Consider the following 57,671-nt stretch of genomic DNA (forward strand, 5'->3'; position numbering starts at 1 on the left):
ATGAACAACCGACTTTATGGAAATCTGATCTTTGAGCTATCAAAGGAAGGCCGCAAAGGCTACAGTTTGCCCAAAAATTATTTTGGCGATTACGAGATTCCCGCTTCTATGAAACGTGATGAGGAGGCACAGTTGCCAGAATGCGACGAACTGACGGTGGTGCGCCACTATACGAACCTCTCTAATAATAACTTTGGTGTAGATACGGGGTTCTATCCCTTGGGCTCCTGCACCATGAAATACAACCCCAAGATTAACGAGGAGATGGCCGCCCTGCCACAGTTCCAGAACCTGCATCCTCTGCAGCCTGCAGAAACAGCGAAGGGTGCGTTGGCCATGGAAACGCTGTTGGAGCAGTCGCTCTGCGAACTCACAGGCCTGGCCCATTTCACGTTTAAGCCCTACGCTGGTGCTCATGGTGAGCTGACGGGTCTGATGACTATCGACAATTATCACCAGTCACGCAACGACTTTGCACGCAAGAAGGTCATCGTGCCCGATTCGGCTCATGGCACCAACCCTGCCTCTGCTGCCGTCTGCGGTATGGAGATTATCGAGGTGAAGTCTGGCCCAGACGGCCAAGTCGATCTAGAAGATCTAGAACGTCTAGTCTCTCTTGAAGGTCCCAATATTGCCGCCATGATGATGACCAACCCTAATACATTGGGCCTGTTCGAGACGCGCATCCCTGAGATTGCCAAGCTGATTCATCAGGCTGGCGGCTTAATGTACTACGATGGTGCCAATCTGAACCCGATGCTTGGTGCCTGTCGTCCTGGCGACATGGGGTTCGACGTGATGCACATCAACCTGCACAAGACGTTCTCTACGCCTCATGGCGGTGGAGGTCCTGGTGCTGGTCCTGTGGGTGTTCGTGAGGGTTTGCAGGAGTGCTTCCCCTTCGTATCGCCCTATCATGGCAACTTTGGCGTGATGATGCGTGCCTATGCCTATATCCTTTCTTTGGGTCGTGAGCATATTAAAGAGGTGGGACCGCTGGCTGTTCTCAACGCCAACTATATCAAGGAGTCGTTGAAGGATGTCTACGAGCTGCCTATCGAAGGCCTGTGCTGTCATGAGTTCGTGTTCGACGGCTTGAAGGATAAGAGTACTGGGGTCACCACGATGGATGTTGCCAAGCGCCTGCTCGACTACGGCTATCATGCACCTACCATTTACTTCCCCTTGCTCTTCCACGAGTCCTTGATGATTGAGCCTACTGAGAACGAAAGCAAGGAGACGCTCGATGGCTTTATAGCCGTGATGCGCCAGATAGCTGAGGAGGCCAACACCAATCCTGATATGGTGAAATCAGCACCCCACACCACACCAATAGGACGTGTGGACGATGTGCTGGCTGCAAAACATCCTGTGGTGACGTTCCGTCAAATGAGTAATGAGTAATGAGTAATTATGATTACCACTGACTTAATTATAATGGGCGCAGGCCCAGGAGGTTATCGCGCTGCGGAATACGCTGCCAAACAAGGACTGAAGGTCGTTATCTTCGAAGGTACTGAGGTGGGTGGCACTTGTCTGAATGTGGGGTGCATCCCCACGAAAGCCTATGTGCACAGCTCCACCTTCGCTGAGGCCCGTCAACGAAAGTCCGAGGTAATCTTGCAACTGCGTGCTGGGGTCGAGGGCATCCTCTCCCACCCCAATATCACCTTGGTGAAAGAGAACGCCTCGTTTATTGATGCCCACACCGTTAGGTGTTCTGTTAGCGGCGATAGTATCGCCGCAAAGAACATCATCATCGCCACTGGCTCCGAAACCAAGTGGCTGCCTATCAAGGGATTGGACGATTCTCGCGTGGTGGACTCTACAGGTCTCTTGAATCTCGACGCCCTTCCCAAGCGCCTCGCCATTATCGGCGCTGGTGTCATTGGCATGGAGTTCGCCTGCGTGTTCCATCGCTTTGGCTCTGAGGTGACGGTGATAGAGTATCTGAAAGAGTGCCTACCCGCTTTGGACAGCGATATTGCCAAGCGTCTGCGAAAAACGTTGGAGAAGCAGGGCATCACCTTTAAGATGAAGACGGCTGTGGAGAATATTGCCGATATCGATGCCGACGTTATCCTGATGGCTACAGGCCGCAAGCCTCGTACTGAGGGCCTCAACCTCGAAGCACTTGACATCACGCTTACGCCTCAAGGTGCCATTCCCGTTGACGATAACTTCCTGGTATCCTCCAATCACCCGTCACCCTTCACCACTCACCTTTATGCCATCGGCGATGTCAATGGCAAGCAGATGCTGGCCCATGCAGCCGAGATGCAGGCCATCCGCGCTGTGAACCATATTTTAGGAAAGACGGATGCTATTCGTTTCGACATCATGCCTGCTGCCATCTTCACCACACCCGAGGCCGCCTGCGTGGGACCTACGGAGGACCAGCTGAAGGAACAGGGCATCGCCTACGAGTGTCGCAAGGCCTTCTATCGGGCTAATGGTAAGGCCCTGACCATGAACGAGACAGAGGGAATGCTAAAGCTATTCTCAGAACCCGATGCTGGGCGCATTCTGGGTTGTCATGCCTTTGGTGCCCATAGTGCCGACATGGTGCAGGAGGTCAGCGTGCTGATGTGTCGTGATACCACCATCGCCCAGTTGCGCGATATGGTGCATATCCATCCTACGCTCTCAGAGATACTGAAAAATGCCGCAGATAATTAGTCTGCGGCATTTTTCTTATCGTTAGTATTTCCTTTTTATACCAGATGGCTGATGAGCTCCTCGCGATCGCCAGGCAGCATGTCGATAACAGGAATCTCAATCATCGTATAGCAACCAGGCTGCTGATACATTGAAGCACGAGCCACATTGACCAGCACCTGACCAGTCAGAGCAGGGTTGTTGATGCTCATATTGAACTCCAGACGCTGGTTCTGGGTCTTTCCTGATACGCCTTTGCGAACGAGGTTTACACCATGACCCATATCACGCACATCGTCAACGCTCTCTACCTGGAACACGTGGGTCTCGTCGCTGGCGAAATAGGGGTCGGCTTTGATGGCGGCAGTCACATCCTCCAGCTTGGCACCATCCTCCAGCTCTACATATACCATGCGGCGATGGATGCCCTCACCCAAGGGGATGGTCATCGACAGAGCATTCTTCACGCCAGCCTTTGAACGTACACAGACGCTGTGGCCCATCGACATACCAGGACCGAAGTTGGTGTAGCTCAGGCCCTTAGGAGCCAGGCTCTGCATCAGGGTACGGACGATAGAGTCAGAACCTGGGTCCCAACCAGCAGCAATCACACTCACCGTATTGGTCTTCTTGTTCAGCTCCATCAGCGTACGACGGTAGTCACGAATCAGTCCGTGGATATCGAAGGAGTCGACGGTATTGATACCCAGAGGCAGAATCTGCTTAGCATATTCCTCGCACGAACGGGTCGGAGTGGCCAGGATAGCCACATCGACATCCTTCAGTTCCTTGATGTCTTTCACCACCTCATACTGTGCCAGCTCAGCAGGCTTGTTCTCAGCGCCATTACGACGAACGATACCTGCCACCTCAAAATCGGGTGCTGCCTCCAGCGCCTCCAGTGCATACTTTCCAATGTTGCCGTAGCCCACCACGGCTGCTCTAATCTTTTTCATTTCTTTATTGTGAATTTATTGTCCCATTAACATTTGCGGTTGCAAAAGTACTGCTTTTATGTGAATATTCTTGCCATTTGACGTATAAATAATCTAAAAAGCGCCATTTTGTGACAATTCGCAACTTTTCACCCCCTCAATACAATAAATTGTCATGATTCAGCGTTTTTATAGGTGTATATATACAAAATTGAAAGTTATGATAGAATACATCAAGGGCGAACTTACCGAGTTGACTCCCGCTTTGGCCACCATCGAAGCTGGCGGCGTGGGTTATGGTCTCAATATCTCACTCAACACCTATAGCGCCTGTCAGGGCAAGAAAGAGGTGAAGCTCTACGTCTATGAAGCCATTCGCGAGGATGCCCACGTGCTCTTCGGCTTCTATAATAAAAAGGAACGCGAGATGTTCCTGCTGCTCATCACCGTCAGCGGCGTGGGTGCCAACACGGCCCGCATGATGCTCTCTGGCATGAGTGTCTCTGAGCTCTGCTCTGCCATCTCTACTGGCAACGCCCGTCTTATTCAGGGCATCAAGGGCATTGGCAAGATGACGGCCCAGCGCATCATCGTCGACCTGCGCGACAAGATTGTGGCCCTGGGTATTGCCGACGAGATTCCTGCTGGAGGTACCGTCTCTGCACCCATCAACAATGCTGTGCGCGACGAGGCTGTGGCCGCCCTCACCATGCTGGGTTTTGCCCCTGCCCCCACCCAGAAGGTCGTCGTCCAGATTCTTCAAGACCAGCCCACTCTGCCTGTAGAGCAAGTCGTTAAGTTGGCATTAAAGCAGATAAAGTAAAGACGCATCATTATCTCGCTAGTTAGGAAAAATTATTTCTCTAGTTGGGAAAATAATTTTCTCTAGTTGGGAAAATATTTTTTTCTAGTTAGGGAGCAAGATCTTATTATCTTTCTTTAGCATTGGCAGGGGTGATGTTGAATGTATAAAAAAATAAAGAAGAACCATCAATTAATGTCATAAGAATTTGGTGGTTCTATTTTTTATACCCAGATGCATGGCACAGAAACGATGGATCGCCTCAAGCAGGGTGAAGGCAACAAACGTGCCCGCTGGGGATGGTTCTCGCTGGTTATCTCGCCCAGCATGTTTACCTAAAGATGGTAGAAATCGTTTGGTAGCAATCATTATTTACCTCAAAATGGTAGCCATGATTGTTTAGCTCATAAAAAGATAGGCCCTTTACGCAAAGGGCCTATCTTTATGTAGGTATGATGCCCGTATCTTTCACTGAAAGGAGGCATCTGAATAAATCGTAGATTACAGCAGGTTGTTACGCTCAATATCCTTGAAGTAACGATAGGTGCCAACCTTCAGCTCCTCGCAGGCAGCATCATCGGCAACGATAATACCATGCTGGTGCATCTGCAGAGCAGAGATGGTCCACATGTGGTTGACAGAGCCCTCTACAGCAGCCTGCAGGGCGCGGCACTTAGCGTGACCATTAACCAGAATCATCACTTCCTTTGCAGCCATCACGGTACCTACACCTACGGTGAGTGCGGTTTTAGGCACCTTGTTGATGTCGTTGTCAAAGAAACGGCTGTTGGCAATGATCGTGTCAGTGGTCAGGGTCTTCTGACGTGTGCGACTGCTCAGGCTTGAGCCCGGCTCGTTGAAGGCGATGTGACCATCAGGGCCAATACCTCCCAGGAAGAGGTCGATACCACCAAACTTTTCAATCTCCTTCTCATAGGCAGCACACTCGGCAGCGAGGTCGGGAGCATTGCCGTTGAGAATATGGATATTCTCTTTGGGGCAATCGATGTGATTGAACAGGTTGGTGAACATGAACGAGTGGTAGCTCTCAGGATGCTCTACGGGCAGTGCCACGTATTCGTCCATATTGAAGGTTACAACGTTCTTGAACGACACCTTACCCTCCTGATAAGCCTTCACCAGGGCACGATACATGCCGATGGGTGATGAGCCAGTGGGGAGACCCAGCACGAAAGGCTTCTCAGCTGTTGGCTTGGCAGCGTTAATCTTTGCTACAACATAATTTGCTGCCCACTGTGACATCAAATCATAATTCGGTTCGATAATTACTCTCATAATGTGTTTGTTTTTATTGATAAAAAGATATTATTTGAATATTTTTCTTATGGTTCCGTCCTGTTTTCTGATGACGTAGACACCCTTCTGTGGCTCAGCAGCGAGGCGGCGACCGTTGAGGTCATAGATCTGGTGACAGGTGAAGGGTGAAGAGTGAAGAGTGAAGGGATGAGTTGTGATGCCATCGACCACTACTGGTGCTCCTCCCATGAAGTCGAAGGAGATGAGTCCCTCGTCAGTCATCTTGATATTGGTGATGGGCTTATTAAACAGCGGATTGCCAGTCAAACCAGGATAGAACATGACAGCCGCTGGCACCGAGGTATCTGTCAGACTGTCGTTTAGCACGCCACCTGTTGAATCGTCAATCCAAGGATAGGGTGATGTACTCAGAAGACGTCTGTTCATCTTCTGAGAATGCTCATAAGACCCTAAGCCCGCCTGCGTCAAATAGTCGTCCCAGGCGTCATAGTCCATATTGTCGGCATGCACTAGTTCGAAGCGACGCTTGGTGGCGTCGTTGTTCACCTTATTGTTCTTCCAAACCGAAGCCGAATAGTTTACATGATAAATGACGAGTCCTTTTCCTGGTGCACCAGCATCCCATCCTCTCTGCTGACGGTTTTCGAGCAACAGCCATTCATCGTCAGAGTGCTTGATGATATAGGCATTGCCGCCTTCTTCTACAGGTTTCAATCCCTCAATAGTCAACGAATCCTCTGTCAGTTCTACAGGCGTGAGCCATCCCATCAGCATCTTCTCAAGAGCTGTATAGTTAACGGGACACCAGCCGTAGTTGGTAAAATTACCACCATCCATCAAGTCCCATTCATCGCAAACAGAATAACCTGCAGAACTATTTGTCGGATAGATATCAGGCAGTCCCAGACTGTGGGAGAACTCATGACAAATGGTAGAAAATCCACAAGAGCGTGGTGTCTTTGTGGGCCACAGTTCAGCACAGGCAGAATAGTTCGAAATCTTCAAGCCGTCGGGTGTTGTAATGGTAGAGATAGAACTCGTGTTAGGCCATAAAAAACCATTGGTATTGAAATAGGGGCTGCTGGCATTGCCAGAGAAACTTGCGCACACAAAAATCACCTGATTGATGTAGCCGTTGCCGTTCCAGTCGTAGACGCTATAGTCCAGTGTGGGATTCTCCAGCAGCACTTTGTTGGCAGCCTCATACAACGCATTGTCAGCGTAGTTCTTGGTGGACGATGTAGGATTCTCATAGGGCTGAGCCTTCTGACTCACCTTGACAGGTCCAAACACGTCGAACTGAAGATTCAGCATACCATTTGACTGCGAGCGGAAATAGTCAGCCGCACAGCCAGGGCCGTTGCCTTCGTTATAGCCCGGCTCGTTCAGAATCTTCTCAAAGAAAGCCTTCGGATTCTCGCAACTGAATACAGAGTCGACATAGTTAACCAGAATCACCATCTGACGATAGGTCTTTTCCGGATTCCAATTGGTATTGATGGCAGGCAGTTTCTGTCTGACAGCCCCTACCCTATTACCAACAGCAGGCACATCGTCAGAGATGTCTGGCAAACAGTTACCACGTATTACCTCGAACTCCTGCTGAGCAAAAGCAGCTACTGGCAGAAAAGCTAACAGGAAAAGAAGTCTTTTTACTTTCCGCATGGTGTCCAGGGTTTCAGCGTCTTGAAGAAATCATTGCCCTTATCGTCCACAAGAATAAATGCGGGGAAGTCCTCGACTTCAATCTTCCAGATGGCCTCCATACCCAGCTCAGGATATTCCACACATTCGATGCTCTTGATTGAGCTCTGCGAGAGGACAGCAGCCACACCACCGATGGTTCCGAGGTAGAAACCACCATGCTTCTTACAAGCCTCGGTAACAACATCTGAACGATTACCCTTGGCAATCATCACGAGCGATGCGCCATTAGCCTGGAACTCATCTACGTATGGGTCCATACGGTTAGCTGTGGTCGGGCCCATCGAACCACAAGGATAGCCCTCTGGCGTCTTAGCTGGTCCAGCATACAGCACTGGGTACTTCTTGAAGTACTCAGGCATACCTTCACCGGCATCCAGACGAGCCTTCAGCTTAGCGTGAGCGATATCACGGGCCACGATGATGGTACCCTTCAGGTTCACACGTGTGCTTACAGGATACTTAGAGAGCTCAGCACGTACAGCATCGATACCCTCGTTCAGGTCGATCTCGATACCCTTGCCGCCCTCACCTGGCTTGCGCAGCTCCTCAGGGATAAGCTCTGTTGGGTTGCTGTCCATCTTCTCCAGCCAGATACCATCTGCATTGATCTTAGCCTTGATGTTACGGTCGGCCGAGCAGCTAACACCCATACCGATAGGACAGCTTGCACCATGACGTGGCAGACGGATCACACGGATGTCGTGAGCCAGATACTTACCACCGAACTGTGCACCCAGTCCGATCTTCTGAGCCTCCTTAATCAGCTTCTGCTCCAGGTCGATATCACGGAAAGCACGACCGGTCTCGTCACCAGTTGTTGGCAGACCGTCGTAGAACTTGATCGAAGCCAGCTTCACTGTCAGCAGGTTCTTCTCAGCTGATGTACCACCGATAACGAATGCGATGTGGTATGGAGGACATGCAGCTGTACCCAAACTCTTCATTTTCTCTACCAAGAATGGGATGAGTGTACCCTCGTTCTGGATAGTAGCCTTTGTCATTGGGTAGAAATAGGTCTTGTTAGCAGAGCCACCACCCTTAGCTACCATCACAAACTTATACTCAGCACCCTCTGTTGCCTCGATGTCAATCTGTGCAGGCAGGTTGCAACGGGTGTTCACCTCGTCGTACATGTTCAGAGGAGCATTCTGCGAGTAGCGCAGGTTGTCCTGAGTAAAGGTGTTGAACACACCCAGGCTCAGAGCTTCTTCATCCTCGAAACCTGTCCATATCTGCTGTCCCTTCTCACCGTGGATGATAGCAGTACCAGTGTCCTGACAGAAAGGCAGGATACCCTTGCAAGCCACCTCTGCATTGCGCAGGAACTGCAGGGCTACATACTTATCATTCTCACTGGCCTCTGGGTCGGTGAGGATCTTAGCCACCTGGAGGTTATGCTCTCTGCGCAGCATAAACTCCACATCGTGGAAAGCCTGCTGGGCCAAGAGAGTCAGGGCCTCTTTCGAGACCTTTACGATTTGCTTACCTTCAAACTCGGCGGTAGTAATGCCTTCCTTCGAAAGCAGTCTATACTCCGTCTTATCCTCGCCCACCTGAAACATGGGGGCATACTTGAACTGTACTGGTGTTGCCATAGCTATGTAATATTTGTTTTACTGGGCACAAAAGTACAACAAAAAAACGAGACTCGCAAACATTGAGTCCCGTTTTTTTTATCGCGACATAACTTTCAGCCTTAGTAGCCGAAGATTTCATCGGTGGTGAGGCGCTTCACAGGACCATATTCCTGTAGGGCAGCCATATCGAGGTCGGCCTCATCGCCCAGGATGATATAGCGATAAGGCTTCTTTGCCATCTGCTGCTGTTCAAAAGCCACCACATCCTTCAGGGTGATGTCAGGCAGGGCGTTGTAGATGCGTTCGTTGACGTCATAGTCAATGCCACGCTGCTTGGCCCAGAGCCATGCACTAATGAGTCCGAACTTCGTGGTGCGCTGACTTGCCAATCGCTTGGTAATCGACTCCTTTGCAATCTTGAATGCCTCCTCACTCTGAGGAATGCTGTCGAGGATAGCATGGAACTGTCGCACGCAGTCCATCATCTTATCGTTCTGGGTGATGATATGCGTGAAATAATACTCGCTCTCGTCCTGATAGTCGGGCTGACGATACAGGGCATAGGCATTATAGGCCAGTCCGCGAGCCTCACGCAGCTCCTGGAACACGATGGTATTCATGCCGCCGCCATAGTACTCGTTAAACACAGCTTGGATAGGATCTTCGTCGTGGTTCCACTGACGCAGCTCGTTGTGATACATGCGCATATAGATGTTCTTAGCGTCGTAAGGTGCCAGCCATATCTCGTTCTGAGGTGTCTCCTGCAGGGCATAGTGCTGTGCCTCCTCAGGCTTCTTTAACTCGGAAATCTTCGAGAGATGCGATTCGAGACATTCGGCCAGTTTGTTCTCTGCCGTAGGACCGTAATACAATACGGTGTGCTCAAACTGGCTGAGGTTCTTCAGCAGGTCGAGCAGTTCCTGCGGGTCGGTCTCTGCCAATTGCTGTGCTGTGAGTGCATGACGATAGGGGTTGTAGGGGCCGTAGATGCTATAGTAATAGAGGTACTGGAAGTTGGCCTGCTGGTCGAACTTATTATCCATACGTCCCTTCTCGCGAATGGCGATATACTGCTGATAGGCATCGTTATCCACCTTAGCATGCTGCATCACATGCTCGAGCAGAGCCAGCGCCTGAGGCATGTTCTCGTCAAGACCACTGAGGCTGACGGTGATGCTGCGATCACCCACGCTGATGTTATAGTTGCATGCTAACTTATAGAACTGCTGCTTCAGCTGCTCGGCAGTAAGCGAGTCGGTACCGAGATACTCCAGATACTCTGCGGCATTATCGTAGCGCACATCGTTCTCCTGTCCCAGATCATAGCGGAAAGCCAGTGTGAAGCGTCCGTTCTCCTTGTTCTGCACATAGACATAAGGCAACTGAGGTTTGAACTCTCCAAAGGTCAGATCGTTCTTGAAGTCCACGAAGCGCGGCTGTATGGGCTTCACCTCCGTGTTCTGAATCTCCTTCACAAAGTCACTCACCATATCGCGGTTGGTGGGGATAGCCGTAATCTCAGGCTTGTCTATCTTCTTCTGAGTGGAGTCAACGCCCTGACGCTTATACACAGCCACGTAGTTCTCTCCAAAGTGCTTATTGGCAAAGTCCACAATCTGCTGTTTGGTCATACCCTCCACACGCTCCAGCGATTTCACCTCCTGCTCCCATGATGCGCCGTTGATAAAGGCCTGCACAAACATATTGGCACGAGCGCGGTTGCTCTCTAGTGCGTTGTAATAGCGCAACTTCAGGTTGTTGATGACAGAAGGCAGCAGGTCGTCAGAGAACTCGCCCTTCCTCAGCTTGCTTATCTCCCGCTGCAGCAAGTCGCGCACCTCGTCAAGTGTCTGTCCGTCCTTTGGTGTGCCTGCCAGGATAAAGGTAGAATAGTCCATACCCGTCTGAACGCCGCCCCATGATTCGAGCATCTTCATCTGCTGGTTGATATCGAGGTCAAGCAGACCTGCAGTACCATTGCTCAGCATGCTCTCTATCACCTGCAGGGTGTCTATTTGCAGCGAAGAGGCGCCGTTGAAGCGATAGCCCATCCAGATGGTCTCAGCCTCTAATCCTATCACGGTAGTGTCGACCACTTGCGTCAGGGGCGCCTGCTCTGGGAACTCAGGCTGCGACACATCGTCGCCAGGCTGCCACTGTCCGAAATGCTTGTCGATGATGGCGATGACCTCATCAGGATCGAAGTCGCCAGCCATACAGATAGCCACATTGTTGGGCACGTACCATTTCTTGAAATAGTTCTTGATATTGGTAATCGAAGGGTTCTTCAGATGCTCCTGTGTACCAATAGTGGTCTGCGTACCGTAGGGGTGCGTTGGATAGAGCTTGGCCAGCAGGGCATTAAACAACTTGTCTACATCATCCGACAGATGGATGTTATACTCCTCGTAAACGGCCTCCAGCTCGGTGTGGAATCCGCGGATGGTCATATTCATGAAGCGGTCGGCCTGGATCTTGGCCCAATTGTCTATCTCGTTCGAGGGAATGTCCTCCACATAGCAGGTCACATCGTTCGACGTATAGGCATTCGAGCCCTCCGAGCCGATGATAGCCATCAGCTTGTCGTACTCATTGGGAATATTGTATTGGGCAGCCAGCTGACTCACAGAGTCAATCTCGTGGTACGCCTGTCTGCGGGCCTCGGGGTCTGTCAGCTGACGATAGGCTTCATAGCGTTGCTCTATCTCATCGAGCAAAGGTGCTTCAGCCTCTACGTTGCTAGCTCCGAAGTGCGTGGTGCCCTTAAACATCAGGTGCTCCAGATAGTGTGCCAGACCCGTTGTCTCTGCGGGGTCATTCTTCGAACCTGTGCGCACTGCGATAAAGGTCTGTATGCGCGGTTCTTCGTTGTTCACACTCAGATAGACCTTCAGTCCGTTGTCCAACGTGTAGATGCGTGTCTGTGACATATCGCCATCCACCGTCTCATACTTGTACTTCGAACAGGAGCACATAAGCACTCCTGTCAAAGCAATTCCCAAAAGAAGTTTCAGTTTCATTATTCGTTTAATTCGTTATTTTCGATGTTGAAAAGTATTAATTTTCGTAATCAATTTCGTGGTCGAGCTTCGAGAGGAAGTCCTCATAAACCTCCTGCTCCACATCACCCATCTGGTATTCCTTCTCAGCATCCTTGCGGATTTCGGCAATCCAGGCACGACGTGCCTTGACATAATCCTCGCGGATACGTTCGCAGGCAGCATTGTCGAGCTCTGTCAGGTGATAGTAGTCCAACAGAAGTTGGTAGCTCCAGGCCCAGCGGTAGTCGCTGTAGTGGTCGTTAATCTCCTCGAAGCGTGTGAGCACTTGCTGGATGTTCTCGATACGTCCCTCCTTAATGTCGTCAATGAGTCGCAGCTCTTCGCTCTCAGGCAGCAGCAGTCCGCTGAGGTCCGACCAGTTGCCCTTGCCTACCTCCGACTTGGGATAGCCGAAGAAGCCCTCCTTCTGTGCACGCTTCAGCACGGCACCCATATAGATGCGCAGGGCGATGTCGTAGTATTTCAAGCCCTTCTTCAGCGACGAGGCGTTGATCACATATTCATGGAAGTTATACGTGGTCACATTATCGCCCGAGGCGGCACGCAGGGCCTTCAGAATCTCGATACCCTGTATAATCTCGCCCACGGTGAAGGGGCTGAGCCAGTCGAAGTTGATGATACTCTTCTTCGACAACTTGCTGCGCTTGTCGCGCTTGGGCCATTTCTTAATATCACGATACAGACCCACGGTGGTGATGTTACGACCTGGCGACAGGTACATCGTCTCGCCGTAGGCAATGAGATATGAAAACGGCAGACAACGGGTGTCAGGATGGTGCATTAGCTTGCCGAAGCACACCGAGAAGGCACCGATAGTGGCAGGCATTAGCACATACGATCCCGAGGCGGTCTTGGTGCCACGCTCCAGGGTGCCATAGTGCAGCGGGCCCATCTTATAGGCGTGGTTCGAGAAGTTTGTGTTCGAACCAGCGTTATAGAACGAGAACTGTCCGCCAATGAGCAGCGAGCTCTTATGGTGCGATGCTGAGAACGGACCGCAGAAGGCGGCGCAGGCCTCACCGTTGGCCATGAAGCTGTTGGCAAAAAACAGGCTGGCCTCAGCCGTGAAGCCGTTGGTAATCTGACAGGCCTCGCCCACGAAGCAGTCCTGCATCTTCACCGAGTTATTGATAGAGCATCCGTCGCAGATAATCGAGTTCTCGCAGATGACGCCAGTGCCGATAAACACAGGTGCATCCTCACTGCTCAGTATGGTACATTCGTTCAGTCGGGCACAGCCGCTAATCTCGCAGTCACCTTTGATCACCGTATTGATGATGTCCTTGGTGTTGATAATCTTCACGCTGTTGCCAATGATGCCACGCTCTGGTGTCGATACGCGCACCTCGTCGTCAATCAGCTGGCGCAAACGGTTCACCAGGGCCTTGTCGCGGTTGTGCTTCACCATGAAGGCAGCCAGCTGCGAGTTCAGCTCACGAAACAGCACAATGTTGCCGTCGCCCATCTCGTTCAGCACGCTGATGGTAGAGCCGGCACCATAGCTGGCTCCCTCGCGTGTCTCCAGTGTCGAGATGTTCGAGATGTAGCAGTCGTCGCCAATGGTGTAGTTGTTGATGAAGTTGCCCACCTTCTCAATCAGACAGTCGTTGCCCACGCTGACGTTACGCAGTGTGGCATCGTTAATACCTGAATGCTTGAAGAAGCCCTTGGCCACCTCAATCTTCTTTTCGAATTTACCCAGGCGGATATCGCCATAGAATATCGCGCGATGGAAGTTATACGGACGAAACTCTTCGTCAACCATCACTCTGTCCCAGTCCTCGGCCCAACACACGTTGTTCTCAAGCACCTGGATCTCCTCCTGTGTCAAATGCCTGTAGTCTCTCATAAGGTTCTGTTTGTTTGTGTATAAAAAAAAGCGCTGCAAAGATACTAACAATAATCGAAAATTCCAAGTAAATACAAAAAAAAAAAAATCATAAAAATAATCATGGTTAGGAGATAATAATCAGTTAGGAAAAACGTTATAAAAGAAACAAGCAACGCATAACTGAAAAAAACTACATCACCTATGAAGTTGAAAACTACTCTCCTGGCCTTGCTGACACTGGCTGCAGTAACCGTTTCAAAGGCACAAAGTGAACTCTATCCCAAGCATTTCGACCTGGAGCAGGTGACACTGCTCGACGGTCCCATGAAGACCTCGATGTACCTAAACATTGAGATGCTGATGAAGTACGACACAGACCGCCTGCTCACACCATTCGTACGTCAGGCAAGACTCTCGGCCACAAGCGATACCAGCAGTCCCTACTACCGCTGGGAGCAGAAGCACCCCAACTTCGGGAACTGGGGCGGCGATGCCGGCTTCGACCTCAGCGGACATGTGGGAGGCCACTATGTATCGGCCTTAGCGCTGGCCTATGCCGCCTGTCATGATGCAGATACGAAGACCCGTCTGAAAGAGCGTCTGGACTATATGCTCAACGTCATGAAAGACTGTCAGGATGCCTACGACGACAATACGGAAGGCCTCTATGGCTTCATTGGCGGCCAGCCCATCAACGAGTCGTGGAAGAAGCTCTATCGCGGCGACCTCTCCGCCATCCGCGACAACTGGGGATGGGTGCCGTTCTATTGCCAGCATAAGATTCTGGCAGGCCTGCGCGACGCCTATGTCTATGGCAACAGCGAACAGGCCAAGGAGATGTTCCGCAAGCTGGCCGACTGGAGCATCAACGTGGTGAGCAAGGTTTCGGAAAGCGACTTCCAGGGATTCCTCGACTGCGAACACGGCGGCATGAACGAGACGCTGCTCGATGCCTACCAGCTGTTTGGCGAGAGGAAATACCTGACAGGTGCCAAGAAATACACCCACAAGACGATGCTCAACGGCATGCAGACGCTCAACAAGACCTTCCTCGACGGCAAGCACGCCAACACCCAGGTGCCCAAGTATATCGGCATGGAGCGTATCTTCGAGCAGGATGCCACCGCCAACAGCTACAAGAAGGCTGCCGAGAACTTCTGGCAGGATGTAGCCCAGAACCGCACCGTCTGCATTGGCGGCAACTCTGTCAACGAGCATTTCTTAGCTGCCGCCAACGGCAACCGTTATATCGACCAGCTCGACGGCCCAGAGTCGTGCAACACCAACAATATGCTGAAACTGTCCGAGATGCTCGCCGACCGTACTGGCAATGCCAAGTATGTGGACTTCTACGAATATGCCATGTGGAACCATATCCTCTCCACACAAGACCCCACCACTGGCGGCTACGTCTATTTCACCACGCTGCGCCCCCAGGGCTACCGCATCTACTCTAAGGTCAATCAGGGCATGTGGTGCTGTGTGGGCACAGGTATGGAGAACCACTCTAAGTACGGACATTTCATCTATACCCACGACAGCACGGCCACACTCTACGTCAACCTCTTCACACCCTCGAAGCTGGAGAGCGATGCCTTCATCGTCACCCAGGAGACCCTCTTCCCGGGCATCAACCCTGCAGTCTCTGCCAAGCCTTCGGCCTATGCTGCCACCTCTGACATCACCGTTGGCAAGGCTGGCACCTATAATATCGCCATACGTCATCCAGCATGGGCTGGCGAGCAATACTATATCACCGTCAACGACACAAAGGTCGAGCAGGAAGTGACCAAGGGACAGGCCAGCTATGTCACCATCCAACGCACATGGGAAGTTGGCGACCGCATCAAGGTCTATCTGCCTATGGAACTGAACTATACGGCATGTCCCAACTATACCGACTATATTGCCTTCACCTTCGGCCCCATCCTGCTGGGCGCGCAGACCACAGCCACCAGCACCGCCGAGGCCGAAGAAACGGGACTCATCTACGAGAAGCTGCAGAACGAATATGCCGGTGCAGGACGCATGGACCACGCTCCCGGCTCGATGGCGACATCCAGGAACCTGCTCTCAGCACCACTGCTCATTGGTGACAGAGATGAGGTCTTGAGTCGCATCACGCCCGCCTTCACCGACCACCAGCTGCGCTTCACCATCGATGCCAGTCGCGAGGGTGTCGATACCTACAAATGGCACACACTCACGCTGGTTCCGTTCTATCAGATTCATCATGCCCGCTATATGTGCTATTGGTACCAGCAGACGCCAGAGAACTTTGCCAACAGCTCTATGGCACAGACCGAAGCAGCCAACGAGGCCATGAAAGCCAGAACCCTCGACTTCGTGGCACCTGGCGAACAGCAGAGCGAGGCTGGTCATGATGTCAAGTCCAACAAATCGTCAACAGGTTCCTATAATGGTGAGAGCTATCGCGATGCCAGCTCTGGAGGCTACGTGCAGTACACCCTGTATAATAAGGAGGGCATCACCGACAGCCTGTCTGTCATGTGCCGTTTCACCACAGCCGACCAAGGCCGCAAGGCCTCACTGCTGGTCGATGGCAAGAAGATTGCCGACATCGTCATTCCCAGCAGCGTGAAAAACGACGACAACGGGTTCTTTAACATTGAGTATGGCATCCCCGCCGAGCTGGCCACCGACAATGGTGTCGCTAAGGAGCAGTTCGTGGTGCGCCTCTCGGCAAATGCAGGCACCACCAATCCCGGCCTCTACTACCTCAGGCTGATGAGGAGCTACAACCCCAATGCCAACACCTATCAGTTCAAGGCCACCGACTGGACCACTGGCGATGCCTCCCGCATCGCTGCCAGCGCCATCACCTACGACACCGTCAACAATATCCTCAAGGCCAAGTCAAAGGGTGCCAACAACATCTGCCTGACGCTGAAGTATCAGGATCACGACTACGACATCGACAAGAGTCAGATATACATGGTGGTACGAGGCAAGGACCTGCAGACCTCCTCTACCAGTTCGTACCTGTGGTGGCTCAATGGTTCCAATCACGGCACGCAGGTAAGACCCTACTTGCAGAAGACCGTCGGTCAGGGCGACAGTCAGCAGCAGGTGATTGCGTGGAACATGAAGAGCAGCGGACTCTATGAGAACTTCACAGGCGATAGGCCCAGCGTGTGCATAGGTCAAACCATCTTCGGACTCACGGCATCGTCGTCCGATGGCTCCTGCGAAATCTACGACATCAACTTCGTGAGCGATGTCAACGAATATATCACAGCCACAGGCATCAGCACCGCGATCTCAGACCCCAGTGCCCAGCCCGCCGTGCTCTACAACCTTCAGGGACAGCGCATCACCGCCCCCGCAAAGGGTGTCTATATCTACAAAGGCAATAAGATTCTGAAATAGCGTCTATCCCTCGTCGCTCACCACCTCATACAGGAAGTCGTTATAGGGATATTTCTGCACATGGAGCTCGCGCACCTTATTATATAATGTGGTGCGCAGCTCGTCTATATTCTCCTTATTCTTAGCACTGATGAACAGGGGTGCGACAGCATACCCTCCTCTTTCCTCTTTCCTCTCCCCACTTAATTTCGCCATCCACGTCTTCTTCAGGTCGTCCAACGAGATGTTTTCCTTTGTGGGCTCCGTCAGGTCGTCCTCGTCCTGCGGCGTCCAGCGGTAGGCATCAATCTTGTTGAACACAACCATCGAGGGTGTCTCTGAGCAGCCCAGTTCCGCCAGTGTCTGCTCCACCACACGTATCTGGTCCTCAAAGTCCGGGTGCGAGATATCCACCACATGCACCAGCAGGTCAGCCTCGCGCACCTCGTCGAGGGTGCTCTTGAAGCTCTCCACCAGGTCTGAGGGCAACTTACGGATGAATCCTACGGTGTCGGCCAGCAGGAAGGGCAGGTTCTCTATCGTCACCTTGCGCACCGTGGTGTCGAGCGTGGCGAAGAGCTTGTTCTCCGCAAACACGTCACTCTTCGACAGCAGGTTCATCATCGTCGATTTGCCCACGTTGGTATAGCCCACCAGCGCCACACGTATCAGTCGGCCGCGGTTCTTCCTCTGCGTCGTCTTCTGCTTGTCAATCTCTTCCAGACGCTGTTTCAGCAGCGTGATGCGATGCAGGATGATTCGGCGGTCCATCTCCAGCTGTGTCTCACCAGGACCACGCAGACCTACCGAGCCCTTGCCGCCACCGCCGCCAGAGCCGCCGCCCTGTCGTTCCAGGTGCGTCCACAGGCGCTGCAGTCTGGGCAGCATATAGCGGTGCTGTGCCAGCTCCACCTGCGCCTTAGCCTCAGCCGTCTGTGCCCTCATGGCGAAGATATCCAAAATCAGACTCGTACGGTCCAGTATCTTCACCTGCAGCTCCTTCTCTATATTACGTATCTGCTTGGCACTCAGCTCATCGTCGAATATCACCATACCCACGGGCTGTGGCATCTCCGCATCGCTGGCATAATCCTCGCGGTGCTCCATCGCCTCGTCGTAGGCATCCTCACACATCTTGATATAATGACGTATCTCCTCCAGCTTGCCGCTTCCCACGTAAGTCACACTGCTGGGGCCGTTCACCTTCTGTGTGAACCGCTTCACGGTACGAGCACCAGCCGTAGTGGCCAGAAACTCCAGTTCGTCCAGATATTCATTAGTCTTCGCCTCGTCCTGTTGGTTCGTAATCAGTCCCACCAGCACGGCAGTCTCGGCTTTCGCCTCCGATATCACAAATTCCTTCATTCAGTTCTTCTTTCGTTTTTCGGGCACAAAAGTACAACTTTTTTCTGACTTATACAAGAAGACGCGACCTATTTTGGTATTTCCAGTATAAACCTGCAGCCATCATGATAGCTTTTGTCATAGACGAGGTCGCCACCCAGGCTTAGTGCATGACGTTTGCTCAGCGGCAGGCCGAGGCCGAGGCCTTCGGAGAGCAGGTCAATCTTGGTAAACGGCTTGTAGATGAGCTCATCGGCATTCATCTCCATGCCCCGGATAGTCTTTGCAATTTTCTCCGACGCAATGTTCATCATGCCAACATAGCGCACATGATTCTCTGTCTTCACGGCTTGATAGAAAGCCCAGATGGCAACAGACGAGGTAAAGACAAACACTGCCAATACAGTTAAAAGCAGGTATAATCTAAAATGCTTGGCCATAGTTAATAAAGATTTCTGCTGCAAAGATACGAATAAGTGAGCAAAACATCAAAAGAATTTTGAGTTTTCTCGACTAAAAGTATCTTCGACCGCAGGTCAGAGATACAAAATTTGCTCTATGTTTGCCCTATACTTGCTCATGGACTTCTCATGGACTTCTCATGGACCTCTCATGGACTTCTCATGGACCTCTCATAGACCTCTCATAGACCTCTCATAGACCTCTCTATGCGAACTCTATCTCCAAGGGTATGAGAATCCTATGAGCATACACTGCTTAATCCACTATTAAATTACTGTCTTTTTACCTTTATTATATTGTCACACAGTTTTAGCCCAAAGATTTGTTCGTTTCGATAAGAATCTACCTCTGACCTTCGGTCGAAGGTAGGCTACACCTCAGAAAAACTCAAATATATTTGGTTTTTCGCTCGGTTTGCACTACCTTTGCACCATAATTAAAACCAAACATGAAGAGATTACTACCCATACTGACACTGGTGATGATGATGACCACAGGGACCATGCTGGCCGAGGAACGGCTGGACAGGGGCGTGGTGGCCGTGAGGCAGGCTGACGGCAAGGTGTTTGTATCGTGGCGCATGCTGAAAAGCGACACCAAGGATATGGCCTTCGACGTGTATCGTAACGGCACCAAGCTGAACAAAAAGCCGCTGACAGAAGGGGGCACGTGGTTTGTGGACGAAGAGCCGATGGGTGAGGCGGTGTATCAGGTTATCTCTAGAGGAAAGAGGAAAGAGGCGCTCGGCCGAAGGACGCTTGCTACCGTAGGGACGCAAGAAAGTGGAAAGAGGATAGACACTTTTACGCTGAAGGGGGATGCACCTGTGGGGTATTTGCCGATACGAGTGCAGAAGCCAGACGAGATGCATACAGCCAATGACGCAAGCGTGGGCGATGTGGACGGCGACGGACAGTACGAAATCATACTGAAATGGGACCCCATTAACTCACACGACAACAGTCACGATGGCATGACTGACCCCACACTGCTGGACTGCTACAGACTGAATGGCGACCTGCTGTGGCGCATAGACTTAGGACGAAACATACGCAGCGGGGCACACTACACACCATTCATTGTCTATGACCTGGACGGCGACGGACGGGCAGAGCTGATGGTGAAGACGGCTGACGGCATTCGCGACGCCGCAGGTACTGTGATCGGCGATTCTGTCGCCGATTATCGCAACGAGGCAGGTCGCATACTGGAAGGGCCGGAATATATTAGCGTGTTCAACGGACTGACAGGCAAAGTGATGGACACCAAGCCTTACATACCTGAACGCGGCGATGTGAAAGACTGGGGCGACAACCGCGGCAACCGCTCGGAGCGCTACCTGGCTGCCGTAGGGTACTTTGGAGGAAAGCAGGGGACGGTCTCGGCCGTGTTCTGTCGCGGATACTACACACGCAGCGTGCTGGCAGCATGGGACTGGGACGGCAAGGAGCTGAAGAACCGCTGGACCTTTGACACCAACAACCCCGAATGGGCCAGCTATGCCGGACAGGGCAACCACAACCTGAGGGTATGCGACGTGGATGGCGACGGCATGGACGAGATAACATACGGCTCAATGGCGGTGGACCACGACGGACGAGGGCTCTATAACACGGGCATGGGTCACGGCGACGCCATCCACCTGATTGTTGACCCTGACGACGGACAGCTCTATATATGGGACTGTCATGAGAACAAACGCGACGGCTCGGATCTGCGTCATGCCGATACGGGCGAGGTAGTGTTTCAGATAAAGAGCGACACGGACGTAGGTCGTGCGATGGCTGCCGACATTGACCCGAGGAACCCGGGCGTAGAGATGTGGAGCAGCGACAGCCGAGGCGTAAGAAACATGAAGGGCGAGGTGCTGGAGAACATCAGTCGACGGGGCATGAGCACGAACTTCGGCATATGGTGGGACGGCGACCTGCTGCGCGAACTGCTAGACCGCAGTGCCGTGTCGAAATACGACTGGGAGAACAACCAGACAACAATCATACAGCAGTTGGATGGACAGTTTAACAACGGCACCAAGCAGAACCCCTGCCTCAGCGCCGACATCTTAGGCGACTGGCGCGAGGAGGTGCTCATCCGCAATCGTGAGAGCACGGAACTCAGGCTCTACGTATCTACCATCCCCACCGAACATCGCATCGCCTGTCTGATGCAGGACAATGCCTACCGCCTCAGCGTGGCCACAGAGAACGTGGGGTATAACCAACCGCCGGAAACGGGTTTTTATTTAGGGGAAAGAGGAAAGTGGAAAGAGGAAAGAGAATAGATTAAATATTAAACATTAAATTTCAGAAAAGATTAAACATTAGAATATTAAAGGTGAAACGATTTATACCTATATCAACATGGCTGGTGGGACTGCTCGTGGTGGCAGGCGCACTGCTGTTCTATGAGAATGACTTCCTGTGGAAACTGCAGGAACAGAACCTATTTCTCAACACATCGATGTTCTTCAAGGAACAGATGCTGGTGCCTGGCGGACTGCTATCGTGGGCGGGCACCTATCTTACTCAGTTCTTCTACCACCCCTGGCTGGGCACGATGCTGCTCTGCGCCTGTTGGCTGCTGATGATGTGGATCATCAAACGGGCCTTCAGCCTGACGGACCTCTGGGCGCCTATAGCACTGGTGCCAGTAGGACTGCTGCTGCTCACCATCGTCGACATGGGCTACTGGGTGTACTTCCTGAAACTGCCAGGACATGTGTTTGTAGGCACACTGGGAACAACGGCGGTGGCAGCACTGCTGTGGGCCTTCCGCGCCCTACCCCAGCGCTACGGTCTGCGACTGGTGATGATCGCCGTCACCGCCCTATTAGGCTTCCCGCTGTTGGGTATCTACGGACTGGGCGCCACCCTGCTGATGGGCATCTACATCTGGCGAATGGAGCAGACTCTCTGGCAGAAAATTGCGGGCAGCGTGATGGCTCTGGGCGGCGCATACATCGTGCCGCTGATATGCTACAGACAGATATTCTACCAGACCAACATCGCCAACATCTACTTTGCCGAGTTGCCGCTGTACTTCGTCACTGAGAGCTACGACAACTACTACCTGCCCTACTACGGACTGGCACTCTTCTTCGTGCTGATGGCCCTGCTGAGAGTCAACAACCTGAAAGCATGGAAGGGTATTGTGCCTCAGGTGCTGCTGGTGGGGGCAACGGTATGGTGCGTGGCCACCTACTGGTTTAAGGACGAGAACTTCCACCACGAGGTGACCATGCAGCGCTGCATAGACCAGAATGACTGGAAGGGAGTGATAGACGAGGCTGCCACGCAGCAGGACGAGCCCACACGAGCCATCGTGGTGATGAGGAACCTGGCGCTGAGCCGTCTGGGACGTCAGGCTGACGAGATGTACCTCTACAAGAACGGCTCTAAACGCTACGAGGCACCCTTCGACATGCGTATGCTGCTGTGTGCTGGTCCCCTCTCCTACTATCAGTATGGCATGGTCAACTACTGCGAACGACTCAGCACAGAGATGGGCGTGGAGTTTGGCTGGCGCGTGGAGAACCTGAAATACCTGGCAAAATGTGCCATTCTGAATAAGGAGAAGGCGCTGGAACGCAAATATCTGGGACTGCTGAAGCACACCACCTTCTACGACGACTGGGCCGAGGAAGCAAGAGACCTGGAGGAGCTGAAGACGATAGCACGCATGATGCACTACCCCAACCAGCTGACAGGCGACCAGGGTAATGTGGAGCGGTTCCTCATGTACCGTCTGGCAGAGTGCACCTACAAAGGCGATGCGTACTTCCAGGAGCAGACCCTGTTAGCATCGCTGTGGACGAAGGACATCAACCAGTTCTGGTATCACTTCGGCGACTATATCAACATGCACCCCGATGGCCACATGCCTCGCTATTTCCAGGAGGCGGCCTATCTTTATGGCAAGTTGGAGGGACGTGCTATCATCAACCAGCTACCGTTCGACGACAGTGTGAAGCAGTCGTTCGACAGTTTCATGGAGGCTGCCAGCCGCTATGACGATATGGATGTGGAGTATGCCCGCGAGGGACTCAAGGCATTCAGTCACACCTATTACTATGATTATTATCTGATGAGAAATCTGCCGGAATATTAGTGGAAAGAGAATAGTTATGAAAAGAAGATATTTTTTACCTATATACCTTTTTGGTATTTTACTTTTAAGCTCCTGCGGCCCCAGCGTGCCGGAGACATATACGGAGAGTGAGGAGCTGCCGAAGATTTATCCTGACGTCATCGATGTGACCATACCACAGAACATTGCGCCGCTGACATTCATGCTCGACGAGGAAGCCGACGGCATGATTGCACGCTATCAGGCAGGCGACGTAGAGGTGGTGTGCGAAGACAAGATGCAGCCATCGATGAGCCAATGGCACGAACTGACGGCAAAAGTTGGCGACATCAATGTTGACGTATATGTGAAGAAGGGCGACAGCTGGACACACCACAAGCCCTTCGCCATTCACGTGTCAGCAGACAGCATCGACAGCTATCTGAGCTATCGACTCATACCCTCGTCGTTCGTCAGCTACGAGGCCCTCACCATCAGTCAGCGATGCCTGGAGAACTACGATGAGAGCGTGATCTACGACAATATGCTGTGCGGCTTCGAGAAAGAAGGACAGTGCATCAACTGCCATAACTACCAGCAGTGGAACCCGGAGAGGATGCAGTTTCACGCACGTCAGCACTGTGGCGGCACCATCATTGCCTACGATGGCGACATCAGGAAGATTAACATGCGCAACGACTCCATACTCTCGGCAGGCGTCTATCCTGCATGGCACCCCTGGCTCAAGCTCATTGTCTATTCTACTGACAAGACCCACCAGAGCTTCCACACCACCGACATGAACAAGATTGAGGTGTTTGACCTGGAGAGCGACATCATTGCCTACGACTTAGACCACAACGAGGTGACGAACCTAGAGAACGACACCACGGAGTTTGAGGTGTTCCCTGCCTGGGCGCCTGATGGTAAGACGCTCTATTATTGCAGCGCACATTTCGAGTATCAGAGTCCTAATGGAGCCAATGCATCTGAGCTGGTGAATCGCTGCGAGGAGCTGAAATACAACATCTACAAGAAGAGCTTCGACCCAGAGACTATGCAATTCGGACCACGCGAGCTGGTGTTTGCCGCCGACACGCTGGACATGAGTGCTGTACTGCCTCGCATCAGTCCTGACGGGCGATGGTTGGTATTTACGATGTCGAAATTCGGATACTTCCACATCTGGCACCACGATGCTGACCTGTGGGTGATGGATCTTGAGAAGTTGAAAGTGGAAAATGGAAAGTTGAATGAGGATAGCTGCGTGGTTGCGAGACCGCTTGATGAAGTAAATAGTAAGGATACGGAGAGCTATCACACATGGTCGAGCAACGGACGATGGCTGGTGGTGAGCAGCAGACGCGACGACGGTACCTTTACACGACCCTTCTTTGCCCATGTGGACAAGGACGGCAAGTGGTCAAAGCCCTTCGAGCTGCCACAGGCTGACCCCGAATATCACCGTCAGTTCCTGCGCTCGTTCAACATTCCAGAGTTTATGAAGGGGCCAGTAGAAATCGCCCCTCAGACATTCGCAGATATGCTGAAGGGCGAAGGAGATCCTGTGAAATATGTGCCTCAATTGAGGAAATAGCGATAAGGGCTACCACATCAGGAAGCCGCCGTTGGACTGCAGGGTGATGGTGACCTTACCTTTCTTAAGATTCAAAGGCGTAATGGCTGTGTCGATGACACGGCCTTTTTTGTCGGCCTGGTCAGTAAACTGATTGGTGAGACCATAGGCCGAGAGGTCGAGTGACAGGGTGAGGGTGCCCTTCTGAGCATTCAGACCAGCAACATACCATTTGTCACCGTGACGACGAGCCAGCACCACATAGCGACCAGGATAGCCGTCGATGAAACGGGTCTCGTCCCACGTGGTGGGGATATCCCTCAGCAGATTGAGCTCATGCTGCGGCAACTCCTGCAGGTTGTTGGGCTGCATAGCCACGCACTGAATGGCGGTCTGCATGATATAGGCCGAAGCTATCTCGAAGGCATCGGTGGTCTTGCGGGTATGGCGGCTCTTATTGTCCTTCGACAGGTATTTGTTCATGATAACACCGCCCCAGTCCATGGTGCCCACAGCATTACGGCAGTAGGGATGCAGGGTTAGGTCGAAGGGCTGACGGATGGCGGCGCCCTCGTTGAAATAGACATTCTCGCTGGCCAACACAGCCTCGCTGGCTACATAGTTGGGATACATACGCTCCCAGCCACGAGGCAGGGTGCAGCCGTGGAAAATGCACTGGATGCCGTAGCGGTTGGCATCGAAGAGGATATCCTCGTAAAGCTTCATCGTCTCCTGCTTGTCGCCACCGAAGAAATCCACCTTGATGCCCTTAACGCCAATGCTCTTTAACCAAGCCATCTCACGGTCGCGTGCGATACTGTTGTCCAGGCAGTTGCGAGGAGTCTGAGGGGCATCGTTCTCATGACCATTGGAGTTGTACCACAGCATCAGGGAGACACCCTTTGACTGGGCGTACTTCGACAGCTCCACGATGCGGTCGCGACCTATATTCTGGTCCCACCAGTTGTCAACCAAACAGAACTCATAACCCATAGCCGATGCCAAGTCGATGAACTTCACCTGGTCGTCGTAGTTGATGGAGTTGTCCTGCCAGATAAGCCACGACCAAGTATACCTACCTGCGCCATACTGCTGCGAGGGCTCGTAGAGGGGTTCCACCACATCATAGGCGATGGTGGTCTCGACGATAGGCTTCAAACTGTTACCCACGGTGATGGTGCGCCAAGGTGTCTTGCCAGGCAGGGCGATGCCAGCTGTGGCTGTGCCGTTGCCGTTGTTTTCGCCAGTCATGGGATAGGCAATGGTGTAGGGGTAGTCGCTGAGGTGCGAGCCACAATAGTGGCTGTCAACGCCCGTCTCAGAGATGAGCACCCAGCCTTCCTGTCCTGTAGACTGCGACTGAGTCGCAGTAGACGGAACATGGAACAGGCAAGGGAAGGTATAGCCCTGACGGTACTGAGAGCGGGCCGTCATAGCGCCATCGCTGCTGTAGCCCTCCTCGTAGCTGGGCTTGGTGCGCTCCCACCCTACCATCGGACTGCTCTGTGGCGTGATAAACGTGGTGGTACCATTGGGCAGCACAAAGGCTGTGCTCTCTTTCTCGATAACAGCACATTTGGGGTTGTCGTTCTTCTGACGAGGGATATGATAGCGGAAAGCCACATCGTTGTTGCTGACTGAGAACTCCACGGACATCTTCTGACCCTTGGCATTCTCGAAGTCAACGGTGAGCACCTCAGCCACATAGTGCATCTTCGACTGCTTCACCTGACGCATCTCGTAGCTGCGGTCCACCTTACTCGTCTTGGTATCAATAATTTTCAAGCTCTGGGTAAAGTCGCCAAAATCCGCACTAAAGCCCAAGGCAGAAGGCAGCAGCATCTGCTGTCCGTCGAGGGTGATGGTATAGGTAGCCTGAGGTCCCTCGTCACTAACCTTCAGCGTCAGTTTAGTATTAGGCGATGTGATGCTGACTTCGCGAGCGCCAGCCTCTACTGGCATAAACAGGGCCAGCATAAAAGAGAATAAAACTGTTTTTTTCATCATGATTTGGTTCTTGCGTTATTTTTTCTTGATAATATCTGCTACGGCACGGGCTATCTGACTATCGCCAGCCTCTGTGGGATGGATACCATCCGACTGCATGGCCTTGCCATCAGCATTATTGAAAAGCGTGTGGAGGTCGATGACTTCCATATTCTCTTCCTGTGCCACCTTATTAATAGTAGGAATGATATGATTCACGATGACTGAGTCGCAAATCTCCCATGAGGATTTATAGGCAGGAATAGGCGTACAGAGGATGATACGGGGAGATTGCGGACGCTGCAGCTTCTTGGTGGGCCTGCCTTTCTTGTCGAGAACAGGCTGCTTGGGGCTGAGCTGGTCTATCATATCACGCAGGTCGGTCTCGAACTCGTTACCATACTGCCAGTTCTGGGGCTTAGAGTCGTTGGTGCCCAGTTTGATGATAACCACATCGGCTTTATAAGCCAAAGCATCACGCCAGGCCTGCTCCTTCCAGATAGGCTGGTCGCCCTTCTTCAGCAGGGTTTTTCCGCTGCGGCCATAGTTCTTCACCACATAGTCGCTGCCCAACAGCTTCTGCAACTGTCCTGGCCAGGCCTTTACGTCGCTCATGTCGATGCCATGACCATCGGTGATGCTGTTACCCACACAGGCCACACGGATGGCATCGCGCTTAGGTGCCTTGTGCATATCGAGCCATTTCGTCAGATCGCTGAGCATCTGGTCGTGATAAGGCCATGTGCTGCGGAAGCCAAAACCGTGACCACCAGTGGGATAGACATACAGCGCACAGTCGTTGCCCTGGCGGCGCATAGCTGAATAATAGGCAATGCCATTGGTTACAGGCGGCACCACACCATCGTCGTTAGCGGTGAGGATGATGGCAGGAGGCGTGAGGTGGCGCATCACGGCATTCTGATTGGAGAACTGCCTAACCAGCTGTTCATTCTTCTGTCCCTCCTTGCCCAGGAAGTTCTGGCAGGAACCTTTATGGCTCTCGCGCTCATTCATCGAGATGACGGGATAGAAGAGTATTGAGAAGTTAGGACGACAGTCGTACTCGCTATGCGTAGACACGGTAGAGGCCAGATGGCCACCAGCAGAGAAGCCCATGATACCCACATCCTCTGGGTTGATATGCCACAAGGCGGCAGAGTCGCGCACCATCCTAATAGCATTCTGTGCATCACCCATAGGAATGCTGCGGTCACCTGCTGGCATCCTGTATGTCAGCACAAAGAAAGCGATGCCCTGCTGGTTAAAGTACGTGGCCCAGTCGTGCCCCTCATGGTCTACTGCCAGATGGGTGTAGCCACCTCCAGGACAATCTACGATGGCGCGTCCAGAGGCGTTCTCTGGCAGATAGACCACCATATTGGCCTTGCCATCAGGGGTGATGTTTACGGTGAATTTCCTTGCTGTCTGGGCCTGAACAGTCAACGACATCAGAACCAGACCAAGTGTCAGTAGTTTCTTCATATCTTCATGTGATTTTAAGTTAGTTATTTCGAATATTTTTCTATTTCGAGTGCAACAGTCGTCCGTCAGGCGCTATGCCTGCTGCCGACATGCGGATGCGGGTCTCCTTACCATTATTATAGAAGGTAGCCGTGAAGCTGCCGTCATCATCAGTGACGGCATTGGGATTCCAATAGAGCGTGCGACGATAGTCGGCTGGCGCCTCATCAGCACGACGGTGGCTATAGTCTGGTGAATAGAAGTCCTCAGCCATATTGAAGCCCTGGAACAGGATATGACGATCGCGGAAGGTGGGCTGGATGGCATCGTTGGCAAAAGGCACCAGCTCTACGATAACATCACCGCTATACGACTCGGCCACCATCGTGGAGTCTTCGTAGCGATGCTCATAGTCGGTAAAGATGCGGATATCACTCATGCGCTTCAGCTTCAGGTCATCAAGGATATCCTGCGGTGCACGCTTCTGGATGTACTGCTGCATCTGGGAATACAGAATGATGAGCTCGTAGGCAGGGATATTGGGATAGGGCTCTGGCACAGGACAGAAGTTTCTGTAGAAGGTAGAGCCATTGAGACGTCCTTCTACATTATAAGACACCTTACGGTTCATGTTGCCAAAGAGGAAACGGCTCACCTGGATGGGGAACAGACGCATATTGAGCATACCATGCGACAGGCCATAATCTGTCATATCGTTATAGAGGTCATAGGCATCCGTCATGAAGGCTGGCTTGCTCCAGTCAACGGCACGACGTCCGCGACGGCTACCTTTCACATTCACATTTCTCAGCTGATGAACATCATTCTCCATCGTCAGGTCTGAGAGGGTGTCGAACAGCTCTTCGAACGCCACATCAGGCTGGTGTTTCTGATAATAGGTATACTCCTTAGTGTACATGGGATAGAACAGGTCGCGCTTAACGTAAAAGTCGGGGTAGGCTGTCTCGTCGAGCACCTTGGTGTCCTTGAGCGACGACATACTCTTCTTGATGGAATCGTTTTCCTTGTAAGCCTTCATCTTCAGATAGGCATAGCCATAGAAGGGCGGAACGCCAAACAGGAAGCGGCCGTCCTGAGTCTTCTGCGTAGAGCCAACAAAATCCTTACCTACTGCCACCTCGGCCTCTACCAGCACCTCTTTACTCACTGGCTTATGGTTCGTACCCAGATTATCGTCAGTATTCTCAATCCAGTCGAAGACAAACTCAGTGGCAGTGATGTCTTCAGCATCCGACAGGAAGTTGAACTCAGGATTGCCTGCCAGGTACTCGCACAGCAGCTCCGACCCATAGAGGGTCTCATGGTTCAGCGTATCCTTGTAACGCTTGAAAGCCACGTTGAAAGGCAACAGCTTCGCCTCAATCAGTTCTAGCTCATTGAAAGAGGGTGTTTGATAGACAGCACCTTCCACAGTGAGTCCTGTCTCTGGCTTATAGCGCAGCTTACGCTGGTTATCTGCCAGCTCCTCCCACTTATACTTACGCCAGCCCTGAACCATCATCAGCAAATCGAGATGACGCTGATGCTGCTCGTCGTCGCTCTCGAAATAGTGGGCAGGATAGGCAATAAAGCCCTTCAACTCGCTGGAGAGCAGGAGGTCTGTCAGGATATTACCATTATCATAAGAGGGATTGTCAGAATAGCCATCATAGATGGAAAGACTGAAATTCACAGGTTCGTCAACGCCTTGCAACTGCACAGGCAACTCAATCAGTTCATAGGGCGAATAGGTCTTGTCCTTCACGATGGGAGCCGTAATCAGCGCATCATCATGTTCGTGATTATTGACAAAGAACAGGCGGTCGGCCAGGATATGACCATCGCTATCGAAGAGCGTCACATCAGCAACACCACTAGGCAGGTCTTCCAAAGGAAGAGTGATTATAGTTTGACCAGAGAGGTCCACTTTTTCAAAATGCTTCAACGCACCGCGACAGAGGATACTCACAGCATACTCCTGATCTTGGGAAATACCAGAGGTATTAATAACAAGACGGTTTTTATCAAGACGCAAAGCGACACCTTGCTCTTCTTCCTTGGGCAGCGACTCACTCCATTTCTTGTCGCGCCACTGGAAGGTGGCCTTCAGACGCTGACCCTTAGGAGTCACCACAAACGAGCCACGACCCATATATTCTGTCTGGATATCGATGCTCTGCTGACCATCGCTCACCACACCTTTCACATCGACAGCCTCGCCAAACTGGTCGCAAACCTCGAATGCCACACGGTTTTCCACACCACTGACCAGATGACCACCCTCAGGATAGAACTTCACCACAAGGTCGTCTTTCTTCTTCCTGGGAAGACGGGTCTTGGGACGCTGGTACATGGTACGCACATCATAGTCGCCAGCCTGCTCTGGCTTGCTATAGACGGGCAACACACGCGAATAGAGGCCATCCCACACACGGAAATAGTCTGCAGCCATATCTTTATTGTAGAACCACCAAGCATCCTGGGTGCTGTACTGATGATGACGAACATTAAAGTTCAGCATCCAACGGGTGTAGGCCCTCATCTCGTAATAGCCGGAATAAAGCGAGTCTGTCAATACAAATTGTCCGCAGGTATAGCCCTTGGGATTGACTACGATCTGCTGACGCTCTACCAGCAGACCGTCAGGCGACAGCAACTCAACATAGAGAATACGGCTCAGGTCTGTGGGCTTCAGATTGTCGGCCCTAACAACATAAGCCTTATACCACAGGGTGTCGCCCACAAAATAACACTGGTTATCGGTATGGAGATATACCTTTTCCTGCACCTGCGACAGCGACGACTGCAACAGGGCTTGACGAATGTCCTCAATATTTCCGGCCTCGACCCAAAGGGGCAAAAGCAGAAACATCGCAAGGATTCTGCTTAATTTTGTCATGACATTGATAGTTTCTGTCTTTGTTAGACGGAAAAGGGCTGGTTTCGTTTAACCAGCCCTTATATAATACTACAGTTTTAGCTTGAACGACTGCTCTATGCTGTTCATTTCCTCCACGAAAGCCTTGTCAACCTTCAGACGTTTCTCTATGGCAGCACAGCTATGAATCACGGTGGAGTGATCACGACCACCTATCAGCAAACCTATTCTAGATGCAGGCATTTTCGTGTATTTCTGAGCCAGATACATCGATACTTGACGAACTTGTACAAAGTCGCGTTTACGGCTCTTGCTCACAACCTCTTGCTGCGTCACACCATAATGACGGCACACATGCTCCAGAATATCGTCAATGGTAAGCGGATGGTTGTCCACTTTCACTGCACGCTTAATCACGCGCTCTGCCAGATGCATGTCAACATTAGAGTTGTAAACAATACTATAGGCCATCAGCGAATTGAGCACTCCCTCCAAGTCGCGCACTGAACCATTAGCGGTCTGTGCAATATACTGAATCACTTCTGCAGGAATCTTCAGACCGTCACGACGGCACTTCGAGTTCAGGATATCAACACACAGTTGCACATTGGGCTTCTCCAACTCGGCAATCAGACCACATGAGAAACGTGTGAGCAGACGGTCCTTCACACCTGCCAAATCGACTGGAGGACGATCGCTGGCCAGAATAATCTGTTTTCCCAGACGGAACAGATGGTCAAAGATATGGAAGAACGTGTCGAGTGTCTTTGGAGAGTTAACCCATTCCTGAACATCGTCAACAATCAGTACATCAATAGTCTGATAGAAATTGATGAAGTCGTTAGTGGTGTTCTGGCGGACCGAGTCTGTGAACTGTACCTGGAACAGACGTGCTGATACATAAAGTACGCGCTTACGGGGATAGGTACGCTTGCACTGCACACCTATAGCATTAATAAGGTGTGTCTTGCCACAGCCTGAAGGACCATAGACAAAGAAGGGGTTGAAGGTCGACTTGCCTGGATGCTCGGCAATAGACAGTCCTACAGTACGAGGCAGCTTGTTAGAGTCGCCCTCAATGAAACTGTCGAAAGTCTTCTTGGGGTCTAGACGGGGGTTCAGGTCCTGAGGCATAGCCGTATCCAACACCGTAGGCGACTGGTTGCCACGGGTAGTGGCAGCAGGAGCCTCTATAGCTGAGGGGCCTTCACTCTCCCACTCCTGTTCTTTCTTGTTCTCCTGATCAGTCATCAAACGATAGGTCAGGCGAACATTTGTTTTAAAGCTCTTTGACAACGCCCAAGCCATCAGGGCCACGAAGTTCTGCTCCAAGTACTCGTAGATGTACGGACTTGGAACCTGCACCAACACTGTCTTCTTCGCTTCGTCGTACGACTCGAAGACAATGGGCTCGAACCACGTTTTGAAGGTCTGCTCCGTGACATTCTGCTTGATAAGATGCAGGCAGTTGTCCCAAAGCGCCTGATGTTTGTTTGGCATCTTAGGCGTTAATATTTTTGGTTATTAATTTCTTGTTTATTTTACAAGATTATGTCTTGCTTTGTTTGCGAGTGCAAAGTTCGCAAAAAATTTTGATTCCTGCAAATGTTCCTTTTTCGAGGTTTGTGTTTACAAATCGTGTAACTTACTATCTTTTGGAGGGTTATAATGTTTCACGATTTTTCAACAAGTCAAGGTCTTGCAAAATTTCAACCATTTGTATTTCAATATGTTATATAATTAAGAAACGGGCCTTATCGCCCGTTCTTTATTTAGACAAAATAAAATTATCGGTCTTTTTTGCCAAAAACCGAGAAGTGTACATAGCGTTTTGGATGCTGCCTCAAATCTATCAATAAAGAGTCGGCACTTTGCATCGTAGCGTTCATATTATTGTACAATTCAGCATCACGCATCAGCAGGCCAAGAGTACCCTCGTTGCTGTTCAGTTTTGCAGTGGTCTGCTCTACGTTAGCCATTGCACGATCCACCTTCTGCATGGTGGCGTTCAGATCCATCTCGTTCAACTGTCGTGTAACACCCTCTACGTTGGTTAGCACTCCGTCCACCTTCGTCACCATCTGCGGCACTTGCTTATTCAACTGTACTGACAACTGGTTTAGCTGATTCGTGGTGGCACTCAGATTGGCAGTAATAGCGTCAACATTATGCAGAGAGTTCTTAATGGCAGGATCCTGCATCAGACTGTTCAGTGACGCCAGAATAGAATCCAGCTTGGGCAGCATCACCTCAATCTGAGGAATCATATCTGCAGCCTTACCCATCAGTCCGCTAGCCATACCACCTTCTATGGTATCACCTTTCGCCATCAAGTCTATGGGGTTGGGGCCAAACTTCAGCTCCAACTTCACGTTGCCCAGCAGGTCGCTTGAGATCTCGGCCTTGGTACCCTTGGGCAGACTGAGTTTATTGTCCAATCCTATGACTGCTACAATGTTGTCTGGACGTGAATAGTCATAAACAATCTGTTCCACCACGCCAACACGATAGCCATTGGCATAGACAGGACTCGATGCCGACAGTCCGCTCACATCACTGAAACGGGCATAGTAGCTGTCGTCTGTAGAAAAGAGCGTCAGCCCTTTCAGAAACTGCATACCGAAAAACAGAATCACAATACCGGCTATAGCTACCAGTGCTATTTTCACTTCTTTCGTAAAAAACCGCATATTCCTTCTTCCTTTATTTAATATTGTATTACTTTCCGTTAATCTCACGAATGGCAGCTTGCGTGTCCATACGTACTCCGTTCTTGAAAGCCACGATGAAAGCCTGGGGGAAGGTCTTGGCCACCTCCTTACGCAACTGCTTTACTTCATTATAGTTGCTAGTGGCGCCAACAGTGTACTTCCACATCTTGCCATCCTTGTAGCTGCTTACGTTCTTCAAGCCCTTGAACTGTTTGGCACCTGCCTTCAGCTTGGTGTCGCTGGCCATGAACTGCACCTTGAACACAGGCAGGTCTTTAGCAACAGGCTGTGCAGAAGCCTCCTGTTGTTGAGTAGGAGTTAGTGCCACAGACTCACGCTCTACGGCTGACGCCTCCTGCTTAGAGGTATCCTGAGGTTGCTCCTTCTGAACAGGGATCTCAGGCCGAGAAACTTGTTGAGGAGCTGGAGCTGGCTGAGGTGCGGTAGTGGGCTCCGGAGCTGGCTGAGGCACAGGGGCAGGCTGAGGTGTTGGGGCAGAAACAGACTTTCCTGTCTTCGAGTTCTTATACTCCACAAACGCCTGATAGATGCCTCGGCCCAGTGCATCCTGATTGGCTTGGTCGTTCAGGTATTTCTCTTCCGATACCGTGGTGATATAACCCAGTTCTATAAGGCAGGCAGGCATCGACGTCTCTCGCAACACGAGGAAGGCATCCTGCTTCACACCCTTGTTAGGACGGTTGGCCGTGCGACACACATGCTTTTGGATACCCTTTGCCAGTTCCACACTCTCAAGCATGTTCTTGTCGTTAATCATCTCAAAGATGATATAACTTTCAGGTGAGCGTGGATCGAAACCAGAATAGTGCTGTTTGTAGTTATCCTCAATCAGCACCACTTCGTTCTCACGCATAGCGGCACTCAACTTCTCGTCGCTGCGACGCATACCCATCGTATAGGTCTCCAAACCCGTTATCGGCCTTTTGCTGGCCACCGCATTGGTGTGTATGCTGATAAACACATCGGCTTTGTTCTTATTGGCGATATCGGCCCTTTGATGCAGGGGAATGAAGACATCTGTTTTGCGAGTGTAGATAACTTTCACGTCAGGACAGTTCTGCTCCACATAGCGTCCAAAGGCCAACGCCACCTTCAGGTTGATGTTCTTCTCATAGGAATATTTTCCCTTGGCACCAGCATCCTTGCCACCATGACCAGCATCGATGACCAGCGTGAACTTCTTAGGCGCAGCCATCACAAAGACCGTACCTATGATTGTCAGAAACAGAAAAACAATGATTTTCCTTGTCATACCATATTATATCACCTGCAAAATTACGCTTTTTCTGCGAGAAACGCTCCAATCACGCTTGAGTTTTATCATTTATTAAGTGTAACGTGACGCCAGCACCAGCACAGAGGGCTCCCATAGGAGGATTCAGTTTAGTAACAGTCAGCTCCACAGCCTCAGTCTGCGGAAAGTGGTCAATGATAGCGTGCCCCATCCGTCCTACCACATGTTCCAGGAGATTCGAGGGTTGTGCCATCTCACGTTTCACAATGTCAAGCAGGGTGGCATAGTTCAGCGTGTCTGCCACATCATCACTCTCCATCGCCTTGCTTATATTATAATGTACACGGACGGTGACTGAATATTCTGCCCCCACCCTACGCTCTTGTTCCAGCACGCCATGATAGGCATAGAGCCTCACATCGTCCAGGCTAATGACACTTTTCTCAAACTTCATCATTGGCATTATCGTCGTAATCAGTATTGCCTGGCAGATACTTTTTCAAAGCTCGCTCCACACCATTCTTCCAGGTATTGATACTCTCCGACTGCAACTGCAGCGATGCCACCAGCTTGATAACATGCTCTATAGGCATGCCATAACGCAACACGCCACTAATCAGCTTGGCGTAGTTCCAGTATTCAGGGTTGAACTTCTCAGACAGTCCCTCAACGGTAATCTTATAGCCTCGAGTATTCTCAAACTGGAAATCATAGCGCTTGGTGCCGTCGGCATTCATCTGCTTCACAATCTTTCCTTTCGTCACCGACTTCGGCAAAACAATACCTTCATCGTCGTCTTGCAGACCTGTGAATATCTCATAAGGATAACCATTGAGCAGACCTACCAATGCCACCCATTTTTCTTTATTGTTCTGAAAACGCACCACATCACATTCCAACGACTGAGGACGGACCTCCGTCAGTTGCGGCGTTATCGTCATCGGAGCCACAGGAGCAATCTCACGCAGATGTTCACCCAAGCGTCTCAGTTGCTCTTCGGTAACATGGTTCTTGCAACCCTTTTCCCTTTGCAACAATTCGTTCATCAGCCGTTCTTCGCCGCCATAGGCTGCCAACAGTGCCTGTAACACGCTCTCGCTATCCATTGTTTTCTGTAAATCCATTGTCTTGATAATTATCGTTTCTGTGTGCAAAGTTACACATTTTCTGTGACTTAACAAAGATTAAACCAGTTCTTTTGCATACAGACAAAAAAAATTTTATCTTTGCAGAGAATTTTAAATCCAATTGATTATGAAAAAGTATTTTGCTGAAGCAGTAGGCACTATGGTGCTTGTCTTAATGGGATGCGGCGTCGCCGTAAGTTTGAATTGCACGTCCGACTGTTCTACGGTCGCAAATGCTGCTAGTGTCATTGGAACCGCCTTCGCCTTTGGTCTGGCCGTCGTCGCTATGGCCTACACCATCGGAGGCATCTCTGGTTGCCACATCAACCCTGCCATCACAGTGGGATGCCTGCTTTCAGGCCGAATCAGCGGCAAGGATGCTGTGGGTTATATCTGTGGACAGATTGTGGGAGCCTTCATTGGTTCCGCCATTCTCTTTGCCCTCACCAGCAACGTGGCTGGTCTTGACGGCACGGGCGCCAACGACCTGCAAAATGGCGTCACATGGGCTGGTGGCCTCATCGCCGAGATTGTGTTTACCTGCGTCTTCGTACTTGTCGTTTTAGGAGCCACCTCCAAGACCAACGGTGCCACCAACAACTTCGCTGGTCTCGCGATAGGTCTCTCGCTGGTTCTCGTCCATCTGGTATGCATCCGTTATACGGGCACCTCTGTCAATCCTGCCCGCAGTCTGGCTCCCGCCATCTTCCAAGGCGGCACAGCCCTCAGCAACTTATGGATTTTCATCGTGGGTCCCTTCGTTGGTGCCGCCCTCGCCGCTGGCATCTGGAAGGCCATCGAGCCTAACGGCAAGTGAACCTAAACGAATAAAATAGATAAAGCAAAGAGGATGAGCTTCAATAAGCACATCCTCTTTTTTTAGTCCTAACTGTTTATTTCTCTAGTATATTTAAAATTTTCTATTTCAAACCTTGAAATTTATATTTCAGGGTTTGCAACACATATTTCAAATCCTGAAACTTATGTTTCAAACCCTGCAACAACATTTTTTCAATGCAAAGATATAAAAAAGTTCTTCACATATGTACTCCTATCGCATCAGGAACCAGAAGTGAAGGGCGACTGTCTGGAAGAAGCCGTAGTGACGACACATGACACGGAAACGCTCGAAGAGTGAGGCACGATGATTTTTGGTAGTCTGCCCCTCTTCGAGATAATTGGCAGTAACGATGCCAACAGGCACTAAGGGGAGATTCATACGTTCAGCCTCCCGCATCACACGTATACACCAGTCCACATCGGCAGAGAAGCGATAGCGGGTATCGTACTGCAGGTTCTTGGCAATATCCGTACGGGCATAAAAAGCTTGGTGACATACCAGCATGCCCTGACGGAATGATTGCCAAGACAATTGTGCTGGTGGCTGCAAGCGACGATGATACAGGAATTTTCCTTCTCCATCAACAATGTCCGTCAGTCCATAGAGCACAGCAGGCAACTCGTCAGAGGGGCTCTCCATCAGGCGGCAGCGATGCACCACCTGTTCTAGAGTATCGTCCTGCGGAAAACAGTCGCCTGCATTCATATAGACAACATAGTCACCCGAAGCCTGAGACAGACCTTTGTTCATCGCATCGTAAATACCCTTGTCAGGTTCTGACTTGATAATGACCTTATGCCCCAGCTCCGACTGATCAGAAAGACTTTTATAGTCCTCAGCCATCTGCAAGGTACCATCTTTTGAGGCACCATCGATAATGAGATGTTCCACGCCGCCATAGGTCTGACGCAGCACACTCTGGAGAGTACTCTGCAACACTGACTCCGCATTATATGTGATAGTGACAACCGTGAACCGTATCATAGCTTCAAGTGTTTTTGGGCCAAAGCCTCTTGGTAGACTTCGATATAGCGCACCATGACCTGCTGGGTGGCATAATGATGGTGCACCTTCCTAACTGCCTCTGTCGACAGAGTCTGAGCATCGGCCTCGTTAAGGATCCAATCGATGCCATGAGCCAAGTCATCAACTGAACGGTAGTCAGCCACATAGCCATTCTTCTTGTGGTCGATTTCCTCAGGGATGCCTCCAACACGGAACCCCAGGCAGGGCACGCCGCAAGCCATCGCCTCCATAATGGTGTTGGGCAGGTTCTCGCTAAGCGAAGGCAGTACAAACATACTGGCTGCCCTATAGATTCGTACAATACGCTGACGGTCAGCAACATAACCCAATGGATAAGCAGGGAAGGGCAATTCGCCAGCCACCTCATCAGCATGACTACCCAAAATAACCACACCTGTCGTATCTTTCATCTCCGGCTTTTCAGCAGCCAACTTCTTACAGGCATCGATGAGATACTTCATACCCTTATTGGGATTGGTGACGCGCTGACAGACAAAGAGGATAAGACGTTTGTCGCTGGGCAGTCCCTCAGCCTGACAAGCCTCTTCACGACTGCCAGGACAGAACACATTCACATCAATAGGATTGGGGATGCTCACAACAGTCTGCCCTCGTAGCAGGGCACTGCTCTTCGCCTCCTGCTCCAGCCATTTGCTGCAAGCCACAAAGGTGATATTTCCATTGTCCAAGAGTGCTTGCTTGCGTTTCCACACGCGGGCAGACAGGTCACGATTGCCACCACCATCAGGTAGATACTTACAATGATGGCAAGCTGTACGAAAATAACTGCAACCCAGCGTCAAGTGACAAATCGACGTGGCAGGCCAGATGTCGTGCATAGTCCAAACCACGGGTTTGCCCGTTTTCAGTATCTTACGGATATCAGACAACGACAGCATGCCTTGATTGATCCAATGCAGATGGATGATGTCGGCCTCTTGAAACTCTGGCAACTTTGTGATATCGGTGCCAGCGTTGGCTATATCAAGTTCAAAAAGGCGTTCACGCTTGAAGTGCAAATGCATGAAGATGACCAATCGCTCCCAAAGAAAATGCCATCTCTGGCGCAGATGACCTTTCAAACCTACCACTGTAATCTCGTCAGTCGACTTGTCACGCACCAGCATTTTGGCCTTGACACCATAATTATTTAAAGCATGCATCAGGCGGCTGGCAGCTACCGCTGCCCCACCTGCCTGTTCGCTTGTATTCACTATCAGTACTCTCATCGTTGTGCAAAGGTACGAAAAAGAATTGAACATTGTATGTTTTACAGTGAAAATTTTTGTTGTTTGCGGACACATGGCTTGATTTAAATCAAGAATAGTGACATTATTACACTAAATTTCTTTGAAATACTTGTGGGGTTATGAAAATCGTTGTACCTTTGCATCGTCAAAAGGTTAATAGATTGTTTTAGGTTAGTAGTAATATTTATAGTTTTAGGTTTTTAGTTATTGGTAAAAAAGAAAGTTTTCAACTGTAAGGATAACAGGAGGTCGCTGTGAAGCTCCCTTTTAAACTTTCAAAATTTTTAGTCCTTGTGGACTGAAAATTTCTTTTGGAAAAGGATTTTTAGTTAAACATAGGCTTGTTCCGCTGTAGCTCGAGAGAGTTGCAGCGGACTTTTTTTTATCGTTATTCCAATTTCGGAATAACGAAAGAGCGAAAGGTGAGAAAAGGGATTATTTCTCGATGAGAGCAACGGCGTAGGCAGAGATGCCCTCCTGTCGACCTGTGAAGCCGAGTTTCTCAGTGGTGGTGGCCTTGATGGAAATCTGGTCAGGGTCACAACCAATAACCTGCGCCATGCATTGCTGCATAGCAGGAATATGCGGGTTCATCTTAGGCTTCTCAGCACAGATAGTAGCATCGATATTTACCAGATGATAGCCCTTGGTGGCAATGAGCTCGATAGTTTTCTTCAGAATGATTTTGCTATCCATGCCATCGGTCTCGGCTGAGGTATCAGGGAAATGATAGCCAATATCACGCATATTAGCGGCACCCAGGATGGCATCGCAGATGGCATGAATCAACACGTCGGCATCACTATGTCCCAGCAGCCCCAATGTATGTTCCAACTTGATGCCGCCCATCCACAGGTCGCGGCCCTCCACCAACTGGTGGACATCATATCCCATTCCTACTCTAATCATCATTTATTCTCATTATGACGTTATTACGATGGTATTTATTTGAATAAATCCTTGATACCATCCATATCGAAGGCCAAGGTGAAACGCAGGGTCTGGTCGAGGGGATTCGACTGTGCAGTAGAGATGACATAGCCAACATCGAGCGAGAAGACATTCATACGGAAGCCACCACCCACGGTGAAGTACTTACGGTTACCCTTCGACTCACTCTCGTGGTGATAACCAGCACGCAGCGAGAACTGGTCATTGTACACATACTCAGCGCCCACACTCCATTGTATCTCCTCCAGTTCCTCCTTGAAGCCGCCAGGTGCATCGCTGAAGCTGGTAAACATTCCCTTGATGCTACTCATGTCGGAGTATTCACGACGCACACGGTCATGATAGTCAGAGTTCGACTCATCAACACCCTGCATAGGCACCGTAGGCACCAGCAGCTTATTGGCATCGGCCGCAATGCTGAAGCGGTTGTAGTCGTCGACAGGAATCATCAGCGACGTACCAACACGCAGGTTGGTGGGGATAAACTGACTCTCCTCATCACCATAATAAGATATCTTACTACCAATGTTTGTCACTGTGGCACCAAAACCAAGCTGACACTCACGGCTGCCCAGCATCACATAATTATTATAATACATGGCGATATCGGCAGAGAAGGCAGAGGCCGGCTTCGAATCCTCGCTATAGTCATAACGTAGGTCGCTGTAAATCCATCGCAGACCGACACCCAACGAGAAGTGATCACTCAGCATTCGCGAGTAGGCCACGTCAAGTGCCATCTCATAAGGCTTCACAGTGCTCGACTCATCCTCACCGGCACCATCGGTATAGACTGTACCCAGAGAGAAATAGCGCAGCGAACCAGACAGGGCACCATAGTCACCTACACGATAATAACCCGTGACATAAGCCAGGTCGATATCGTTGACCAACTGACGGAGCCAAGGTGTGTAGTTAAGCGACACTCCTGCACGGCTGATGCAGAAGGGATACTTTGCCAAGTTCCAGTGCTGCGAGTTAACGTCAGGGTCGGTAGCTGCACCCACATCACCCATACCAGCAGCACGAGCATCAGGTGCAATGGTTTGAGAAATCACTGCATGTTCAACGGGATTGAACGTATTTGTCTTATAGTCGTCAGCCTTACTGACACCTACAGCCAACAGCCAGAGGCCGAAAGCCATACCTATCTTATAATATCTGTCCATGCTATTATAAACGTAGTCTAGTCTCAATTATTGCCCAGCACTATCAACTTTTTGGCTTCAGAGGCCTGACTGCTGCCATTACTGCTGATAAGCACACGGTAAAGATAGACGCCAGTGCGCAGTCGACTGCCGCTGCTGGTAGTCAGGTCCCAGTCGATGGTGTAAGTATTATCGGTGGGTATGCCACTCTCCGTCTTTCCCCACAGTTTACGGCCCGAAGTGTCGAAAATCTCGAGTTCCACATCCATTGAGCTGCCATTACGATCATGGGTCACGATAAACTGTGTATAGGTAGTGGCAGGGTTCTTAGTACAGATGACGCTCTGCAACGAGGGTTCCTGACGAGCATCAACCATGAATGTGAGCTCTGCAGTAGACGAGTTGTTCTGTACGTCCCAGGCTCGGAACAGCAGCTTATGCTCACCGCTGGTCAACTCAGGCAGGCTGTAGCCCACATTGCCAGAGCAGTAGTCGCCAAAGTTGTATTGGAAATACTCATTCAGGTTGTACGTTTTGTTCATGTCACCATCAATAATCAACTCCAAGTCGTGTCCAATACCACTACCTGCTACGTTGATGCCGTCCTTATCCGACAGCTCTGCATAGAAATAAGGTGTGGAATTGACGGTGCCGCCATTATTGAAGCGGTCGCTATTCAGGTAACAGTAGATAGAAGGACCGATGCCATCGTTTACACCTTCGACAGAACCAGAAAGTGTGAAGTTTTCGTTACGTCCATGTGCCTCCTGCGTTTTGTCGCTGCTGACGGCATAAACCAGAAAGAGGCCCGTTTTATCAGAATAGCTAATATCCTGCGGCACAGAGAAACGAATAGTAAACTCGCCATTCTTCACGCTGTCCCTACCCGTATAGATGGTGTTTGGACGATCCTTGAAAGTAAACGCATAAGTGGTGGAGGCATCGTTCTGCTTACCACTCACTTTCTCCTCAACATCTCTTACGATAAAGGTTACCAGACCATTGAACGAGGGCTGTCCCTCGATATGTCCCTTCACCGTAGCCACAGAACCAGCCTTCAACTGACAGATGCTGCTTCCTGTTTGGGCAGAAACCAACTGTCCGTTGATGCTGTCAACAGTAGCCTGCAGCGTAGGAGCCGCCAGAACCAGCGCAGGGTCGCCCAGCAGGGCATAATGCATTCGGTTGATGCGTTCCATCTCGATGCCGCTCGACGCGAAACCATTCTTGGCTTGACGCACTGCCTCGCCCATCGACATTCGTTTTCCATTGGGCGAACTGAGCACATATCTCATAAAGGACTTGTTTATCAAGCGATTATAGCGAGAATACACTGTTCGTGTGGTTCCGAAGAAGGCTATGGAGCCGCCATAGTCGTTGAACATAGCCAACTCACCAAAGTTCTCCTGCTGTCCGTCAAAGGGCATAATATCACACGAAGCCGTCACCCACAAGGGCAAGCGCAACGACATCCTTTCAGAGAAGTATGATTTCTTCACCGACTGCTCGTGCGACATGATGTAAACGGAGCCGTGACCAGAGTAATTCATCACCAGGGCTCCTGCCTGCATCTGCTGACGCACCAAATCTTCCACCTCAGGAAAACGGTTGCCCGTCGAGGTTGAGACACGGGTATAGGCATCCCAGTATATCTTCTTGATATCAAAGTCAGGATAGAGGTTATGCACAGACGTTGCCACTGTGTCGGCATCTGTCATGTGCAGGTTATTATCGCCATCATCGCCCATGAAGCACAGCGTGTTCTGCCAAGCGCCAGCATGGGCGTTGGTACGATAGTCATAAATCTTGTCGACCACAATCTTTGCCTCATTGGCAGTACGAGCAGACAGGCGTCCTACGGCAGCATCGATGCCCTGACGCGTCACATCCCCCTCGTCATCATCAAGCAGACAGAAATAGTCGTCAGTGACATAGCTATAGAACTGACTGTACGAGTTCTCGCTCTCATAGCACAGCAAGAAGTCCTCTGGCGACAAGCTTCGCCAGTCGCTGGATAGCATGCGGTTGTCCCAGGCGCCATCGCCAAACATCAGCAGATAGCGGGGCATGTCGGCATCGCTCTCAGCACGATCGTACAGCATCTTCATATAGCGACGATAGGCGGTAGCATCGGGGGTACCACTGGAGAACTCGTTGTAGAGTTCATCGGCAGGCACGATGTTCACTCGCAGGTTGTCGTAGGTCGCGTGCAAGCTCTTCAGGCGCTCTGCCTGATCAGTAAACTTCTGCGAGGCAGGCACAATAATCACCATATCGGCTTGGGCATCGGCATGATGGTCCTGATTGGTAATGCCATAGACATATTCTGGCTCAGGCAGCGACGATGAGGTGAGGTCGGTGAAGGGCTTAGGACTCTCATAACGTAGCGAGACATAGTCGATACGCACATCGCCACCAGAGGTCTGGCGCAACGTAAACGTATTGTTGCCCTCATGATTCAGGGCATCAGCAGGCAAGTCGAAGGTCCACGTCGACAGGGCGGCAAAGGCAAGTCCATCCCTGAGGTTGCCACTAGCATCGACAGCAGAGGAACCTGGCACCATCGAGCCTAGAGAAGTTCCGTTGAGTGCAATCGTGGCCTCGAACTTCGAGTTGAACGACAGTACCACATCAACCTTTACTGTGGTATTATGTACTGCTGGCAGCACGACGTCTCGATTGCTGCCTATGGTAAGCTTCTCTTTCTCATAGAGGTTACGTCCACCATGATACCAAGCGTAGTTGTCCACCTCATAGAGGTCGTGATAGTCATTAGGTAAGGGATAGCACGATGCCTTGAACGTAGCACTATCCACCGTCTGCGGCTCGCCCTCAGCCTCAGTCAGGAAATAATAGCCATAATCAGAATAAGGATTGCGCGTGCGAGCCATTGCCGTATTCGAAGACCAGTTTACAGGGCCAACGGCATAGAACAGACGGCGTCCGCCAACCACACAGGTGGGCACCTCCTTCAAGTCGTCTGTCGAGGAAAGATAGTCGCCAGTAAGCTGTTCGTCCTGCAAGGCACCACCATAGCCATAGATGCGCACCTTCGAGGGGTTTGAGAAGCCAGCCTGACGAATCAGCACATCAGTGAGCTGATAGATGCCTGTCTCCCCCACTCTGATCTTTGCCCACTTGCCTTCTGCCAATACGGAATGGGCGGCATAGCGGGGTGATGATGGTGAAGGGTGAAGGGTGGAAAGGTTTCTTGAATGACCAGGGGCAGTGGCTTTGACATCGAGCATGAAGCTGACCAGCTTCTGGTACTTGCCATCACGGAATACGACTGGTACGAACGAGACATTCAGCACGCCCTCCTTGCGCACCACACTCACAAACTGCTCTACGTTAGGCAAAGATGGTGGCACCTCAGTCGTGATAGTCTGATAGCGGGCAATGTCACCTTTCGACATCTCCATAAACTCCGGATAGGCGATGCTCACCTCGTAAACGGAGTCGGCATAGTGGGGTCCTAGCGCCTGCTGATAGCTGAAACAAGGCAGCACAGAGTCTATCTTCACCTCATCGGCGGTGAGGTTGAAGAAGTGCTGGGCGTGAGCCATCACACTCAGCAGCAATGTTGCCATGACTATCAGATATCGTCTCATTTACAGTTAAAATCCAATACTTTTCTTTCTTCCAGCCATCCTTCCAGATGGTCGTCTATCTTCACAGGCCCCACACCTACAGGCGTTCCAGTAAACAGCAGGTCGCCAGTCTTCAGCGTGAAGTAGGTCGAGATATAGGCTATCAGCTCGTCCACCTTATAGAGCATATCGCTGCTGCAGCCTTCCTGCACCGTGGTGCCATTAATGTCCAAGTGGAAGTGCAAAGCCTGCACATCGGGCAGCTTCTCTTTTTCCACCCACTGGCCTATGACAGCCGAGCCGTCGAAACCCTTGCAGATCTCCCAGGGCAGTCCGTTGGCACGTGCCCGCTCCTGCCAGTCGCGAGCCGTAAAGTCAATGCCTACTGTCACCGCATCGTAGTAGCGATGGGCAAAACGAGCCGGGATGCCCTTGCCCAGTCGGCAGATACGCACAACCAATTCGGTCTCGTAGTCCACACGCTCGCTCCAGTCGGGTATGAAAAACGGCTTGCCGTCCTTCAATAGCGCCGAGTCAGCCTTGGTGAATATCACAGGTGCCTCTGGTTTATATAACGTGCCGTCCAACTCTTTATTGTGCAGCACATAGTTCATTCCTACCGCAAATATCTTCATGATGTCCTTATATTACTGATGAAGATGCAAAGTTAGGCATTTTATTTTATATGGAGAAAAGCAGCAGATTCTTTAACATTCATGTATTAATAACTACATATGTATTGTTAATATGAGTTAACAAATTTGATAGTTACTACAATTTGTAGTTACTTTGCATCAGAAAACTTAAAACCGCGTTCAAAAAGTATTCAATATGAAGAAACTGACTGACAAGGAACTGACCATCATGGAGGCGCTCTGGGAGCATGGCGAGCAGTCCATCCGCGACCTCATAGGCAACCTCCCCGGGCCTGCCCCACACTTCAACACGATAGCCACCTATGTGCGCCGTCTTGAGATGCATGGCATGATTAATCACAAGGAGCTGAGTCCGAAATTCTATCTGTACGATGCTACTGTCTCGCGCGAACAGTATGTCAATGCCATCCACAAGGAGAATGTCAACAAGCTCTTTGGCGGCTCGTACATGGGATTCATCTCAAACCTGGTGAAAGAGCACGACGTGAGTGTTGACGAACTCAAGGAATTAATCAAAATGATAGAGGAGGACTGATATGGGAAGTTTTGTCATATATATCATTGAATGGGCCCTGTGCCTGTCGGCCTTTTTATTGTTATATAAGATGTGCTTCAGCGGCAGTACGTTCCATCGTTTCAACCGTATGTTCCTGCTGGGCAGCGTGGTAGTGTCGGCCCTGCTGCCACTCATACATGTCACCACCACCGAGCAGATGGAGCCTATCGCAGAGGTCTGCCGACTCAACACCGAGCAGTTTGAGCCGCTCAACACGGAGTTCTCTACTCTCAGTTCTGAGTTCTCGCCTCTCGACTCGCAGTCCTTGACACTCAGTTCACAACTGTCCACCAGCCAAAGGATATTTCTGGCCATCGCCCTCGCATACCTTATTTATATATGTATCCAGACCGTTGGCTGGCTGAGGTCGCTGGTGAAGATGATACTCTTCCTGCGTGGAAAACGAACCCACAGAGTGGGACGTTGGATACGGTTGGTAGTGCATAATGAAGAATACGGTCCATTCAGTTGGATGAACTATATCGTCATCTCCAACAAGGAGAACGGCTTCGGACGTCGTGCCAGCATGCGTCACGAGCTGTCGCACATCAAACTGCTGCACCCCCTCGACCTGGTGTTCATCCTGTTGTGCACCCTGGTCAACCCAGTATGCTGGCTTATTATGAAAGAAATCAAAGTGGTTCACGAATATGAGGCCGATGATGAAGTGATCAATCATTATCAAATCCAAAGTCGTGACTATCAGAGATTATTAGTCCTGCGGACAGTCGGAGCGGAGGCCTACGCGCTTGCCTGTTCGTTTAATCTTAACATTAAAAAACGAATTATCATGATGAAAAAGAAACAGTCACATTGGTGGCGCATGATGTGGATTGCAGTCACCTTCCCGCTCGTAGGCATCGCCCTCACAGCATTCTCAAAACCCAAAGAGGCTTTGAAAGAAGTAATCGACAATAGCGTCGAGATCATTGAACAGCCTATCGTCGAGGCTCTTTCTGCCGAGACCGAAGAGGTTGAAGTTATTGAGACACCAGCCCCTGCTCCTGCACCTGTGAAAGAGGTAAAGGCAGTTGACGAGGTCAAGCCTGGCGACAAGATCTCAGGTAGTGTAAAGAGCAAGAACGGTCAGCCGCTCCAGTCCGTCAACCTCGTTGAGATAGACGAATACGGACGTATCGTGGCTTCCAGCGTCACTGACAAGAACGGCAACTTCGCATTCAAGGTAGTGAACCCCAAGCACAAGATCCGTATCTCTTACGTTGGATTCAAGAGCCTGACGCTCGACATCAACAGCAACAAGATTGACGCTACGCTCGAAGAAGCTATGGTCATTAGCAACATCAGCGTTCACACTCAGCCGCTCAACATCGACAATGATGCTCTGAACACCCCATACTTCAAGGATGATGTCCTTCCAGCTGATGATGACAAGGTGTTCAATGTGGCAGAGGAGATGCCCAAATATCCTGGTGGCAACCAAAAGATTTTCGAGTATCTGGCAGCTAATCTGCGCTATCCTACAGTATCCAGAGAGATGCTGGTCGATGGAGAAGTCGTTGTGAAGTTCATCGTCGGCAAGACAGGATTGATCAGGTCGCCCAGAGTCATTGAAGTGAACACGAAAAGCCCGCTCATCACCTACGAGGTGACAAAAGCTGCTAAAGCGGATGACGAAGAGGCTAAGGAACTCTTGAAGAATTATCAGGACGCCATCGAGGCCCTGAAGGAAGAAGCTATCCACGTGGTTCGCAACATGCCCCGCTGGGAGCCTGGCCGACAGAACGGCAAGCGCATCGACACCCCCTTCACGCTGCCCGTCAACTTCAGCCTTGCCCAATAACTTCCTGTCACTTTAATACAACCAAAGACTCCCACTAAAACGGTGGGAGTTTTTGGTTTTTCACATATTATGAAATAATTTTTTGATGAATCAGAAAATAGTTGTACCTTTGCACCCAAACTAACGAAAGAATCATACGAAAAAGAATTATGAAAAAGTTATTCGCATTAATGATTATCCCTGCTGCTATGGCTTTATCCTCTTGTAGCGGCTGCTCGAGCGAGCCAACAGTAGCCGAGGAGAGAAATGAGCTAGAAGAGGAGCTGAAGTTGGGCTGGAGCGAAGTGGACGACGAGGTGGGCGACCTGATGAAGGAGTTCAACGCCAACATGGACAGCCATAGTCGTGACGGCATGATATCGCTGGGCATGGGATTCCAAAACGGTAACGTGCTGCTGAACTATACGGTGGACGACAACAAGTTTGACCTGGGCAACCTCGAAAGTCTGAAAGCTGCCATGACCGACTCTATCAAGCAGATGTCGACCCAGGAGAAGGAGGACATGCAATGTATTCCCAATGCCGGCTATAAGATTATCTACACCTTCGTAGGCAAGAAATCGGCTACCATCGTATCCTTTATCTTTACGGTAGAAGAGTTGCAGGAACTGCTGTATTAGTGGAATGAGGCGCACGCTACTTTTGATTGTTGCTTTGCTGAGCAGCATCAGCATGATGGCACAATATGACTACCTGATAGCAAACCGCAAGGTGATTCCTGGCGGTTACGATTTTTGGGTATATACCCCTGAGGATTATTACTTCTCGCAGGAACACACCCCTGTGATCATCTTCCTGCATGGGGCCAGCCTGTGCAGCAAAGACCTGAACCGCTCACGACGCTATGGTCCGCTGGATGCCATCGTGAAGGGCCGGGAGATTCCTGCACTAGTCATCGTACCTCAGAACCCAGGCGGTTCGTGGAACCCCAAGAAAATCAACGATGTGCTGGAGTGGACGCTGAAAAACTATCCTGCCGACTCGACCCGCGTCTATGTGCTGGGCATGAGTCTGGGCGGCTATGGCACACTCGACTTTACAGGCACCTATCCTGAGAAAGTGGCAGCTGCGATGGCTCTCTGTGGCGGCACCACGCTGAAGGATGTGCAGGGACTGGGCCAGGTGCCGCTATGGATTATGCACGGCACGGCCGACAAGGCTGTGAACATCAAAGAGTCGAAAAAGGTAGTGAACGCCTTGGAAGATGCCCATAACGACAAACGGTTACGCTACGACTGGCTGAAAGGTCAGAGTCATGGGGCGCTGGCCAGCATCTTCTATATGAAACGTACTTATGAATGGCTGTTTCGCCATTCGCTGAGCGACGAGGGGCGCCCCCTCTGTCGTGAATACAAGATCACCAAAGACGATTTAAAAGGGGCATATCAGGATTTAAATCGTGACATGCCCGATCCGGAGGTTATAGATGAGTGAGAAGCGATTACTTCTCACTCATCTATTTTAATAGTCTTCTTCATCATCGTCGAAGTCGTCATTACAGCCTCTACCAGGACTGTAGTCGCCAGCAGGCTCATCTTCCCAGAAGAAAAGATCGGAGCCACGAGAGCCCAACTCACCTCTATGACTGGCAATATACAACACGCAACCTGAATTCATCAGGACTGTCTTACAATCGGGCTGGAAATATATCTTCTTCATTTTACAATTGCTTTTTTACCGTTAATAATATACAAACCAGCTTTGAGAGCTGAGGTCTTTTGTCTAGTATCTGAAACTTTGCGGCCCTGCAGGTCGTAAGTCGCATTGGCATCCTCACGACTGATAGAGAGCTCACGGATATCGTCAGGTTCCTGTTCGCTAATCACGATATTAAGACGAGAAGAGGCGTTGTCTACCTGCAGATAAGCACGGAAGGGAGGAATCCAAGCGCCAGCAGCGGCACGGACAAACTGTCCTCCCTTGATACCACCATCATCGGCAGCGGCAAAGCCGTAGATATTACCTGGATCGACAGCCCACTCAATCTGCTCGTAGGTGCCAATCAGGTTACCCTGAGTGGCAGAGAAACTGTTGACTTGCATCACAGCAACGTCTGTAGCAGATACATGTTCTGCGGCAGGCGTGAAGATATAAGGCTTATTAGCTTCGATGCCGTCATTCTCAGCATCATAGAACACAGCATTATCGCCATCGATTTCCTTGAACTTATAGAACGTTCCCAAAGCATCGGCCTGCGCCTTAGTCAGGGCGAAGGGCAGGAAGACAGTAGAGGTGCGACCAACGGTGAACGTGCGGTTCAGCGTAGCCTCAGCAGCCGTAAAGGCCATAGGCGAGCGGAACTTAGAATCGCTGTTGAGACTGAGGCGGGCACACTCCTTGTTGATAACCACGTTGGGTTCGCCACCATCGTCGTTTTTATCAGGCAGATAAATCAGCGTGTTGCTGCCAAAGCCACCCATGAGACCGCTAGAGCGGTTGACGGTGAAGTCCTCCAAGGCGGTACCCTTCATGTCGATATACAGAATCTGACTCTTGTCAAGCGCATCAAACACGGTGGGAGCCAACTCGGTAATGGGATACACCTCTGGAGCTGCCTCGCGCCTTACAGCACGACTGGCAGCAGCGTCGGCTAGTGCTACAGTAGAGAGCACGATGCCATTGCCGCTGTCAGCAACAGCAGAGCTGGGCAGACTGTAAAGCTTCACCTTTCTACCCACATTATTCTCTTGTTCTGAATAGACATTGTTGTTGACCATCGACGAAGCAGCCACACCTAACTGAGTCACCTTTACATGTCCGTGGAGCACCTTCTCACGATTCGGCATTTCACTCATACTCCTCGAAGGTGCTGGTGTTTCGGCCAGATAGACATAGACATAGGTACGGTCGGTGACAGCGAAGGGCACATAATAGGTGGCCATCTCGTTGACAGTTGGGTAATCCTCGTTAGGCAGGAGAACGGGGTCGCTCAGACCAATCTGTACTGCCAGTTTGTTGCCCTCACGGATATTGGCGTCAATCTGAATATCGCCTGTGCCAGGAGCCAACATAAAGACAAGGCCTGTGAAACCTGCAGCAAAGCCGTCAGTACCAGGTTCGTTATTTTCGTAGAAAGTCTCGTCCTTAACTACCACCTCATCGAGAATAGCACCAGCAGGATCTTCTGGTGTGCCGCTACCCTCATCGAAGCTATTGGCAGGCAGGTTATAAATTACATCGTCAATGACCTCGTTCACCACGGGATCATCGGGGTGATTAGGATCGGTGGGGTCTGTCAATGTCACCTCGGCAGTAGGATTCTCTTCGTTGACAATAGGTGCGATGGAAGCGGGATCGAGCACCGCCATGCTATTGCCAACCTCAGTGTGACCCAACGGAGAATCATAGGAAGGCGTAGCAAAACCACTTATCCAGTTACCAGAATCCTTGGTCTTGATCAGGGTGAGCTTACCAGGAGCACTAGCAGAGGTAGTGAAGGTGAGAGGAGCATTAGCCACTGAAGACGATAGCATATTCTCTGTGCCGCTGATGGTGCTCTCACCCTGCAGATAAATCTTCAACTGACTCAGACCACTGGTCACAGGAACAGTGAGTGTGGCATCGTTGAGCACCAGAGTCTTGTCGACATCGGTATATTTCACCTTACCATCGCCCAGAATATCGGTACAGTTGACACTGGTGACAACGGTAGAACCTATCAAGAGGCCGTAGTCGACGGGAGGCGTTACGGAGATGAGGTCACCAGAAGTCTGCAACCCAAGGTCAGCTTCATAGCCAATGTTGAAACGTGTGCTAAAGAAGCCTTCCACATCGTCCTGTAAAGTCCAACTCAGCTGACCAGGCTTGGTGTCGTTGGTGGTAAAGGTGAGAGGAACATTGGTATTCAGCATATTGCGGAAACCAGCGCTAAAGGCCAGCGTATTGGTGCCTCGCAGCTCAACAGTAAGACCCTCGGACAGAGCACATCTGACAAGAGAGGTGGTATCACCAGGATTAATGCTAACGTTGGCGCCATAGAACAACAGACTGTTGGTAACGGGGTTGAAACGTACGGTGGCGTTAGCATCGCTCAACACATTATCCTTGTTGGCACTGTTTACACGTATACCCTTAACCCAGATATTGTAGTTGATAGGACTCACGGCAAGATTGAAGCTAAGGATACCGTCGCTGACAACCAACGGATAGGCATAGGAGGTCTCGTCGGCCACATCGACTGCCTGCTGAATATTGGCAGTAAGTGTGGCGGTACCCACACCAACAGTGGTGACAACGCCATTAGTGAAGAGAGCCACATTGGGATTGCTACTCTCATAGACCACACCCTCGGGGTTGAACGTCAGGCCATCGCCATTGCCAATCTGTGTCATCTCAGGGGTAAAGCTGGTACCTACCAGAACAGATGCAGGCTGAGGAGCAAAGCCGATATACTTGCCCCTGGCAATGGGTGAGACAACGTTACGAATCTGAGCACGGGCATAGATCATCGGCGAAGCTACGCTAACAGCCACTGGCTCGGTATAAACATTGAAGTTTCTGCCATCGGTAGAGGTATAGAGCGTCACATCGTTATACTGACGTTCAAAAGTAGCGCCAGGGAAAAGACCTAAAGACACAACAGCCTTAGGAGTCTCTGAATCGGGATCGAGCCACAGAACAGGGGCATCGAACTGGGTAGTGACACAGAGAGCATGCCATTGGGCAGGAGCACCTGTCGCGTCTTGGGCAGTCACCGTGAGGTTATAGTCTACCAAACGACTCACTTCGCGATATACCTTGGTGAAGCCCGAACCAATGATGTCGGTGTTCTCGGGGGTCTGGAGGGTTAGCTCGCAAGGTACATCGTTACTGCCTTCCTGAAGAATCAGGTTAAAGGCGGCATCTTCTAAGGTGCTATAGACGGCACTGGTAGTGAGAGAACTGATGCGGTTTTCCTTACCTACGAACTGAATGGTGAGATCACCATTGCCATTCCAAGCCACACCACCATTGCCAATAAGAACATCGCCAGTCATGAACAGCGTATTGGTCTCGGGTTCGAAGCTAACAGTACCGTCACCCACAATCAGGTCACCCGTGATATTCTTAGCATTCTCTTCGGTAACCTCTACGCCTGCCACAGTAAGACCATAGACTTCAGGTAACGACTGGGCTATCCAAGCATAAGGAGCATCGGAACTTGACTCATCAAAATAGCCTACAGGATTCCAAGAAAGGCCGTTCTGGAAAGCTAACTGGAAACCATCGTGGGCATAACCGCCACGGAAGAGAAGCATTCCCGGATTGGCCTCATCGGTGGTAAAAGTCAATGTATGTGTCGTGTTATCACCATCTATTCTTTCTATGAGGCTACTACCACAATCTGGCTGACTCGTTCCTATTAGATGGATAGTCAGATCCATACTTGTTTGGATGAATGGGCTCTGGAAGCAGTTATAAGGTACATTGTTAAACGTCAGCGTATGGTTGCCATCAAAGGAAATAGAGTTGTTGGCACCTTGATTCTTGGCAATCTTATTCATATTGAGACTGGTGACGCGCTCACCGCTGACATATAAATCATAAGAGGTATAAGAAGTAACCGTGGCTGACGTGATGGGCAGATAGGTATTATTGCCTGCGTAGTAGTTCAGACAAATAGTACCATCAAGACTGCAGTAACGAGGGTCTATATCACCTTCAACCACCAAGGCTACATCGTCGTATTCTATCTCACTGAAATAAGAGATGACGGTTTCTTCACCGGCATTCAGCAATAGTGAGCAGGACTGGTTGTCACCTTTAGTAAACACCAACTTAGGAGTTCTCTCGGCATAGCCATTGTAACGGATGGCCTCGCAACCGTCTGTACCATAAATAGCATTAGTGCCTTTCAGACAGATGGTCAGGTCATCCGTACCCATATAGTAGATACCCGTAGCCTCCATCATGGCACCTTCATCACCCTCGGTGATTTCACTGCCAGCAGAACCAATGGTGGCATTGTTCAGCGTCAGCGTGCTGGTCTCATTGTCCCAACTTACTGTGCCATCACCCAGAATATCTCTGGCGTTGGCGCTGGTCACTTCTTGACCTGCCACCCAGATGGGGAAACACTGTGATGTTGTCACTGTAACTGTCACAGGAACATCGGGCATCTCGAAGGTATATTGTGTAATATTGTCGCCCATCTCTTCTGACTCGGTGGTAATAGTAGTCTCCGTAGAGGTATTGGTCACGGTAAGAGACTCAATAGTATATCCGTCGCCAGGATATGCACTCAAGGTCACGGTCTGACCTGGGACAACCAGGATACCATCCTCTACATTATTATAATAAGTGCCTTTCTCACCCATAACAGTATACTCGGAAGTCTCTCCTGGCAGAGTCACCTTCTTGGTATTGGCAAGAACAGCGCCATTATCCTCAAAGATATCAGAAGAAGAAGGCACAAATTCGGGATAGCTGTCGCCATCATAATCGGTATAGCCACCTGAGCCACGATGCTGGTAACCAGTAAGAATGGTGGCTGCCTCATCACCAGAATTCTTGGTTGACACAGAGACCGTAAACTCATAGGTATTGTCGGCCAACGTAATAGCTCTGTGATAACCCACGATTGCACCTGCCAAAGCTATTTCATACTCATCTCCAGAAGTCTTGACTTCGCTACTAACCGTTGTCGTATTCTTTACAGCGTTACCACTGATGGTAACAGGATACTCACCGCTGGCGTCAAACTCGCAGCGGCCTATAATACCACCTGCTGTCTGATAACCGCCTGCTACAACATGACTGCTGCTGATAGCAGAGTTCTCGACTTCACAAGAAGCGATTGTTCCTGTATTGATATAACCTGAGATACCACCTGCGTTAGCCATACCACCTTCTAAGGAATAGGTAGTCGCACCGGTAATGGTGGAACCAAACACCTTACAGCGCTGGACGGTACCTTCGTAGATTTCGCCTGCCACACCTCCGGCCATCGGGTTCTGGGTGCTTCCGGTCTCAACAACGCAATTGCTGACATTGCAGTCCTCAACGGTGCCACCATACATATAGGCCACTACGGCTCCTGCATTGTTACCACCTGTAAAGGAACAGTCACTTAATGTCAGTTTCTTAATGACACCCATTCCACTGAGTGCCCCAAACAGTCCGGCATATTCTGCATCTTCGTCTGCCACGTATTCCAGGTGACTAATGGTACAATTGTTGCCATCGAAAGTTCCTTCAAACGCATTATCACTATTTCCAATGGGCTCAAAGCCTGTGAGGTCCTCACAATTGATTTCATTATTGAGTTTGACAAACGCCTGACGACTGATAACGCCTTGGTTGTTGTATTTCGCAAAGTCCCTCAAATCCTCCTTCGTCTTGATGAGGTATGGATCTGAGGCTGTTCCACTGCCTCCTCCCATCAGTGTGGAAGTGATAATTATGGTGCTGATTGTCACTTCTTCACCTTCAATAACATCTGTGATATGGTACAAGCCGCCATAATTAATTTCAGTAAAGCCAGAGATAAGTTCATCACCTTCTGTAGATAACAGCAATGAGCAGGTCCGGCTGTCATCGTTCGAGAAAACCAGCTGAGGTACTCTCTCTGATTCTCCATCATAAAGGATGGCCTCACAGCCCCAAGCGCCATAAATTCTATTAGTACCTATCAGATTAATGGTCAGGTTGTCCGTACCCTTATAGATGATGCCGGGAGCCTCCCTCATTTCACCTTCGCCATCAATGGCCATACCAATGGTAGCATCGCTAAGCGTCAGCGTACTGGTCTCATTATTCCAACTTACTGAGTAGTCACCAAAGAAGTTTTCAGCGGTATTTTCTGTCACCTGTATTCCTGCAATCCAAAGGTCATAATGCACGGAATTGTCAATACCGATGGTGCCGCCATACTCACTATTCGGCATATAGGACAAGCCGTTCTCATAGACCACATTACCAGAAATATTACCCATGACCTGCAAACTGCCAGGGGTGTCTTCATCGGTAGTAAAGATCACACTATAACCTGACTGTACAGTCAGGTCACAACTCAAAGAACTTTCACTTACCAGTTGGATAGTCAAGTCCATACTAATAGTAAAACTCGGCGATGACATCTCCAAGTAGGGGATGTTAATACTGGCGTTGTTCATTGTCAGGACACTATTCACTGGGTCAAAGCTCATAGTAGGCTGCTCATCCCCAGTCGTTTCATCCAAGATATTGTCTTTGTTTTGACTTGTAACCTGATCAGCGCCAACCCATATTCCATATAAGGTCGCAGTTGTGAAGACAATCTTTCTGCTGTTGAACATGGGATTAAGAGGCTCGGAACCTTCAACAATCATACCTCCCAACTCAGAGGCAGAGACGTTCAAGCCTTCTGCCGTCACATTGGTAAAGTTGCTAATACAAGAGTTATAGCTCTCGCTACTGCCTACTGTCAGCGAGCAGTCAGCTCCTGAGACATTACGGTTCACCTTGAGTGCCCCAATACCACTGCCAGTGATTGTTCCCTCAATGTAATTGTCGCCAATAATATTGACATTCATGTCAACAGCATTGCCCCATACAATGTCATTGACATAAGAGATAGTAGCATTCGTAAGGGTCAGCGTCTTGGTTGCAGGATCATAGCTCACAGAACCGCCATCTTCCAGAATATCATCGGCATTATCGTCCGTCACCGTTTCACCTACTTGAATACCATAGCCAGAAGTGAAGGTTACATCGGTAACTGGTTTCAAACCATTTTTGTAATACATCAAAGAATGAGGATCACCTAAATTCTGATAGGTCCAACTGACATACTGAACATCATCGGTTAGGGCATCGAAACAAGAATACGTAAAATTTTCGAAGCCTGTGGCTACAGAAGTGGTACTACCCGAGATAAGTTGAAGGGAGCAAGGCTCACCAAGAGCATTAGCCAGGTTCAGTATTCCGGCACTTTCACCTTCAATGCCATAGCCATAGAGCGTGCCATTGAAGGTGTTGTCGCCTACCAAACTGATGGTCAGGTCGGTGCCATAGGTCACCAGACTACCCGTTACAGAGGCATTGTTAAGTGTCAGAACACGACTCTCCTCGTCGAAACTGACGCCTGTGCCCATGATGGTAGATGCATTACTGGTTGTCAGCTCTGTATCATTGAAGAACACACCTTCGTTGGTGGCAGCCTCTGCCCATGTACCTATCGGCAGGAGCAACGTGATTAGGCACAGGAGAAAATTCCTGACACCTATGGTTGACAAATTCAGTGATTTAGAAGTCATTTTCTCTGTTTGTTATTCATTGTTATTAAAGGGGGAGGGTCATCACAAAACGGGCACCACCCTCAGGATTATTAAATGATGTATCGAGCACAATGTCACCACCAAGCCGGCGCGCAATACTGCGAGCCACAGTGAGACCGATACCTGTGCCGTCGTAATAGTTGTCGAGTTGTACGAATTCTTCAAAGATATGATCAGATTCCTCAGCAGGCACACCGATGCCATTGTCTTCAACGATGAATGCCAGCATCTGGTCTTGCATGGCAAGGCGCAACAGCACCCTACTCTGCTTCACCTCAGCACCAGCAACAATGGCAGCCTCGGCAGGCTGCGAGAACTTACGGGCATTGTCGAGCACCAGCGACAGGGCACGAGTGGCCTGCTGCAGGTTGGTGTGGAGCATAGCCACATCGGTACCCTCACCCATATCAAGGTCGAAGGTGAGATGCGGAGCGATGGTGATGCCACTCTCGTCGGCTGCCTGGGCAGCCACCTGCACAGCAGGCACATCGTCATTACGCTCCAGCTCGTCGCTACTGTTGGCATCAGCCAA

General features: G+C 50.6%; 37 protein-coding genes and 1 pseudogene (2 of these 38 running past the window's edge). 13 read left to right on the top strand and 25 right to left on the bottom strand.

Annotation, left to right across the window (positions count from 1 at the left end):
* Positions 1-4: the end of an aminomethyl-transferring glycine dehydrogenase subunit GcvPA gene (gene gcvPA, locus Q0R57_RS00720; RefSeq protein ID WP_294742874.1), read on the top strand. Its footprint begins 1,307 nt before the window's first position; the window shows 4 of its 1,311 coding nt (coding positions 1,308-1,311); its start codon lies beyond the left edge, outside the window; the stop codon is at positions 2-4.
* Positions 1-1,404 carry an aminomethyl-transferring glycine dehydrogenase subunit GcvPB gene (gene gcvPB, locus Q0R57_RS00725; RefSeq protein ID WP_294742877.1) on the top strand — a complete coding sequence of 468 codons (1,404 nt, stop codon included), beginning with the start codon at positions 1-3 and terminating at the stop codon, positions 1,402-1,404. The genes gcvPA and gcvPB overlap by 4 nt, the downstream gene beginning before the upstream one ends.
* Positions 1,405-1,413: 9 nt before the next feature.
* Positions 1,414-2,679, top strand: a complete 1,266-nt coding sequence (locus tag Q0R57_RS00730; RefSeq protein WP_294742879.1) for an NAD(P)/FAD-dependent oxidoreductase — start codon at positions 1,414-1,416, stop codon at positions 2,677-2,679.
* A gap of 35 nt (positions 2,680-2,714) precedes the next feature.
* Here Q0R57_RS00730 and Q0R57_RS00735 read toward each other — a convergent pair whose 3' ends face one another.
* Positions 2,715-3,614 carry a diaminopimelate dehydrogenase gene (locus Q0R57_RS00735; protein WP_294742881.1) on the bottom strand — a complete coding sequence of 300 codons (900 nt, stop codon included), beginning with the start codon at positions 3,612-3,614 and terminating at the stop codon, positions 2,715-2,717.
* Positions 3,615-3,813: 199 nt separating this feature from the next.
* On the opposite strand from Q0R57_RS00735, the gene ruvA reads away from it, so the two are divergent.
* Positions 3,814-4,416, top strand: coding sequence for a Holliday junction branch migration protein RuvA (ruvA, locus tag Q0R57_RS00740; protein WP_294742883.1), 603 nt, complete (start codon positions 3,814-3,816; stop codon positions 4,414-4,416).
* Between the two features lie 480 nt (positions 4,417-4,896).
* On the opposite strand, the gene nagB is transcribed toward ruvA, so the two are convergent.
* The 5 genes from nagB to Q0R57_RS00765 all read right to left on the bottom strand — a co-directional run bounded on the left by nagB (position 4,897) and on the right by Q0R57_RS00765 (position 13,868).
* A complete protein-coding gene (gene nagB / locus Q0R57_RS00745) occupies positions 4,897-5,691 on the bottom strand; it encodes a glucosamine-6-phosphate deaminase (protein WP_294742885.1) in 795 nt (264 codons plus the stop codon).
* Between the two features lie 30 nt (positions 5,692-5,721).
* The gene (locus tag Q0R57_RS00750) at positions 5,722-7,338 is read right to left on the bottom strand and encodes a M6 family metalloprotease domain-containing protein (RefSeq protein ID WP_294742887.1); all 1,617 of its coding nucleotides are present in this window, start codon (positions 7,336-7,338) and stop codon (positions 5,722-5,724) included.
* Positions 7,326-8,975: a fumarate hydratase gene (locus Q0R57_RS00755; protein WP_294742891.1), complete on the bottom strand. Its 1,650-nt coding sequence runs from the start codon at positions 8,973-8,975 to the stop codon at positions 7,326-7,328. The genes Q0R57_RS00750 and Q0R57_RS00755 overlap by 13 nt, the downstream gene beginning before the upstream one ends.
* Positions 8,976-9,076: 101 nt before the next feature.
* Entirely contained in the window at positions 9,077-11,977 is a 2,901-nt protein-coding gene (locus Q0R57_RS00760) for a M16 family metallopeptidase (protein ID WP_294742894.1), read from the bottom strand.
* A gap of 37 nt (positions 11,978-12,014) precedes the next feature.
* Positions 12,015-13,868, bottom strand: coding sequence for a DUF4954 family protein (locus Q0R57_RS00765; protein WP_294742896.1), 1,854 nt, complete (start codon positions 13,866-13,868; stop codon positions 12,015-12,017).
* A 183-nt stretch (positions 13,869-14,051) separates the two neighbouring features.
* Here Q0R57_RS00765 and Q0R57_RS00770 point away from each other — a divergent pair, with 183 nt between their 5' ends.
* A complete protein-coding gene (locus Q0R57_RS00770; protein ID WP_294742898.1) occupies positions 14,052-17,240 on the top strand; it encodes a beta-L-arabinofuranosidase domain-containing protein in 3,189 nt (1,062 codons plus the stop codon).
* 3 nt (positions 17,241-17,243) lie between these two features.
* Here the strand turns inward: Q0R57_RS00770 and hflX are convergent, their stop codons facing one another.
* Both hflX and Q0R57_RS00780 read right to left on the bottom strand, forming a co-directional pair.
* Positions 17,244-18,584, bottom strand: coding sequence for a GTPase HflX (gene hflX, locus Q0R57_RS00775; protein WP_294742902.1), 1,341 nt, complete (start codon positions 18,582-18,584; stop codon positions 17,244-17,246).
* A gap of 68 nt (positions 18,585-18,652) precedes the next feature.
* Positions 18,653-19,003, bottom strand: a complete 351-nt coding sequence (locus Q0R57_RS00780; protein ID WP_294742903.1) for a hypothetical protein — start codon at positions 19,001-19,003, stop codon at positions 18,653-18,655.
* A 470-nt stretch (positions 19,004-19,473) separates the two neighbouring features.
* Between Q0R57_RS00780 and Q0R57_RS00785 the strand changes: the two genes are divergently transcribed.
* The 3 genes from Q0R57_RS00785 (at position 19,474) to Q0R57_RS00795 (ending at position 24,687) form a co-directional block, all read left to right on the top strand.
* Positions 19,474-21,306 (top strand): rhamnogalacturonan lyase, encoded by a 1,833-nt coding sequence (locus tag Q0R57_RS00785; RefSeq protein ID WP_294742906.1) that lies wholly within the window; start codon positions 19,474-19,476, stop codon positions 21,304-21,306.
* A gap of 53 nt (positions 21,307-21,359) precedes the next feature.
* Positions 21,360-23,132 carry a DUF6057 family protein gene (locus Q0R57_RS00790; protein ID WP_294742910.1) on the top strand — a complete coding sequence of 591 codons (1,773 nt, stop codon included), beginning with the start codon at positions 21,360-21,362 and terminating at the stop codon, positions 23,130-23,132.
* An 85-nt stretch (positions 23,133-23,217) separates the two neighbouring features.
* Positions 23,218-24,687 (top strand): hypothetical protein, encoded by a 1,470-nt coding sequence (locus Q0R57_RS00795; protein ID WP_294742913.1) that lies wholly within the window; start codon positions 23,218-23,220, stop codon positions 24,685-24,687.
* Positions 24,688-24,696: 9 nt separating this feature from the next.
* On the opposite strand, the gene Q0R57_RS00800 is transcribed toward Q0R57_RS00795, so the two are convergent.
* From Q0R57_RS00800 to Q0R57_RS00835, 8 genes and pseudogenes are all read right to left on the bottom strand, one after another.
* Positions 24,697-26,670 carry a glycoside hydrolase family 97 protein gene (locus Q0R57_RS00800; protein ID WP_294743011.1) on the bottom strand — a complete coding sequence of 658 codons (1,974 nt, stop codon included), beginning with the start codon at positions 26,668-26,670 and terminating at the stop codon, positions 24,697-24,699.
* A gap of 18 nt (positions 26,671-26,688) precedes the next feature.
* On the bottom strand, positions 26,689-28,134 hold the full coding sequence (gene axeA1 / locus Q0R57_RS00805; RefSeq protein WP_294742915.1) for an acetylxylan esterase AxeA1: 1,446 nt from the start codon (positions 28,132-28,134) through the stop codon (positions 26,689-26,691).
* A 40-nt stretch (positions 28,135-28,174) separates the two neighbouring features.
* Positions 28,175-31,012 (bottom strand): hypothetical protein, encoded by a 2,838-nt coding sequence (locus tag Q0R57_RS00810; protein ID WP_294742917.1) that lies wholly within the window; start codon positions 31,010-31,012, stop codon positions 28,175-28,177.
* Between the two features lie 69 nt (positions 31,013-31,081).
* Positions 31,082-32,491: a chromosomal replication initiator protein DnaA gene (gene dnaA / locus Q0R57_RS00815; protein WP_294742919.1), complete on the bottom strand. Its 1,410-nt coding sequence runs from the start codon at positions 32,489-32,491 to the stop codon at positions 31,082-31,084.
* A gap of 287 nt (positions 32,492-32,778) precedes the next feature.
* Positions 32,779-33,681, bottom strand: a complete 903-nt coding sequence (locus Q0R57_RS00820; RefSeq protein ID WP_294742921.1) for an MlaD family protein — start codon at positions 33,679-33,681, stop codon at positions 32,779-32,781.
* 28 nt (positions 33,682-33,709) lie between these two features.
* The gene (locus tag Q0R57_RS00825; protein ID WP_294742923.1) at positions 33,710-34,975 is read right to left on the bottom strand and encodes an N-acetylmuramoyl-L-alanine amidase; all 1,266 of its coding nucleotides are present in this window, start codon (positions 34,973-34,975) and stop codon (positions 33,710-33,712) included.
* A 52-nt stretch (positions 34,976-35,027) separates the two neighbouring features.
* Positions 35,028-35,414 (bottom strand): dihydroneopterin aldolase, encoded by a 387-nt coding sequence (gene folB, locus Q0R57_RS00830; RefSeq protein WP_366516816.1) that lies wholly within the window; start codon positions 35,412-35,414, stop codon positions 35,028-35,030.
* 31 nt (positions 35,415-35,445) lie between these two features.
* A pseudogene (locus Q0R57_RS00835) lies at positions 35,446-35,868 on the bottom strand (ribonucleoside-diphosphate reductase, adenosylcobalamin-dependent); the annotation flags it as partial.
* 343 nt (positions 35,869-36,211) lie between these two features.
* Here Q0R57_RS00835 and Q0R57_RS00840 point away from each other — a divergent pair.
* Positions 36,212-36,901, top strand: coding sequence for an MIP family channel protein (locus Q0R57_RS00840; protein ID WP_294742925.1), 690 nt, complete (start codon positions 36,212-36,214; stop codon positions 36,899-36,901).
* A gap of 234 nt (positions 36,902-37,135) precedes the next feature.
* Here the strand turns inward: Q0R57_RS00840 and Q0R57_RS00845 are convergent, their stop codons facing one another.
* The 6 genes from Q0R57_RS00845 to Q0R57_RS00870 form a co-directional block, all read right to left on the bottom strand.
* Entirely contained in the window at positions 37,136-37,909 is a 774-nt protein-coding gene (locus Q0R57_RS00845; RefSeq protein WP_294742927.1) for a glycosyltransferase family 2 protein, read from the bottom strand.
* Positions 37,906-39,180 carry a glycosyltransferase family 4 protein gene (locus Q0R57_RS00850; RefSeq protein ID WP_294742928.1) on the bottom strand — a complete coding sequence of 425 codons (1,275 nt, stop codon included), beginning with the start codon at positions 39,178-39,180 and terminating at the stop codon, positions 37,906-37,908. The genes Q0R57_RS00845 and Q0R57_RS00850 overlap by 4 nt, the downstream gene beginning before the upstream one ends.
* A gap of 456 nt (positions 39,181-39,636) precedes the next feature.
* Positions 39,637-40,113, bottom strand: coding sequence for a 2-C-methyl-D-erythritol 2,4-cyclodiphosphate synthase (ispF, locus tag Q0R57_RS00855; protein ID WP_294742930.1), 477 nt, complete (start codon positions 40,111-40,113; stop codon positions 39,637-39,639).
* A gap of 32 nt (positions 40,114-40,145) precedes the next feature.
* Positions 40,146-41,321, bottom strand: a complete 1,176-nt coding sequence (gene porV / locus Q0R57_RS00860) for a type IX secretion system outer membrane channel protein PorV (protein WP_294742932.1) — start codon at positions 41,319-41,321, stop codon at positions 40,146-40,148.
* A gap of 23 nt (positions 41,322-41,344) precedes the next feature.
* A complete protein-coding gene (gene porU, locus Q0R57_RS00865) occupies positions 41,345-44,890 on the bottom strand; it encodes a type IX secretion system sortase PorU (RefSeq protein ID WP_294742935.1) in 3,546 nt (1,181 codons plus the stop codon).
* Between the two features lie 17 nt (positions 44,891-44,907).
* Positions 44,908-45,525, bottom strand: coding sequence for a fumarylacetoacetate hydrolase family protein (locus Q0R57_RS00870; RefSeq protein WP_294742936.1), 618 nt, complete (start codon positions 45,523-45,525; stop codon positions 44,908-44,910).
* A gap of 196 nt (positions 45,526-45,721) precedes the next feature.
* Between Q0R57_RS00870 and Q0R57_RS00875 the strand changes: the two genes are divergently transcribed.
* The 4 genes from Q0R57_RS00875 to Q0R57_RS00890 all read left to right on the top strand — a co-directional run bounded on the left by Q0R57_RS00875 (position 45,722) and on the right by Q0R57_RS00890 (position 49,337).
* The gene (locus tag Q0R57_RS00875) at positions 45,722-46,081 is read left to right on the top strand and encodes a BlaI/MecI/CopY family transcriptional regulator (protein WP_294742939.1); all 360 of its coding nucleotides are present in this window, start codon (positions 45,722-45,724) and stop codon (positions 46,079-46,081) included.
* A 1-nt stretch (position 46,082) separates the two neighbouring features.
* Complete coding sequence (locus Q0R57_RS00880; protein WP_294742943.1) at positions 46,083-47,903, top strand: carboxypeptidase regulatory-like domain-containing protein; 1,821 nt, start codon at positions 46,083-46,085, stop codon at positions 47,901-47,903.
* Between the two features lie 149 nt (positions 47,904-48,052).
* Positions 48,053-48,523 (top strand): hypothetical protein, encoded by a 471-nt coding sequence (locus Q0R57_RS00885; RefSeq protein WP_294742948.1) that lies wholly within the window; start codon positions 48,053-48,055, stop codon positions 48,521-48,523.
* Between the two features lie 4 nt (positions 48,524-48,527).
* A complete protein-coding gene (locus Q0R57_RS00890; protein WP_294742951.1) occupies positions 48,528-49,337 on the top strand; it encodes an alpha/beta hydrolase-fold protein in 810 nt (269 codons plus the stop codon).
* Positions 49,338-49,364: 27 nt separating this feature from the next.
* Here Q0R57_RS00890 and Q0R57_RS00895 read toward each other — a convergent pair whose 3' ends face one another.
* The 3 genes in view from Q0R57_RS00895 to Q0R57_RS00905 are tightly spaced (at most 25 nt apart) and all read right to left on the bottom strand, a layout consistent with a single transcriptional unit that may run on beyond the window.
* The gene (locus Q0R57_RS00895; RefSeq protein ID WP_294742952.1) at positions 49,365-49,562 is read right to left on the bottom strand and encodes a hypothetical protein; all 198 of its coding nucleotides are present in this window, start codon (positions 49,560-49,562) and stop codon (positions 49,365-49,367) included.
* The gene (locus tag Q0R57_RS00900) at positions 49,559-57,118 is read right to left on the bottom strand and encodes a hypothetical protein (protein WP_294742953.1); all 7,560 of its coding nucleotides are present in this window, start codon (positions 57,116-57,118) and stop codon (positions 49,559-49,561) included. Before Q0R57_RS00900 ends, Q0R57_RS00895 begins: the two co-directional genes overlap by 4 nt.
* A gap of 25 nt (positions 57,119-57,143) precedes the next feature.
* On the bottom strand, positions 57,144-57,671 hold the 3' portion of the coding sequence (locus Q0R57_RS00905) for a HAMP domain-containing sensor histidine kinase (protein ID WP_294742955.1). The gene runs 393 nt beyond the window's last position; only the last 528 of its 921 coding nucleotides appear in the window; the start codon falls outside the window, past its right edge; the stop codon is at positions 57,144-57,146.

The organism is uncultured Prevotella sp. (genome assembly GCF_946407605.1).
GTDB lineage: Bacteria > Bacteroidota > Bacteroidia > Bacteroidales > Bacteroidaceae > Prevotella.

Excerpts from the sequence above, each read along its gene's own strand:
- gcvPB (WP_294742877.1), top strand. The coding sequence starts at position 1 with ATGAACAACCGACTTTATGGAAATCTGATCTTTGAGCTATCAAAGGAA.
- Q0R57_RS00730 (WP_294742879.1), top strand. The coding sequence starts at position 1,414 with ATGATTACCACTGACTTAATTATAATGGGCGCAGGCCCAGGAGGTTAT.
- Q0R57_RS00735 (WP_294742881.1), bottom strand. The coding sequence starts at position 3,614 with ATGAAAAAGATTAGAGCAGCCGTGGTGGGCTACGGCAACATTGGAAAG.
- ruvA (WP_294742883.1), top strand. The coding sequence starts at position 3,814 with ATGATAGAATACATCAAGGGCGAACTTACCGAGTTGACTCCCGCTTTG.
- nagB (WP_294742885.1), bottom strand. The coding sequence starts at position 5,691 with ATGAGAGTAATTATCGAACCGAATTATGATTTGATGTCACAGTGGGCA.
- Q0R57_RS00750 (WP_294742887.1), bottom strand. The coding sequence starts at position 7,338 with ATGCGGAAAGTAAAAAGACTTCTTTTCCTGTTAGCTTTTCTGCCAGTA.
- Q0R57_RS00755 (WP_294742891.1), bottom strand. The coding sequence starts at position 8,975 with ATGGCAACACCAGTACAGTTCAAGTATGCCCCCATGTTTCAGGTGGGC.
- Q0R57_RS00760 (WP_294742894.1), bottom strand. The coding sequence starts at position 11,977 with ATGAAACTGAAACTTCTTTTGGGAATTGCTTTGACAGGAGTGCTTATG.
- Q0R57_RS00765 (WP_294742896.1), bottom strand. The coding sequence starts at position 13,868 with ATGAGAGACTACAGGCATTTGACACAGGAGGAGATCCAGGTGCTTGAG.
- Q0R57_RS00770 (WP_294742898.1), top strand. The coding sequence starts at position 14,052 with ATGAAGTTGAAAACTACTCTCCTGGCCTTGCTGACACTGGCTGCAGTA.
- hflX (WP_294742902.1), bottom strand. The coding sequence starts at position 18,584 with ATGAAGGAATTTGTGATATCGGAGGCGAAAGCCGAGACTGCCGTGCTG.
- Q0R57_RS00780 (WP_294742903.1), bottom strand. The coding sequence starts at position 19,003 with ATGGCCAAGCATTTTAGATTATACCTGCTTTTAACTGTATTGGCAGTG.
- Q0R57_RS00785 (WP_294742906.1), top strand. The coding sequence starts at position 19,474 with ATGAAGAGATTACTACCCATACTGACACTGGTGATGATGATGACCACA.
- Q0R57_RS00800 (WP_294743011.1), bottom strand. The coding sequence starts at position 26,670 with ATGAAAAAAACAGTTTTATTCTCTTTTATGCTGGCCCTGTTTATGCCA.
- axeA1 (WP_294742915.1), bottom strand. The coding sequence starts at position 28,134 with ATGAAGAAACTACTGACACTTGGTCTGGTTCTGATGTCGTTGACTGTT.
- Q0R57_RS00810 (WP_294742917.1), bottom strand. The coding sequence starts at position 31,012 with ATGACAAAATTAAGCAGAATCCTTGCGATGTTTCTGCTTTTGCCCCTT.
- dnaA (WP_294742919.1), bottom strand. The coding sequence starts at position 32,491 with ATGCCAAACAAACATCAGGCGCTTTGGGACAACTGCCTGCATCTTATC.
- Q0R57_RS00820 (WP_294742921.1), bottom strand. The coding sequence starts at position 33,681 with ATGCGGTTTTTTACGAAAGAAGTGAAAATAGCACTGGTAGCTATAGCC.
- Q0R57_RS00825 (WP_294742923.1), bottom strand. The coding sequence starts at position 34,975 with ATGACAAGGAAAATCATTGTTTTTCTGTTTCTGACAATCATAGGTACG.
- folB (WP_366516816.1), bottom strand. The coding sequence starts at position 35,414 with ATGATGAAGTTTGAGAAAAGTGTCATTAGCCTGGACGATGTGAGGCTC.
- Q0R57_RS00840 (WP_294742925.1), top strand. The coding sequence starts at position 36,212 with ATGAAAAAGTATTTTGCTGAAGCAGTAGGCACTATGGTGCTTGTCTTA.
- Q0R57_RS00845 (WP_294742927.1), bottom strand. The coding sequence starts at position 37,909 with ATGATACGGTTCACGGTTGTCACTATCACATATAATGCGGAGTCAGTG.
- Q0R57_RS00850 (WP_294742928.1), bottom strand. The coding sequence starts at position 39,180 with ATGAGAGTACTGATAGTGAATACAAGCGAACAGGCAGGTGGGGCAGCG.
- ispF (WP_294742930.1), bottom strand. The coding sequence starts at position 40,113 with ATGATGATTAGAGTAGGAATGGGATATGATGTCCACCAGTTGGTGGAG.
- porV (WP_294742932.1), bottom strand. The coding sequence starts at position 41,321 with ATGGACAGATATTATAAGATAGGTATGGCTTTCGGCCTCTGGCTGTTG.
- porU (WP_294742935.1), bottom strand. The coding sequence starts at position 44,890 with ATGGCAACATTGCTGCTGAGTGTGATGGCTCACGCCCAGCACTTCTTC.
- Q0R57_RS00870 (WP_294742936.1), bottom strand. The coding sequence starts at position 45,525 with ATGAAGATATTTGCGGTAGGAATGAACTATGTGCTGCACAATAAAGAG.
- Q0R57_RS00875 (WP_294742939.1), top strand. The coding sequence starts at position 45,722 with ATGAAGAAACTGACTGACAAGGAACTGACCATCATGGAGGCGCTCTGG.
- Q0R57_RS00880 (WP_294742943.1), top strand. The coding sequence starts at position 46,083 with ATGGGAAGTTTTGTCATATATATCATTGAATGGGCCCTGTGCCTGTCG.
- Q0R57_RS00885 (WP_294742948.1), top strand. The coding sequence starts at position 48,053 with ATGAAAAAGTTATTCGCATTAATGATTATCCCTGCTGCTATGGCTTTA.
- Q0R57_RS00890 (WP_294742951.1), top strand. The coding sequence starts at position 48,528 with ATGAGGCGCACGCTACTTTTGATTGTTGCTTTGCTGAGCAGCATCAGC.
- Q0R57_RS00895 (WP_294742952.1), bottom strand. The coding sequence starts at position 49,562 with ATGAAGAAGATATATTTCCAGCCCGATTGTAAGACAGTCCTGATGAAT.
- Q0R57_RS00900 (WP_294742953.1), bottom strand. The coding sequence starts at position 57,118 with ATGACTTCTAAATCACTGAATTTGTCAACCATAGGTGTCAGGAATTTT.